Annotated in this window: 61 protein-coding genes and 1 tRNA gene (2 of these 62 running past the window's edge); 30 read left to right on the top strand and 32 right to left on the bottom strand. The window is 68.8% G+C overall.

Annotated elements, in window-relative coordinates:
• Together HMPREF9336_RS04080 and HMPREF9336_RS04075 are read right to left on the bottom strand one after the other, a co-directional pair.
• Nucleotides 1-666, bottom strand: the 5' portion of a protein-coding gene (locus tag HMPREF9336_RS04080; protein ID WP_021030064.1) for an NAD(P)/FAD-dependent oxidoreductase. 483 nt of this gene lie to the left of the window's left edge; 666 of the gene's 1149 nt are visible here — the first part of the coding sequence; it begins with the start codon at nt 664-666; its stop codon lies beyond the left edge, outside the window.
• Nucleotides 644-1627: a cation diffusion facilitator family transporter gene (locus HMPREF9336_RS04075; protein ID WP_007469268.1), complete on the bottom strand. Its 984-nt coding sequence runs from the start codon at nt 1625-1627 to the stop codon at nt 644-646. Before HMPREF9336_RS04075 ends, HMPREF9336_RS04080 begins: the two co-directional genes overlap by 23 nt.
• A gap of 129 nt (nt 1628-1756) precedes the next feature.
• Between HMPREF9336_RS04075 and HMPREF9336_RS04070 the strand changes: the two genes are divergently transcribed.
• A complete protein-coding gene (locus tag HMPREF9336_RS04070; RefSeq protein ID WP_021030063.1) occupies nt 1757-2644 on the top strand; it encodes a phosphoribosylaminoimidazolesuccinocarboxamide synthase in 888 nt (295 codons plus the stop codon).
• Nucleotides 2614-3573: a neutral zinc metallopeptidase gene (locus tag HMPREF9336_RS04065; RefSeq protein ID WP_169727296.1), complete on the top strand. Its 960-nt coding sequence runs from the start codon at nt 2614-2616 to the stop codon at nt 3571-3573. The genes HMPREF9336_RS04070 and HMPREF9336_RS04065 overlap by 31 nt, the downstream gene beginning before the upstream one ends.
• A gap of 34 nt (nt 3574-3607) precedes the next feature.
• Here the strand turns inward: HMPREF9336_RS04065 and HMPREF9336_RS04060 are convergent, their stop codons facing one another.
• The gene (locus HMPREF9336_RS04060) at nt 3608-4396 is read right to left on the bottom strand and encodes a hypothetical protein (protein ID WP_021030061.1); all 789 of its coding nucleotides are present in this window, start codon (nt 4394-4396) and stop codon (nt 3608-3610) included.
• Nucleotides 4397-4536: 140 nt separating this feature from the next.
• Here HMPREF9336_RS04060 and HMPREF9336_RS04055 point away from each other — a divergent pair, with 140 nt between their 5' ends.
• Nucleotides 4537-5049: a MarR family winged helix-turn-helix transcriptional regulator gene (locus HMPREF9336_RS04055; RefSeq protein ID WP_007469264.1), complete on the top strand. Its 513-nt coding sequence runs from the start codon at nt 4537-4539 to the stop codon at nt 5047-5049.
• A 59-nt stretch (nt 5050-5108) separates the two neighbouring features.
• Here the strand turns inward: HMPREF9336_RS04055 and HMPREF9336_RS04050 are convergent, their stop codons facing one another.
• The 4 genes from HMPREF9336_RS04050 to HMPREF9336_RS04035 are packed head-to-tail and all read right to left on the bottom strand — an operon-like array spanning nt 5109 to nt 8873.
• Nucleotides 5109-5948: a hypothetical protein gene (locus HMPREF9336_RS04050; RefSeq protein ID WP_021030060.1), complete on the bottom strand. Its 840-nt coding sequence runs from the start codon at nt 5946-5948 to the stop codon at nt 5109-5111.
• The gene (locus tag HMPREF9336_RS04045) at nt 5945-8224 is read right to left on the bottom strand and encodes a TPR repeat domain-containing protein (protein WP_007469261.1); all 2280 of its coding nucleotides are present in this window, start codon (nt 8222-8224) and stop codon (nt 5945-5947) included. The genes HMPREF9336_RS04050 and HMPREF9336_RS04045 overlap by 4 nt, the downstream gene beginning before the upstream one ends.
• On the bottom strand, nt 8221-8547 hold the full coding sequence (locus HMPREF9336_RS04040; protein WP_007469258.1) for a hypothetical protein: 327 nt from the start codon (nt 8545-8547) through the stop codon (nt 8221-8223). Before HMPREF9336_RS04040 ends, HMPREF9336_RS04045 begins: the two co-directional genes overlap by 4 nt.
• Nucleotides 8548-8549: 2 nt before the next feature.
• Nucleotides 8550-8873 carry a hypothetical protein gene (locus tag HMPREF9336_RS04035; RefSeq protein WP_007469256.1) on the bottom strand — a complete coding sequence of 108 codons (324 nt, stop codon included), beginning with the start codon at nt 8871-8873 and terminating at the stop codon, nt 8550-8552.
• A 298-nt stretch (nt 8874-9171) separates the two neighbouring features.
• On the opposite strand from HMPREF9336_RS04035, the gene HMPREF9336_RS04030 reads away from it, so the two are divergent.
• Nucleotides 9172-9597, top strand: a complete 426-nt coding sequence (locus tag HMPREF9336_RS04030; RefSeq protein ID WP_007469253.1) for a hypothetical protein — start codon at nt 9172-9174, stop codon at nt 9595-9597.
• Nucleotides 9598-9917: 320 nt separating this feature from the next.
• Here HMPREF9336_RS04030 and HMPREF9336_RS04025 read toward each other — a convergent pair whose 3' ends face one another.
• The 3 genes from HMPREF9336_RS04025 to HMPREF9336_RS04015 all read right to left on the bottom strand — a co-directional run bounded on the left by HMPREF9336_RS04025 (nt 9918) and on the right by HMPREF9336_RS04015 (nt 12100).
• Nucleotides 9918-10415, bottom strand: a complete 498-nt coding sequence (locus tag HMPREF9336_RS04025; RefSeq protein ID WP_007469251.1) for a TspO/MBR family protein — start codon at nt 10413-10415, stop codon at nt 9918-9920.
• A 186-nt stretch (nt 10416-10601) separates the two neighbouring features.
• Nucleotides 10602-10677 (bottom strand) — tRNA-Thr (locus HMPREF9336_RS04020).
• A 256-nt stretch (nt 10678-10933) separates the two neighbouring features.
• A complete protein-coding gene (locus HMPREF9336_RS04015; protein ID WP_425277246.1) occupies nt 10934-12100 on the bottom strand; it encodes a DNA polymerase III subunit delta' in 1167 nt (388 codons plus the stop codon).
• Between the two features lie 141 nt (nt 12101-12241).
• Here HMPREF9336_RS04015 and HMPREF9336_RS04010 point away from each other — a divergent pair, with 141 nt between their 5' ends.
• The 9 genes from HMPREF9336_RS04010 (at nt 12242) to HMPREF9336_RS18285 (ending at nt 19414) form a co-directional block, all read left to right on the top strand.
• Nucleotides 12242-13303, top strand: a complete 1062-nt coding sequence (locus tag HMPREF9336_RS04010; protein WP_007469247.1) for a hypothetical protein — start codon at nt 12242-12244, stop codon at nt 13301-13303.
• A 59-nt stretch (nt 13304-13362) separates the two neighbouring features.
• A complete protein-coding gene (locus HMPREF9336_RS04005; protein WP_425277258.1) occupies nt 13363-14328 on the top strand; it encodes an AAA family ATPase in 966 nt (321 codons plus the stop codon).
• A 42-nt stretch (nt 14329-14370) separates the two neighbouring features.
• A complete protein-coding gene (locus tag HMPREF9336_RS04000; RefSeq protein WP_007469243.1) occupies nt 14371-15333 on the top strand; it encodes a DUF58 domain-containing protein in 963 nt (320 codons plus the stop codon).
• Nucleotides 15323-15805, top strand: a complete 483-nt coding sequence (locus tag HMPREF9336_RS03995) for a hypothetical protein (RefSeq protein ID WP_007469241.1) — start codon at nt 15323-15325, stop codon at nt 15803-15805. The genes HMPREF9336_RS04000 and HMPREF9336_RS03995 overlap by 11 nt, the downstream gene beginning before the upstream one ends.
• Complete coding sequence (locus HMPREF9336_RS03990; RefSeq protein ID WP_007469239.1) at nt 15796-16863, top strand: hypothetical protein; 1068 nt, start codon at nt 15796-15798, stop codon at nt 16861-16863. The genes HMPREF9336_RS03995 and HMPREF9336_RS03990 overlap by 10 nt, the downstream gene beginning before the upstream one ends.
• Nucleotides 16860-17891, top strand: a complete 1032-nt coding sequence (locus HMPREF9336_RS03985; RefSeq protein ID WP_021030057.1) for a vWA domain-containing protein — start codon at nt 16860-16862, stop codon at nt 17889-17891. The genes HMPREF9336_RS03990 and HMPREF9336_RS03985 overlap by 4 nt, the downstream gene beginning before the upstream one ends.
• Complete coding sequence (locus tag HMPREF9336_RS03980; protein ID WP_007469233.1) at nt 17888-18955, top strand: tetratricopeptide repeat protein; 1068 nt, start codon at nt 17888-17890, stop codon at nt 18953-18955. The genes HMPREF9336_RS03985 and HMPREF9336_RS03980 overlap by 4 nt, the downstream gene beginning before the upstream one ends.
• A 69-nt stretch (nt 18956-19024) precedes the next feature.
• Entirely contained in the window at nt 19025-19252 is a 228-nt protein-coding gene (locus HMPREF9336_RS03975; RefSeq protein ID WP_007469231.1) for a hypothetical protein, read from the top strand.
• Nucleotides 19253-19261: 9 nt separating this feature from the next.
• Complete coding sequence (locus HMPREF9336_RS18285) at nt 19262-19414, top strand: hypothetical protein (protein WP_021030056.1); 153 nt, start codon at nt 19262-19264, stop codon at nt 19412-19414.
• A gap of 6 nt (nt 19415-19420) precedes the next feature.
• Here HMPREF9336_RS18285 and HMPREF9336_RS03970 read toward each other — a convergent pair whose 3' ends face one another.
• Nucleotides 19421-19753 carry a hypothetical protein gene (locus HMPREF9336_RS03970; RefSeq protein WP_007469229.1) on the bottom strand — a complete coding sequence of 111 codons (333 nt, stop codon included), beginning with the start codon at nt 19751-19753 and terminating at the stop codon, nt 19421-19423.
• 158 nt (nt 19754-19911) lie between these two features.
• Between HMPREF9336_RS03970 and HMPREF9336_RS03965 the strand changes: the two genes are divergently transcribed.
• Nucleotides 19912-20205, top strand: a complete 294-nt coding sequence (locus HMPREF9336_RS03965) for a hypothetical protein (protein ID WP_244431586.1) — start codon at nt 19912-19914, stop codon at nt 20203-20205.
• A gap of 40 nt (nt 20206-20245) precedes the next feature.
• A complete protein-coding gene (locus HMPREF9336_RS03960; protein ID WP_021030055.1) occupies nt 20246-22099 on the top strand; it encodes a hypothetical protein in 1854 nt (617 codons plus the stop codon).
• A 73-nt stretch (nt 22100-22172) separates the two neighbouring features.
• Here HMPREF9336_RS03960 and HMPREF9336_RS03955 read toward each other — a convergent pair whose 3' ends face one another.
• From HMPREF9336_RS03955 to HMPREF9336_RS03930, 6 genes are all read right to left on the bottom strand, one after another.
• On the bottom strand, nt 22173-23273 hold the full coding sequence (locus HMPREF9336_RS03955) for an LLM class flavin-dependent oxidoreductase (RefSeq protein ID WP_007469226.1): 1101 nt from the start codon (nt 23271-23273) through the stop codon (nt 22173-22175).
• 70 nt (nt 23274-23343) lie between these two features.
• Nucleotides 23344-23787, bottom strand: a complete 444-nt coding sequence (locus tag HMPREF9336_RS03950) for a nitroreductase family deazaflavin-dependent oxidoreductase (protein WP_007469224.1) — start codon at nt 23785-23787, stop codon at nt 23344-23346.
• 98 nt (nt 23788-23885) lie between these two features.
• Nucleotides 23886-24830, bottom strand: a complete 945-nt coding sequence (locus HMPREF9336_RS03945; RefSeq protein WP_007469223.1) for an alpha/beta fold hydrolase — start codon at nt 24828-24830, stop codon at nt 23886-23888.
• Between the two features lie 63 nt (nt 24831-24893).
• Nucleotides 24894-25835 (bottom strand): alpha/beta fold hydrolase, encoded by a 942-nt coding sequence (locus tag HMPREF9336_RS03940; protein WP_007469222.1) that lies wholly within the window; start codon nt 25833-25835, stop codon nt 24894-24896.
• Nucleotides 25832-26263: a LapA family protein gene (locus HMPREF9336_RS03935; protein WP_007469221.1), complete on the bottom strand. Its 432-nt coding sequence runs from the start codon at nt 26261-26263 to the stop codon at nt 25832-25834. Before HMPREF9336_RS03935 ends, HMPREF9336_RS03940 begins: the two co-directional genes overlap by 4 nt.
• Nucleotides 26253-26651 carry a hypothetical protein gene (locus HMPREF9336_RS03930; RefSeq protein ID WP_007469220.1) on the bottom strand — a complete coding sequence of 133 codons (399 nt, stop codon included), beginning with the start codon at nt 26649-26651 and terminating at the stop codon, nt 26253-26255. Before HMPREF9336_RS03930 ends, HMPREF9336_RS03935 begins: the two co-directional genes overlap by 11 nt.
• A gap of 94 nt (nt 26652-26745) precedes the next feature.
• On the opposite strand from HMPREF9336_RS03930, the gene HMPREF9336_RS03925 reads away from it, so the two are divergent.
• Together HMPREF9336_RS03925 and HMPREF9336_RS03920 are read left to right on the top strand one after the other, a co-directional pair.
• Nucleotides 26746-28278, top strand: coding sequence for an NCS1 family nucleobase:cation symporter-1 (locus HMPREF9336_RS03925; protein WP_007469219.1), 1533 nt, complete (start codon nt 26746-26748; stop codon nt 28276-28278).
• A gap of 33 nt (nt 28279-28311) precedes the next feature.
• The gene (locus tag HMPREF9336_RS03920) at nt 28312-28932 is read left to right on the top strand and encodes a TetR/AcrR family transcriptional regulator (RefSeq protein WP_007469218.1); all 621 of its coding nucleotides are present in this window, start codon (nt 28312-28314) and stop codon (nt 28930-28932) included.
• Nucleotides 28933-29140: 208 nt separating this feature from the next.
• Here HMPREF9336_RS03920 and HMPREF9336_RS03915 read toward each other — a convergent pair whose 3' ends face one another.
• The gene (locus tag HMPREF9336_RS03915) at nt 29141-29362 is read right to left on the bottom strand and encodes a DUF3107 domain-containing protein (protein ID WP_007469217.1); all 222 of its coding nucleotides are present in this window, start codon (nt 29360-29362) and stop codon (nt 29141-29143) included.
• 124 nt (nt 29363-29486) lie between these two features.
• Between HMPREF9336_RS03915 and HMPREF9336_RS03910 the strand changes: the two genes are divergently transcribed.
• From HMPREF9336_RS03910 to HMPREF9336_RS03900, 3 genes are read left to right on the top strand one after another with little or no spacing between them, the layout of a single operon-like run.
• Nucleotides 29487-30392: an SDR family oxidoreductase gene (locus tag HMPREF9336_RS03910; protein WP_007469216.1), complete on the top strand. Its 906-nt coding sequence runs from the start codon at nt 29487-29489 to the stop codon at nt 30390-30392.
• A 17-nt stretch (nt 30393-30409) separates the two neighbouring features.
• On the top strand, nt 30410-31330 hold the full coding sequence (locus HMPREF9336_RS03905; RefSeq protein WP_007469215.1) for an SDR family oxidoreductase: 921 nt from the start codon (nt 30410-30412) through the stop codon (nt 31328-31330).
• A gap of 54 nt (nt 31331-31384) precedes the next feature.
• Entirely contained in the window at nt 31385-32326 is a 942-nt protein-coding gene (locus HMPREF9336_RS03900) for an SDR family oxidoreductase (RefSeq protein WP_021030053.1), read from the top strand.
• 98 nt (nt 32327-32424) lie between these two features.
• Here HMPREF9336_RS03900 and HMPREF9336_RS03895 read toward each other — a convergent pair whose 3' ends face one another.
• A complete protein-coding gene (locus tag HMPREF9336_RS03895) occupies nt 32425-33093 on the bottom strand; it encodes a ferritin-like fold-containing protein (RefSeq protein WP_040584611.1) in 669 nt (222 codons plus the stop codon).
• A gap of 146 nt (nt 33094-33239) precedes the next feature.
• Between HMPREF9336_RS03895 and HMPREF9336_RS03890 the strand changes: the two genes are divergently transcribed.
• The 3 genes from HMPREF9336_RS03890 (at nt 33240) to HMPREF9336_RS03880 (ending at nt 36758) form a co-directional block, all read left to right on the top strand.
• Entirely contained in the window at nt 33240-34739 is a 1500-nt protein-coding gene (locus tag HMPREF9336_RS03890) for a DEAD/DEAH box helicase (RefSeq protein ID WP_040584610.1), read from the top strand.
• 66 nt (nt 34740-34805) lie between these two features.
• Complete coding sequence (locus HMPREF9336_RS03885; RefSeq protein ID WP_007469210.1) at nt 34806-36092, top strand: Rv3212 family protein; 1287 nt, start codon at nt 34806-34808, stop codon at nt 36090-36092.
• A gap of 30 nt (nt 36093-36122) precedes the next feature.
• Nucleotides 36123-36758 (top strand): acid phosphatase, encoded by a 636-nt coding sequence (locus tag HMPREF9336_RS03880; RefSeq protein WP_007469209.1) that lies wholly within the window; start codon nt 36123-36125, stop codon nt 36756-36758.
• A gap of 33 nt (nt 36759-36791) precedes the next feature.
• Here the strand turns inward: HMPREF9336_RS03880 and HMPREF9336_RS03875 are convergent, their stop codons facing one another.
• Entirely contained in the window at nt 36792-37220 is a 429-nt protein-coding gene (locus HMPREF9336_RS03875) for a hypothetical protein (protein ID WP_007469208.1), read from the bottom strand.
• A gap of 31 nt (nt 37221-37251) precedes the next feature.
• Here HMPREF9336_RS03875 and HMPREF9336_RS03870 point away from each other — a divergent pair, with 31 nt between their 5' ends.
• The gene (locus tag HMPREF9336_RS03870; protein ID WP_007469207.1) at nt 37252-38232 is read left to right on the top strand and encodes a diacylglycerol/lipid kinase family protein; all 981 of its coding nucleotides are present in this window, start codon (nt 37252-37254) and stop codon (nt 38230-38232) included.
• 336 nt (nt 38233-38568) lie between these two features.
• Complete coding sequence (locus HMPREF9336_RS03865) at nt 38569-38823, top strand: WhiB family transcriptional regulator (protein ID WP_007469206.1); 255 nt, start codon at nt 38569-38571, stop codon at nt 38821-38823.
• Between the two features lie 114 nt (nt 38824-38937).
• Here the strand turns inward: HMPREF9336_RS03865 and HMPREF9336_RS03860 are convergent, their stop codons facing one another.
• From HMPREF9336_RS03860 to HMPREF9336_RS03850, 3 genes are all read right to left on the bottom strand, one after another.
• A complete protein-coding gene (locus tag HMPREF9336_RS03860) occupies nt 38938-39387 on the bottom strand; it encodes a hypothetical protein (RefSeq protein ID WP_021030048.1) in 450 nt (149 codons plus the stop codon).
• A 139-nt stretch (nt 39388-39526) separates the two neighbouring features.
• Complete coding sequence (locus HMPREF9336_RS03855) at nt 39527-40399, bottom strand: HAD family hydrolase (protein ID WP_007469204.1); 873 nt, start codon at nt 40397-40399, stop codon at nt 39527-39529.
• 4 nt (nt 40400-40403) lie between these two features.
• Nucleotides 40404-41210, bottom strand: coding sequence for a lysophospholipid acyltransferase family protein (locus tag HMPREF9336_RS03850; RefSeq protein WP_007469203.1), 807 nt, complete (start codon nt 41208-41210; stop codon nt 40404-40406).
• Nucleotides 41211-41268: 58 nt separating this feature from the next.
• On the opposite strand from HMPREF9336_RS03850, the gene HMPREF9336_RS03845 reads away from it, so the two are divergent.
• A complete protein-coding gene (locus HMPREF9336_RS03845; protein WP_021030047.1) occupies nt 41269-42237 on the top strand; it encodes a septum formation family protein in 969 nt (322 codons plus the stop codon).
• A gap of 18 nt (nt 42238-42255) precedes the next feature.
• Here the strand turns inward: HMPREF9336_RS03845 and HMPREF9336_RS03840 are convergent, their stop codons facing one another.
• The 8 genes from HMPREF9336_RS03840 to HMPREF9336_RS03805 all read right to left on the bottom strand — a co-directional run bounded on the left by HMPREF9336_RS03840 (nt 42256) and on the right by HMPREF9336_RS03805 (nt 50661).
• On the bottom strand, nt 42256-42975 hold the full coding sequence (locus tag HMPREF9336_RS03840; protein ID WP_040584991.1) for a LamB/YcsF family protein: 720 nt from the start codon (nt 42973-42975) through the stop codon (nt 42256-42258).
• A 51-nt stretch (nt 42976-43026) separates the two neighbouring features.
• A complete protein-coding gene (locus HMPREF9336_RS03835; protein ID WP_021030045.1) occupies nt 43027-43326 on the bottom strand; it encodes a hypothetical protein in 300 nt (99 codons plus the stop codon).
• Between the two features lie 37 nt (nt 43327-43363).
• The gene (locus HMPREF9336_RS03830) at nt 43364-44065 is read right to left on the bottom strand and encodes a hypothetical protein (protein WP_007469199.1); all 702 of its coding nucleotides are present in this window, start codon (nt 44063-44065) and stop codon (nt 43364-43366) included.
• A gap of 77 nt (nt 44066-44142) precedes the next feature.
• Nucleotides 44143-44988, bottom strand: a complete 846-nt coding sequence (locus HMPREF9336_RS03825; protein ID WP_007469198.1) for a metal ABC transporter permease — start codon at nt 44986-44988, stop codon at nt 44143-44145.
• The gene (locus tag HMPREF9336_RS03820; RefSeq protein WP_007469197.1) at nt 44985-45779 is read right to left on the bottom strand and encodes a metal ABC transporter ATP-binding protein; all 795 of its coding nucleotides are present in this window, start codon (nt 45777-45779) and stop codon (nt 44985-44987) included. Before HMPREF9336_RS03820 ends, HMPREF9336_RS03825 begins: the two co-directional genes overlap by 4 nt.
• Nucleotides 45763-46752, bottom strand: a complete 990-nt coding sequence (locus HMPREF9336_RS03815) for a metal ABC transporter solute-binding protein, Zn/Mn family (protein WP_007469196.1) — start codon at nt 46750-46752, stop codon at nt 45763-45765. The genes HMPREF9336_RS03820 and HMPREF9336_RS03815 overlap by 17 nt, the downstream gene beginning before the upstream one ends.
• 122 nt (nt 46753-46874) lie before the next feature.
• Entirely contained in the window at nt 46875-48710 is a 1836-nt protein-coding gene (locus tag HMPREF9336_RS03810; RefSeq protein WP_007469195.1) for an acyl-CoA dehydrogenase, read from the bottom strand.
• 115 nt (nt 48711-48825) lie between these two features.
• The gene (locus HMPREF9336_RS03805; protein WP_007469194.1) at nt 48826-50661 is read right to left on the bottom strand and encodes an acyl-CoA dehydrogenase; all 1836 of its coding nucleotides are present in this window, start codon (nt 50659-50661) and stop codon (nt 48826-48828) included.
• 124 nt (nt 50662-50785) lie between these two features.
• Here HMPREF9336_RS03805 and HMPREF9336_RS03800 point away from each other — a divergent pair, with 124 nt between their 5' ends.
• The 4 genes from HMPREF9336_RS03800 to HMPREF9336_RS18275 all read left to right on the top strand — a co-directional run bounded on the left by HMPREF9336_RS03800 (nt 50786) and on the right by HMPREF9336_RS18275 (nt 53149).
• Nucleotides 50786-51826, top strand: a complete 1041-nt coding sequence (locus tag HMPREF9336_RS03800) for an isopenicillin N synthase family dioxygenase (RefSeq protein ID WP_007469193.1) — start codon at nt 50786-50788, stop codon at nt 51824-51826.
• 64 nt (nt 51827-51890) lie between these two features.
• A complete protein-coding gene (locus tag HMPREF9336_RS03795) occupies nt 51891-52403 on the top strand; it encodes a glutathione peroxidase (protein ID WP_007469192.1) in 513 nt (170 codons plus the stop codon).
• A 41-nt stretch (nt 52404-52444) separates the two neighbouring features.
• Nucleotides 52445-52885 carry an acyl-CoA thioesterase gene (locus tag HMPREF9336_RS03790; protein ID WP_007469191.1) on the top strand — a complete coding sequence of 147 codons (441 nt, stop codon included), beginning with the start codon at nt 52445-52447 and terminating at the stop codon, nt 52883-52885.
• Between the two features lie 123 nt (nt 52886-53008).
• Complete coding sequence (locus tag HMPREF9336_RS18275) at nt 53009-53149, top strand: hypothetical protein (protein WP_021030043.1); 141 nt, start codon at nt 53009-53011, stop codon at nt 53147-53149.
• Between the two features lie 7 nt (nt 53150-53156).
• Here the strand turns inward: HMPREF9336_RS18275 and HMPREF9336_RS03785 are convergent, their stop codons facing one another.
• On the bottom strand, nt 53157-53305 hold the end of the coding sequence (locus tag HMPREF9336_RS03785) for a DMT family transporter (protein ID WP_040584985.1). The gene runs 166 nt beyond the window's last position; only the last 149 of its 315 coding nucleotides appear in the window; its start codon lies beyond the right edge, outside the window — the gene reads right to left on this strand; its stop codon occupies nt 53157-53159.

Below are 53305 nucleotides of genomic sequence, written 5' to 3'. Positions count from 1 at the left end.
CCGCTCGACCCCGGCGAGCTGCGCGACCACGTCGGCCCAGGCCCCTGCGGCGTTGACCACCACGGGGGCCCGGTAGACCTCCTCGCCCGCCCGCGCCTCCCAGCCGGAGCCGACGCGGCCGAGCGAGGCGACCTTGCGCCCGCAGCGCACCTCGCCGCCGCGCGCCCGGATCCCCTTGAGGAAGCCGAGGTGCAGCTCGCCGACGTCGACGTCCTCGGCGTGGGTGTCGTGCACTCCGCCGAGGACGAGCTCTTCGCGCAGCACGGGGACGAGCGCGAGCACCTCCTCCTTGCCGAGGAGCTTCGCGCCTGGGACTTCGAGCAGGTCCGCGATCAGCGCCTCGTCCGTCGCGGTCGAGCCGGACTCGAACTCCTCCCCGGACAGCCTCGTGATCACCACGCCCCTCGGGGAGAGCAAAGGATGCTCGGCGAACCCTGCCGGGGGCTCGTCGAAGAAGGCCCGGCTGGCCTCCGTGAGCGCGCGCACCTGCGCGTTGCCGTACGCGGGCTCGTACATCGCCGCCGACCTGCCCGTGGTGTGGTAACCAGGCGCGTCCTCCTGTTCGAGGACGACGACTTTGCCGTGCGGCGCGAGAAAGTACCCCGTGGAAGCTCCCGCGATCCCCGCGCCGACGATCAAGAAGTCAGCTTCGACTGTGGTGCTCATGCCTACCAGTCTGCTCCATCGGAGCGGTTCCGTCTCGTTCGGAGCGGTGCACCCGGCCGTGCGCCTGCTCGCAGTGCTCCTCTCCTTCCGCGAAATGGTCCACTTGGATGGTCGTGTGGTCGACGCCGTGCTCCTCGCGCAGCAGCCGCTCCATCGCGACGCGCCGCTCGTGGCAGTCCGCCGCGTCGGTGACCAGCACATGGGCGGAGAGCGCGGCCTGGCCCGACGAGATCTCCCAAATATGCAGGTCGTGCACCTCGACCACCTCGTCCATCGCGACGAGCTGGGCTCCAATGGCGTCGGGGGAGAACCCGGTGGGAGCGGCTTCGAGGAGGATCCGCGAAGCCGCCCGCACCAGGCCCCAGCCCGAGCGGAGCATCAACGCGGCCACGACCAGCGCGGCGAGCGCGTCCGCGCGGACGAAACCGGTCAACCAGATCGCCAGTCCCGCGACCACCGTGGCGATGAAGGCGTACAAGTCGGTGAGGATGTGCTGGAACGCGCCCTCGACGTTGAGGCTTTTCCGGTTCGCCTTGCCGACGCACATCGTCGCGGCGATGTTCACCGCCACCCCGATCAGCGCCACGACGAGCACCAATTTCCCCTCGACCTGCGGAGGATGGATCAATCGGAGTATCCCCTCGTACGCGAACCAGCCGCCGAGCACCAGGAGGGTCGCCCCGTTGAGCTGCGCGGAGAGGATCTCCGCGCGGCGCAGCCCGTAGGTCATCGCCCCTTGGGCGGGGCGGGCGGCGAGGTTCATCGCCACCAGCGCGAGGATCAGCGAGGCCACGTCGGTGAGCATGTGCGCGGCGTCCGACAGCAGCGCGAGCGATCCGGCTATCAGGCCCGCGACCACTTCTCCCGCCATGAACACCAAGAGCAGCGCCAACGCCGCGAACAGCCACCGGCGGTCGCTTCCGGCCGCCAGCCCGTGGCCATGGTCGTGATCGTGCGGCATTCCCGCCTCCTCGTGATTCCTATGCGTGAACGCTTATATGCATGAATACTAATATGTCCTCGGCCCGAGCGCAACGCGGACATTCGACGGCTCAGCATGCCCGAGGACGGCCAGGTACGCTCATGACCCATGCGTCCCTCGCTCGCCGAATACCAGCACGTGCACTCCGGAAAAGTCCGCGACCTCTACGCGGTGGACGACGAGCATCTGCTGTTCGTCGCCAGCGACCGGATCTCCGCCTACGACCACGTGCTCGCGACGCCCATCCCCGACAAAGGCAGGGTGCTCACCGCGCTCTCTGGCTTCTTCTTCGAGCAGCTCGGCGCGGCGAGCCATCTCGCAGGGCCGCCGGACGACGAGCGGATTCCCGCCGAAGTCCTCGGCAGGGCGCTGGTGGTGCGCAAGCTGCGGATGGTCCCGGTGGAGTGCATCGCGCGGGGCTACTTGACCGGCTCCGGCTGGGCCGACTACCAAGCCGGCGGATCGGTCTCCGGCGTGGCGCTGCCCCCCGGCCTGGCCGAGAACGCGCGCCTTCGGCCGCCGATCTTCACCCCCACCACCAAGGCCGAGGTCGGCGAGCACGACGAGAGCATCAGCTTCGCCGAAGTCGCCGAAAAACTCGGAGCCTCCCTCGCCGAGCAATTGCGCGACGCGACGCTGCGCATCTTCAGCTCCGCCTCAGAGCTCGTCGCGGAGCGGGGTTTGACTCTGGTCGACACGAAATTCGAGTTCGGCCTTGACGACGAGGGCCGGCTCGTGCTCGCGGACGAGGCGCTCACCCCGGACTCCTCCCGGTACTGGCCCGCCGACAGCCCAGGGACGAGCCTCGACAAGCAATACGTCCGCAACTGGCTGACGAGCCCCGCCTCGGGCTGGTCGAAATCCGGCGGCCAGGAGCCGCCGCCGCTGCCCGCCGAGGTCGTCGAGGCGACAAGGCGGCGCTATATCCAGCTGTACGAACAGGTCACCGGCCTCTCGTTCGGGGAATGGCTGCCGTCTGGAGCCCCATTGGCATGAAGCGGGCGTACCGGGCGTACCACAAGCCGGAGCCAGAGCCTCCAGCCGGTTTGCGCCGCCCGGTGGTCATCTCGCTGATCGTGGTCGCCTCGGTCGTCGCGCTGTTGTCCGTCGCGGGAGCCGTCTGGCTCGCAGCGCGCGACGGGGCGGGACAGCACGGCTCCGGCCCTCGGCGCGGCCCGGTCCCGGCCGCGTCTTCGACCGCCGTCGCCGCCAGACCGCCCGCCCGCGCGCTCAAGCTTCGCGACCATCCGTTGCTGAACAACCCTGGGCTCGCCGTGCGCGGGACGGTGTGCCGCCTGCCGGAGTGGAAGCCGACCTCGTCCGACGAACAAGCCTTCCTGAAGGCCGCGCTCGGCTGCTTGAACGCGACGTGGGGACCGGTGGTCGAAGCCGCCAACCTCCCGTTCGCCGACGCGGGCCTCGCCGTCCACTACGGCCCGAGCTACGGCACCGCCTGCGTGCCCGCGCTCTCCTCGGCCTCGCTCTGCGACAGCACGATCCACATCCTGTACCCGGAGCGAGGAGCCCCCGCCCACAGCCCGGACCCCGGCTCCTCGCTCGGGCTGGTCTCCGGCTGGTACGGCGAGTACGTGCAAGCCCTCTCCGGCATCACCGCCGCGTACCGGGAGGCCAAGGCGAAGCTGCCCTCGGACTCCCCGCGACGGGGCGAGTTCGGGCGCAGGCACACGCTGCAATGGCAATGCTTCAACGGCGCTTTCATCGCCGCCGAACTGGGCCTTGGCTCCATCACGACCGAGATGTTCCAGCAAGCGCTCGCGAGCACCGCGACCTACGGGGACGCGCTCGGCGACGCGAGCATCAACGCTTCGCCGACGAGCCATCGCCGCTGGTTCCAGCGAGGAGCCGACGCGAAAAGCCTGGTGGACTGCAACACGTGGGCCGTCGCCTCCGACGAGGTCCGCTAGCGCGGCCCAGATGGGGATCGCCGTCTGGGGCAGGTCATTTCCCTTTGCGGGCGGCGTTGAACGCTTTCGCCCCCCGGAGGACCCCGTCGCCGTAGCGGGAGTCCAGCAGGTACTCGTGCACGGCCTTGTCCACCGCCGAAGCCCCTGCGGCTCCCACAGCCTCGTCCCACGGCAGCAGCAGGCCGGTCTCCGGGTCGGCGAAAGGCCGCAAATTCGCCTCGGTGAGCGCGGGCAGAGGGGAGCCTGAGGATTCTTCCAGCGCGATGAGCAGCTGGTGCTCGACCCTGCGGTCCTGCGGGATCCAGAGCGCGCGGTAGTCGTGCGGCTCCGTGTACGCGGACTGCATCATCGGAGCCGGCCCGAGCACGGAGCTGCGCAGCGCCTGCGCGGACCGGGGCGTGACGGCCCTCGCCTTGCGCTGCTCCCCGTCGTCCTCCCGCCGCCTCGGCATCGCTTTGCGCGCGACTCGCTTGATCCGACAGCGCGGCGCGCGGCGCGCTGGCTCCCGACGCGGGCCGGGCTCCGCGCGGAGCAGGTCGTCCAGGATCAGCCGCTTGCCCCGGTGCGCCTCCTGCGCGGCGAGGAAGTCGTCGCCCAGCCGGGCCAACGCCGCGTCGTACAGCCCGCCCTCGACCACCGCGGTCACCGCGCCCGCGCGGCGCATCGCGGTGGGTCGGGTTTTCTCCGGATTGGCGACCAGGCTCTTGACGTAGTAGAGCTGGAATCCGAGCGCAGCCCCGTACGCCACGGAGTTCGCGACGCGCGCCGCCTCGGGCGAAACCGCCAACGTCGAGAAGAAGCGGCGAGCGCGGGCAGGTGTCATCGCTCTATTGTGATCGCTCCTGCGGCGGCCCCGCAACCAGCGCGCAACCCGAATGCCGCCGTTCGCGCCCCAGTTAATTGCCACACTGAAACAATCTGCGGTAGACTACTCCAAATTCGATACCGGACACAGGGAAGGCGATGAGCACAGAGAGCACGGAACTCGGGTCGACGTCAGGCCTGGCCGCCGAGACGAAAGCCGCGTTCGAGCAAGAGGGGCTCGGAGTCGCTTGCGACGTGTACTACCTGCTCTTGCGGATTCTGCGCGGCATGCGCCGCGCGGGCGAGATGAACCCGCTGACCTCGAGCGGCATCTCCGCGTTGTTCGTCATCGCCCAGCACGGGCCGTTGCGCCTCGGGGACCTCGCGAACCGGGAGCGGGTCACCGCCCCGACGATGTCCCGCGTGGTCACCATTCTGGAGCAGGCCGAGCTGGTGCAGCGCGAGCCCGATCCCGGCGACGGCCGCGCCACGCTGCTCTCGGTGACCCCGGCCGGCCGCGAGTACGTCATGGGCGCCGCCTCCGAGCGGGTGCGCACGGTCGCGGAGGCGCTCTCGACGCTCAGCAGCAACGACCAGGAGCAGGTCGTGTGCTGGCTGCGCACGCTCGAATCCGCCGTGCTCAAATCCTTCCCGGAGGACGAGGCCTGCTGACCGGCCCCTTGGCTCCGCCTCGGCGCTGAAGCCCGCCTGCGGGAACGGCGGAGGGCTCCCTACCCCGGCCACCCCGGCTCGGGCGGGCTCGGCGCAAGCCAGGGCTCGTCGGGGCCGACAGTCCTCGCGCCCAGGTTCTCGACGGGGCGCGAGGGGAGCCCGGACTCGTCTTTGCAGCGCTGGGTCTGCGCGTCCTGCTCGTCGGCTTCCCGGTCGGCCAGCGCCGAGCCCGCGCGGGCTTCGGCCCGCCAGCCGTTGAACGCCGGGCCGTCCACAAGGAGCCGTTTGGCTCTCCACGCCCCGAACACATTGCCCGAGGGTGCCTGCCTGGGGCCGCGCTGCGCTGCGGCGGGGCCTCCGGCAGGCTCCGGTTTCTCGAAGTCCACCCGTTCCGCGTACATGCCAAGGCCCTGGAAGTAGCCGCCCTCCGCGCCCTCTCCTGGGCCGAGCTGGGCGGTGTGGCTGTGCTCCCAGCACACCGAGACCTCGATCCCGTCGCCCCGCTCGAGGACGGACATGATCTTCAGATAGTCCGTCCCCCGGTAGTCCGAGGTGGGGGCTCCGCGCCAGCCGAGCAGCTCGTTGGATCTCGCCGCGACCGCCAAACTCGGATACGCGCGCTCCGCGCCGGGATAGGCGGACCGCCGGTCCCGCGCGAAGACCACGAGGATCGCGGACTCCACGAGCGCGCGGGCTGGCACCGCCGCGCCGCTCGCGAGGTCCACCCCCGCAGCCGCGCTCCACACGAAGCTGTGGCGCGCGAACGCCGGGGGCGGCAGGTACTCCCCGGCAGGAGCCTCGGGCGAAGCCGCGGGATCCGGCGCGGGGCCGGGCGAGCACGCGGCGGCGAGCAGCAGGGCCGCCAGCGCGGCGGGCGCGCCCCGCTGCGCCGGGGTCATCGCCGGTGCTCCTCGTAGCTCTTGGTCTCCTTCGACTCGACTTCGGTCTCGGTCTTCTGATTCGGCAGCAAGGCGACGTCCACGCCGTGGTCCTTGAGGAATTGGATCGCCTCGTCCATGCAGGTCAAAAAGCCGGGGTCGAAACCCCGCCGCCCAGGATAGAGGCTGTGCTGGTAGTAATCGGCCAGTCCGGGCGGCAACGGCACCCCCTGCGTCTTCAGCTCCGTGACCAGGTTGTAGACGTCGGCCTGATAGGAGTGGGCGGCGCGGTAGTCCACCCTCGGATTCGTCTCCGGGGTCGCGACGCTCGGATTGATCTCCTTGTTCAGCTCGTCTTCGAGATGCTTGAGGACGAAAGAGCCAGTCTGGCCGATCGGCAGCTTGCCGAGCGCGGAGTTCGCCACCTCCTCCAATCCGCCCAGGATGCTGTCCATCCGCTTGTGGCGGGCTTCGGCCTGCTCCTTCTCGTAGCCGTAGCGGTGCCCGGCCTCCGCGTCCGCTCCCGCCTCCATCAGCCCCTGCAGCTGCATCGCCGCGATCTCGGAGGAGGTCCGCACCGGCGCGCCCGTCCGCTCGTGCTCGAGCAGCGAGTCGGCGTAGTCCTGCTGCAACGCCTGTGCGTAGATCTCGGCTTTCGCGTTGAACCGGCGGGCCGCCTGGTCGTCGGCGTCGATCACCGAGAAGAGCATGGTCCGCTGGTCTCGCTGGCCGAGACCGTCCACCAACGCGAAGCCGCGCACGTTCTCCCCGCCGTGGGGAGCCTCCCCGAACACCCCGAGATACGGGACCATCGCGTCGCCGAGCGCCCTGGCGAACTCCGGATTCGGGTTGTTCATCAGCTGCTTGTACAGGTTCGGGCCCCCGTCTGCCTCGTTCGCCCGCGTCGTCAAGTCCGCGAGCGCGGCGGCGGCCCGGCCCGCGACCGTGGCGCGCTGCTCCTCGACGGGATCGCCCTTGGCTCCGACCTCCGCGTCGCCGTGGATCCACGAGATCGCCGACGCGAGCGCCGCCCCCTTGTCCGGCCACTTGTACGTCAGCAGCCCCTCGGAGGCCTCCGCGCCCCGCTTCGAGTCCGGGTGCCCGTCGCCGTTCGCGTCCCCGGTGAGCAGGTTCGTCATGGACACATGGTCCCGGCCCGCCACCTGCAGCGCGCGCTCCAGCCTTGCCGCGTCCGCCTCGCCAGGGTTGTACCCGCCCGCCCAGTGCCCGTCGCGCATCGCCTTCGCGTACTCCGAGGTCTTCGCGAGCATGTCGTAGGTGAGCTGGCTGCCGAACATGGCTTCGGGTTTCGCCCCGCCGAGCACCGTGGCCAGATCGTCCAAATCCGCCGCCGTGCGCGCGTCCATCCGCTGGGGAGCCCGCAACGACTGGTTCGGCACGTCCCTGCCGCCCCGCGACCCGTCCGAGAACACCGTCCTCGGCGAAGTGCCCGCGAGGATCATGCCAGAAAGCGCCCCGTCGCGGTCGAGCGCCTGGCACAGCGGGGCCCGCCCCGCGCGCGCCGGGCTCGTGTACTGGCGCAGCAGCGCGTCCCGGTCGACGATCCCCAGGAACGTCTTCATGTACGCCGACTGCTCGGGGGACAAGGGCGGACGGGTGTCTCTGCCCTCGAGGACGGCCTGGGTCTGCGCCGAGGTGAGCCCGTGCGCCTCCAAATCGGCCTCGATCCGCTGCCGCTCCGCCTCGGAGAGGTCGCCCCGGTTGATCGCGTTCGCGTCGTCCCTCGCCCGCCGCGCGGCGGCCTGCGCCGTCTCGGCGAGCACCACGCTCGAACTCGTGCCCTCGCCGAGTGCCTTGAGCTGCCCAGCCATCCGCCGCAACCAGTACGCCGCCGTCTCGTCGTACGTCGCGTACTCCATCAACGCCTCGTGGATCGCCTGCACGTAGTGGTCGTGGTCGGCGGCCTTGTCCGCCGGACCCTCCACGTCGCCGTTGTCGTGGACGGCGAACCCGTGCTCCTTCGCCTCCTCGACCAGGTTCCTCACCTTGGCTTGCAACGCGGCCAGCTCGCCGCCCCACTGCCCGAGGTTCGCCGCGATCTGGTCGAACTGCTGGAGCTGCTCCCTCGCCGAGAGATGCTCGCCCATCGCCCGCACCAGCCGCGCCTCCTCGCCGTCCCCCCTCAGGTGCTCGGCGGCCTCCTGCGCGATCTTGCCGAGCCGGCCCAGCTCCCGCACGCCCTCGATCCCCGTGTGCAGCCTTTGCGACGCGTCCGCCAAAGAATGCGGGTCGCTCGCGTCCACCATCGATATCGTCGGCAGGTTCGCCATGCTCATCGCCCCTGTTCGAGCTGGTCTTGGATCTGCTGGAGCGAAGCCGCCGCGGCCTGCTCCACCCGCAGGTAGTCCTCGGCGTCGTTGACGCACACGTCCCCGAACGCCATGATGCGGTCGGCTTGCGCCCGCACCGCCGCCTGCGCCGAAGCCTTGGCTTCGTCCGCCGCCGAGGCCAGCTGGAAGCCCGGCATCCGGATCGCGTCGAACGCCTCCCAGATATGCCCTCCCATCTCGAGGACTCCCGAATAGCCGAACCCTATCCGGCGGAACTGCTCCCCCATCCCTTTGAGCACGTCGAAATCGACTCTCAGATCATCGCCCATCGCTATCGCCTTCCTTGCTCGCGCCGGCCCGGCTCATCGGGCCCGCTCTTGTCCTGCCGGCCCGCCGGATCGGGCCTCGCCTCCCGTTCGGCCACCACGACCACCCCTACCCCCGGAGCCCAGCGCTTGGTGAGGATCTTCGGAGCCTCTCGGCGTTTGCGCTCCGCCGCGTCGCCCTCGCGCCGCTCCTCGGCCTCCTGCTCGGCGGCGAGCTGCTCCGGCGAGATCCACCTGCCGTCCCGGCGGACCACCCGTTCGACCGTCTCGGGCTCCTGGTCGTCCTCGTAATAGCCGTAACGCTTGCTGTCGTCGCTCCAACCGCTCACGCCGAGGCTCCTTTCTGCCGCATCGCTCTACAGAGTGAGACGCAGGAAGGCCGCATGGAGTTCCCGAAAGCAAAAATCTGCCCACATGTTCGATATACTGCCGACTTTCCGCTCCAACAGCACCCGAAACGGGGGCGTCGCATAGGATCGCGGGCGGGCGAAGCCGCCTGCGCCCCGCGAAAGGTTGTGCCGCTTTGCCGCTGGGCGCGGTGCCGCCGTCCTCATCCTCCGCACAAGAGCGCACAGGCGCGAAGCCATGCGGCGCACAAATGCATTCCGAGTATGTGAAAGGTCCACTATGCGATACGAGCCGGTCATTCCAATTGTCGCCGTCGCGAGCCTCGTCGCGACCCAGGCCGCGTTCGCAGACCCTGCCTCCGATTCCGCCGAGGCCCAGGCCATCCAGCGACTCGCCTCCGCCGACATCCAGAAACAACTCGGCAAGCCCGCCGAGCTCCGCGTTCAAGCTCTCCACAGCTCGGGCGAGTGGGCGTTCGTCTTCGCGACAATGATCAAGCCCGACGGGCAAGACTTCGACTACGACGGCACCGAGTGGGCCGCAGCAGCAGAGCACGGAGGGAAATCCACCAGATACGCCGGACTGTTCCACAACGTCGGCGGGACATGGCAGTTGACCGCGAGCGCCGTTGGCCCGACTGATACCGCATGGACCCCATGGAGCAGCCAATACGGCGCCCCCTCCGAGATTTTCCAGACGAACTAAACACGGAGCTAAATACGGAAGGAAGACGCTCCGGGCGGCTTGTCCTTCCTGGTTCCGCCCTCCGATTGCGCCGAGGGGCCAGGCCTGGGCACAACTGTGTTCTTCGGCCGGGCCAAGGAGCCGTGGCGCGTTCGCCCCTCGCGTGTTCGAAGGAGAAGCAAAGCGTCCCGCGCACGCCCCGGCCTCCTCGCAGCCCGGCCCATCCCGCGCCTTCTACGACCGCGAACGCGCCGAAAAGATGATCCGCCCCAGCCCTGCTCGCCCTCGCCGTCGAGAAACCAGCCTTCGCGGCGACCGGCGCTGGAACGTCCAGTGCGATCTCAGCGGTTGCGCCGCCAGATATCGAAATTCAACGCGCTCGCGAAACTCACCCACGCCAGGTACGGCACGAGCAGCGCCCCTGCCGTCCTGTCCCTGCGCCAGAACAACATCCCGGTCCTATTGATGGCCAGCCACAACGCGCCGATATCCGCCAAAGCCGCTCCCCTCTTGCGAGCGCCGAAGAACAGAGGGCTCCACAAGGCGTTCAGCGCCAGCTGGACCCCGTACCAGGCCAACGGCTCCTTTCGCCCCTCAGGGCCGCCGCGCCAAACACGCCACGCCGCCGTGCCCATCATCGCGTACAAGGCCGTCCACGCCGGCCCGAACACCCAACCAGGAGGCGACCACGAAGGACGGCTCAGCTCCTGATAATCCTCACGCGTCGACACGCTCGCAGCCGAACCGACCGCAGCCACCGCCGCAGTCAACCCCAGCGAAACCCCCAACCCCCTCGCGTCCTTGGCCGACAGTCCTCTCACAACGCTGACAAGGCTCATACGCACACTCTACATAAAACCCAGCTCGGCAAGCAGATTGAAAGCCCTTGCCCGCCGCCGCGCGGAACCACGAGCGCCCAAGGGCGAGGCGGGCGGCGCAGACGCGGGCCGTGTCCAAGATGTGCCCACGGCCGCCAACCGGATATTTTCGCGATCTTGACCTATAGCCTGCGGCCAGGCATTTCATGGAGCCGCTTAGGAGAATCGAACTCCTGACCTATTCATTACGAGTGAATCGCTCTACCGACTGAGCTAAAGCGGCCTGCTGCTGGAGCGCGTGGCGCTCCAGCAGCAGAGGATCTTACCGAAGATCCGCGGTTCCGGCAAAATTAATGCTGGCAGCCGCCGCAGGCGCACGTCGAGCTGGTGCAAGCGCAGCTCGGGCCGCACTGGCAGTTCTCGCACTGGCAATTCGGGTTGTTGGGGTTTCCAGACATGTTCATCTCCTTATATATTCGCTGAAGCTCAGCTCCGACACCCATACTAGCATACCCCCTCAGGGTATGCCAAGGGTTGATTCAGGCGAGCGCGGAGACCAGTGCGGTGAGGGCGACTTTCGGCTTCACGTTCGCCGCGATGGCCTCGCGCGCGCCGAGGACGGCCTCCATCGCGCCGAGCAGCTCCCGCTCCTCGCGCCGCTCCGCGAGATCGCGGACCTGGTCGGCGACGTCCGGGCACAGGGCGGGGATCCGCGCGCCCCAGCGCTGTGCGAGCGCGTCGCGGTAGTACGCCAGCAAATCTACGAGCACCCCGTCGAGCGCGTCCCGCTCCACCCTGGTCGCGCGCAGTTTCTGCTTGCGCTCGAGCTCTTTGATCGCGCCCTGGGCGGCACGGGCCGCTTTGCCGGGGCCGTCGACGCCGAGCTGCTCTTTCAGTTCCGCGAGTTCCTTGGCTTCGAGCTCCGCGCAGCGGGCCGAGGCCTCGGCCGAGGCCTGGCTCGCCAGCCGCACCGACGCGTCATAGCGCTGGCGGATGTCGAGCAGGGCGAGCGGCAGGGCCAAGGTCGCGGCCCGCCGGTCCCGCGCGGCCTCGTCCATCGCCAGCCGTCGGGCGCGCCCGACGTGCCCCGCGCTCACCGACGCGGCCCACTGCGCCATCGGCTCGGCCACGCCGTCCCGCTCCACCAGCACTTTCGCCACCTGTTCCGGGCTTGGCGCGCCGAGCGACACCAGGCGGCACCGCGAACGCAGCGTCACCGCGATGTCCTGGGGGTCCACCGACGGGGCGCACAGCAGGAACACCGCGCGGGAGGCGGGCTCCTCCACCGCCTTGAGCAGCGCGTTCGCGGCGGACTCGGTGAGCCGGTCGGCGTCCTCCACCACGAGGATCCGCCAATGGGACGCGGGCAGGCGCGCCGCCCAGCCGATGGCCTCGCGGATCTCCGCCACCGAGATGGACAGGCCCTGCGGGTTGAGTTTGCGCACGTCGGGATGCGACCCCGCGAGCGCGGAGCGACAGGCGCGGCACACGCCGCAGCCTGGTTCGGGCGCCTCGCACTGCAAGGCGGCGGCGAACGCGAGGGCGGACACCGAGCGGCCGGACCCCGGCGGGCCGACGAACAGCCACGACTGCGCGAAACTCGCGCCCTCCCCCGGCTCGACAACGCCGAGGAGCGCAGTTCGCCCAGCACCCGGTCGGAGGCCAGCACGTGCTCGTAGACGCCCATGGCGGCTAGTGTAGGGCAACAGACGGCGGCCGAGCCAGGCAAAACCCCCGCCGCATGCGCGGTGAGCTGCGGGGCTCCGTCCACGACGAGATTCTTCGGCCAACCTTCGTGTACCATCCAAATCACCACGGAGCCAGAGCAAAAAGGAGTGAGCGGAGCATTGTTTGACTCCCCCTTCCCGCCCTCCGACCAGTTCAGCCAGTTCGCCCCAGAGCCGCCGCCGGAACGGAGCCGACGCGCCCTCGCGCTCGCCCTCGCGGCAGCGGGTGCGATCGTGCTCATCGTCGCAGCGGTGTGGGCGATCAGCGTTTTCGCCATCGGCCCTGACACGCACAACACCCCGCAGACCGGCGGGAAAACCCCGGAGGAGGCCGTCCGGCTCTACTTCGACGCGCTGGCGCAGGACAACCCGGAGAAGGCGCTCTCCTTGGGGATCGATCAGCCCCCGAACAAGGAATTCCTCACCGCCGACGTCCTCAAGCGCCAGCAGGACCTGGCGAAGATCTCCGGGGCGCAGGTCCTCGGCTCGGCCCAGGGCAACGGCCCGGACACGGCGAACGTCTCGGTCTCGGTCATGTTCGGCGATGTGCAGTCCCAGGACACCCTGGTCGTGCGCAAGACGCCGGAGGGGTGGAAGCTCCCGCACGCCGCCATCGTCCTGCAGCCGAGCACGCCCACCGGCGGCGGACGCGCGTTGGAGTTCCTCACGCTGTTCGGCAAGCCGGCGGGCAACGTGAAGGCCATCGCCGTTTTCCCCGGCGCGCTCGAAGTCGGGTCGTTCAACAAGAACATCGCGCTCGCGCCGGAGCGGGACAAGGAGCTGCTCGGCCAGCTCTACCAAGGGTCCGACCCGAACTGGCTCATCAACGGCCAGCTCTCGCAGAACGGGCACGACACGATCATCCAAGCGCTGCACGACCGGCTCGAAGCCTGCGAGCAGTCGACCGCGCTGGTCCCGCAGAACTGCCCGAACAAGCTCAACAACAGCCAAGCCGCCCCGGACACCGCACACTGGGTCGAGACCGAGAACTACGACGACCAAGACCCCGACGTCGACCTCGACTTCAACTCCATGACCGCGAAGGTGACCGTGACCTTGCACTGGACCTTCTCGGTGCAACTGGTCAGCGGCGGCAACGGCAACGGCCAGTTCCCGACCGAGCCCCGCGACTTCACAGGTTCGGTCGACCTCGCCCGAGACCCATTGGAAGTCGTCTTTTGAGCGTCCCCCAGTACCGCCAAGCGGGAGTCAATTACCAGGCCGGGCCCGCCCCTGGGGAAATCGAGAGCAGCCTGCACGTCGTCAGCGCGCTGGCCAACGCGTTCGCCTCGAAGGTGGTGGGCCAGGAGAGCCTGCGCGAGACGCTGCTGCTCGGCTTGATCACCGGCGGCCACGTCCTTTTGGAGAGCGTGCCGGGTCTGGCGAAGACGACGGCGGCCAAGACGCTGGCGCAGGCGGTGCAGGCGCATTTCCAGCGCATCCAGTGCACGCCGGACCTGTTGCCCTCCGACATCATCGGCACCCAGCTCTACGACGGCTCGAAGGCGCAGTTCCACACCGTGCTCGGCCCGGTGCACGCGAACATCGTGCTGCTCGACGAGGTGAACCGGGCCTCGGCGAAGACCCAGTCGGCGATGCTCGAAGCGATGGAGGAGCGCCAGAGCACCATCGCGGGCAAGGTCTACAAGATCCCCGAGCCGTTCCTCGTCCTGGCCACCCAGAACCCGGTGGACCAGGAGGGCACCTACCCGCTGCCCGAGGCGCAGATGGACCGCTTCATGCTCAAAGAGGTCCTGGAGTACCCCACGCCGCAGGAGGAGGCCGAGGTCATCTTCCGGATCGAGGCCGGGGTCTACGAGGACAGCGCGCCGGTGCGCCCGGTCGCGACGTTGGACGACATCCTGCGCGTGCAGGCCGTGGTGAAGAAGATCCACATCGACCCGGCGGTCGTCCAGTACGTCACGCATATCGTCGCGGCCACGCGCACCCCGCACCAGTTCCTCCCGCCGCAGCTCGCCCGTCTCATCGAATGCGGGGCGAGTCCGAGGGCGACCATCGCCCTGTGCCGAGCGGCGCGGGCGTTCGCGCTGCTCAACCGCCGCGACCACGTGTTGCCCGACGACATCAAGGCGCTCGCGCACCGGGTGCTGCGCCACCGGCTCATGTTTGGCTTCGAGGCCGCCGCCGAGCAGGTCACCCCCGAGCTTGTCATCGACGCCATCCTCGGCGCGGTCCGGACGCCATGAGCGCGACGAGGAACATGCCGTGAGCGGATCGGGGGCGCGCTGATGGGGGCGTTGCTGCAGCGGGTCCGCGCGCAGGTGCTGGCCGGGCAGAAACTGGTCGGCCCCACCGGCAAGGCCCGCGCGCTCCTGGACGGCGGGCATCTCTCCCTCTTCCACGGCCGCAGCCAGGAGTTCGACGACCTGCGCCCGTACGTGCCCGGCGACGACGTGCGCGACATCGACTGGAAAGCCACCGCCCGCAGCGCTCCCCCGCAGGCGGGCGGTCCCCCCAACCTCTTGGTGAAGCGCTTCGTCTCGTTGCGCCAGCACAAAGTCCTCCTCGTCGTGGACGTGAGCCGGTCCATGTCCGCCCTCGCCCCCTCCGGGGAGACGAAACGGGACGTGGCGGTGAACGCCATGGGCATGATGGGCCTGGTCAGCATCGCGAAGGGGGACGAGATCAGCCTCGTCTACGGGGACGCGCGGGGATCGGCCCGCATGCCGCCCGGCCGGGGCGAGACGCACGTCGAGCGCATCCTCGCCCGCGTGGCCGGGCACGACCTCGACCACGCCGCGCGCGACAGCCTCGCCGTCCAGCTCGCGTACGTTGAGCGCAATTTCCGCAAACGCTACGTCGTCTTCCTCGTCTCCGGCGAGCCGAGCGTGGGAGAGCGCTGCCCGGCGCAGGACGGGCTGGCCGAGCAGTTGCGCCGAGTGGCGGCGGGGCACGATCTGTATTGGATCATCGTGCGCGACGCGCCGATCCTCTCGGATCCGGCTGCCCCATTGCCGGGCGGCTGGGGCTCGAGCGTCGGCTACGACGTGGAGACGGGGAAAGTGCTGCTGCGCGAGGAGGCGCTCGGGCGCAAAGTGCTCGCCGCCTACCGCCAGGCCGAGGAGCGCAGGGAAGCAGCGCTCGCCGACTTCCTTGCCGCCTGCGGCGTGCGCGCCGCCCGCGTGGAAGGCACCTGGCAGCTGCGCAAAGAGGTCACGACGCTGTTGCGCCGGAGCGGCCATGGAGGCTGAAGAGTTCGAGCGGCTCCGCCTGGTGCTGCCCCCGGTGCCGTACTCCACGCTGTGGTTGGCGCTGGCCGTCGTGCTGGCGGTCGTCGCGGTCGGCTGGGTCGTCGGGCTTTTCGTGTGGACGCTGCCTATCGAGCGGCTGCGGCGCACGCCGGTGCTGCGCGACATCACGTTGCGGCTGCTCAAGCGTAAGTTCTCCCGCTCCATCGACGCCACGGTCTCGCTCTACCAGCGCGGCCAGCTCTCCAGCCGCGCCGCCCACGGCGCGGTCAGCCGCGCCTTGCGGCTGTTCGTGCAGCTGTGGACGGGGGAGCCTGCCTCGCGGATGGTGCTCGCGGAATTCGCCGAAAGCCACATCGCCGAGGCCGCCGCCGCCCTCGAAGCGCTCTACCCCGGGCAATTCGCCCCTCAGGAGCAGCCAGACGTCGCCCGCTCGGCGCGAGCGGCCAAGGAGGTCCTCGCGGCATGGCGGTGAAATGGGATCTGGTCCTGAACGTCGGCAGGGGGCTGCTCCTCGCGGTCGTGCTGGCCGCCGCGCTCCTGCCGATGCGGCGGGGCGCGGGTAAAACCCTGCGCCCGCTGGCCCATGTGGAGCGGCTCACCGAACTGCCCGAGTACGCCCGCGCCGTGCGGATCCAGCGCGCCCTCGTGATCGCGACCGCCGTCGCGGTCCTCGCGACGCTGGGCTGCGCCCTCTACGCCGCCGCCCGGCCGCTCGAAGTCGAACGGTCGGGCAACGCCGGCCGCGAGCATCCCGACGACGTGATGCTCTGCGTCGCGCTGCCGGCCACCAATCCCGTTGCCGCCGCCTTCTTGGCCTATTACCAGAAGCGGGCGGAGGCGTTCACCAGCCAACGCATCGGCCTGACCTCGCAAACCTTGCGGGTGATGCCGCTGACGGCGGACCACGCGTTCGCGAGCGGCCAGCTCGGCAGGTTCGCCGGGCTCGCGAAGCTCTCGGCGGCGGCGGCCGAGGGCAAACAGCTCACCGAGCAGGAGACGAAAACCCTCGCCGACGGGCAAGACGCCTTCTCGCGCACCGTCCGCTACTCCGACTACCAGCCGAACTTCATCGACACCTTGGCCAGCTGCGTCATCGGCTTCCCCGACCACGCCAGCCCCTCCGGGCGGCGGCGCTCGGTCGTCTATCTCGGCCCGACCGACGAGCGGCCCGCCTCCGGGACGCGAACCGCCTACTCCTCCGGCGGGCTCGCCCAGCTCGTGCAGGAGGCGAAAGCCCAGATCAACATCGTGCAAGTGGCTCCTGGAGCCGGGCAGGGAACCCAGCCGCAAGGCGTCGCGAAAACGGAGACCGAGGTTTCCGGCGGGAAATTCTTCGCGTTCTCCGACTCCGCCGACCCCGCCTCGGTGGCGGGCGCGCTCGACCAGATCCGGGCGCACCGCCCCGCGCTGACCGAAGGAGCAGAGCCGGAGCCGCCCGAGCGCGAAGTGGACGACCCCACGCTGGTCCTCGCCCTCGCCATCGGCTTCGCGACGGTCCTCTCGCTGTGTTTGGCGGTGATCCGCCGATGAGCCCTGCCGTCGTGGCGCTCCTGGCCCTCCTGGTCCTCGGGCTGCGGGTCTTCACCCTCTACCACCTCTCGGTGCGCAAATCCGGGCGGCAGCTCACCGGCGTGCTGCTGCGCTGGGGCGGGCTCACCCTCGCGATCGTCTGCGTCTTCGTCGCGGCGCTGCGCCCCGGCGAAGACCACGTCCACCAGGAGCCGTCGAAGACCCCGCCCGTCGCCGCGCCCTCCGACGTCCCCAAGCTCAATATCTTCCTGCTGGTGGACCGCTCGCCCAATTCCTGGGTGGACGACTTCGGCCCCAAACGCGAATACCGCATGGCCGGGATCCGCGCGGACCTCAAAGCCATCGTGCACCAGTTCCCGCACGCGAACTTCAGCGTCCTCGCGTTCGGCTCCACCGCCCGAGTGGACTGGCCGCTGTCCGCCGACACCTGGAGCTTGGAGGCCTTCCTCGAGAACTATTCCGCGTTCCAGGCCAGCCCCGACGCGCTCGACCGCGCCGACCCCACCGCCGCAAGCGGCCTCTTGGACCAGGGGCTGCAAGTCGCCCGCCAGCAGTACCCCCGCTCCCAGAACCTGGTCTTCTACCTGGGCGAAGGGCGGCGCGGCTCGGCGGCCGCGCCCGGCTCCTTCGCGCCAGGACCCGGCCTGGTCTCCGGCGGCGCGGTGCTCGGCTACGGCAGCCCGGCGGGCGGGCAGGTGCCCGTCCGCTGGGGGGACGACGGGCACATGATCTACGTCCAGGGCCCAGACGGGCCGCTGGTCGTCCCGCCAGACGAAGGCGAGCTGCGCAGGATCGCCAAACAGCTGTCCGTGCCCTATTCGCACCGCAGCCCCGGCGACCCCATCGCGGCGGTGGTCCCCGTCCTCGCCGAGGGCTCCCCGGCGGCTTCCGGCCAAACGAGGAGCCAATGGGTCGAGCGCGCGGAGTACTACTGGGTGTTCGCGATGATCGCCTCGGCCCTTCTCGCCGTCGAGGCGTTCCTCCTCATCCGGGAGATCCGTAGGGACCAGCTCGGAGGCGCGCCATGATCCGACGGACCGCCGAATCGGCATGGCGGTATTTCGCCCTCGGCCCCAGCCGCACGCGGCTGCGCAGACGGCTGCTCGCCCTCTCCGCGCCGCTCGTCGCGCTCCTGCTGCTCGCCTCCGGCTACTTGTTCTGGGCGTACGCCGCAGGACGGGAGGCACTGGCCCTCTTCGACCGCCAGGACGTGCCCGGACTGCACGACACAGCCCGGAGCCTCTTGGACTACAACGAAGTCGAGCCGTGGAAAGCGCACTTCGCCGAGGGGGACGCGTACGTCTTGGAAGGGCGCTTGCCCGACGCGGAACGGGAATTCGACCGGGCAGTCGCGCTCGCCGACGACGAGGGCTGCCCGGCGCGGATCAACCTCGTCGTCGTGCTCGAGAACCTCGCCGACGAGCGGACCAGAGCGGGCGGCCTCGCCGAAGCCCGAGCCAAAATCGCCAAAGCCCAAGAGACCATGCGCGCCGCCCCGGCCGGCTGCTTCGCGCCGAAACCAAGCCCAGAGGTCAACAGCGAGGATCTGCGCCTGTTCGCCGAAGCCTCGTCCCGGCTCGCCGCCAAAGCCGACCAGCTCGCCCACGGCGACTTGCGCTACGACGCGCGCGCCGCCGCCTACCGCTACGCCCCCGGCGAAGGCCCCGGCAAACTCGAAATCCCGCCCGGCCCCGGCCCCTGTCCGCAGACCAACGATCCCGAGCAGACCGCCTGCATCCGGGACAAAGACAAACCCCCGCCCCCGCCGGACTCCGAAGCCGCAGAGCAGCAAGGCTCCTCCGGCTCCGGAGCCGGATCGCCCCCGCGCGGGGACGAAGCCCCGCCTCCCGACGCAGCGCCGCAGTCCGGAGGCGGCGCGTCCGCGCCGCGCGGATCTGGCTCCTCGGACGGGTCGTCCCCGCCCGGCCAAAGCTCCGACGGCGGAGCCGACGACATCGGCCCCGACCGGCTCCCCGCCCCCGGGGTCGGCCCCGTCCAGCACCGGCTCAGCCCGCAAAGCGGCGGCGACCCCGCCGACAAACTCAAACAAGCGCAGGCCGACGCCAACGGCTCCGGCCAAGACCGGGAGTGAGGCCGCGCCTGCCGGTCTTGGCGCGGATCGGCAGAAGGCGCTTGCTGAAACGGGTGATATTCTGCCTCCATGGGCGAGCTGAACCAGACTGTGAGCTTGGAGGTCGAAAGGCATCTGGCCAGGCTCCAGCGCACGCGGGCCGATGCTGCGCAAGCTCTCGGGGTGAGCCCGGAGACCATGGCCGACCTGCTGGGGAACCGTCGCGTCTGGCAGGTGGACGAGGTCGATAAAGTCGCCGAATGGCTCGAAATCAACCCCAAGGACCTGTTTTTCCCCCAGCGCGCCGACGAGCGCTAGGCCGCCGCCATGGGGACTGTATCGCTCTGGCAATGGGCCGTGGCAGGGACTTGTTTCCTGATCATGATGGCCGCAATCGCGCTCGTCGTGTTCGTCCTGGTCAAAAACTCGCAGAAGAATGCGGACACCCCGCCGCCTCCCCCGCCTCCCCAAGGGCGGTAGGCTCGCTCATTCGTCGTCGTCGCGAGCGTGCCGGAAGGACCGGGTGTCCGGGTCTTCGCGCACCACGCGCGTGACGGGCCCCTCCGCGACAAGCTCCTCCCGCTCGACATGGCCGAACACGCTGGCCCCTTGCCACACCGCCTCGGCCTTGCGCGCTCGCGCCTGCGCCTTCAGCTCCTCCGCGCTCGGCTCGCGGGCGTTCTTCGTCGCGGCCTCCGCGTGAAGCGCGTCCTGCTTGGCCTTCCGTTCCGCCATCGATTTCTGGAACGCCTGGAACGTTTGCTCGTTCTTCTTGAGAGCAGATTGCGCCATGTTGTACAGCACGTCTGCGGGCTGCATGACTTTTCCCTTCCTCTCGCGCCAGCGCGCCCGTGAGAAGACGGAGCCCCGCGCTACTATGTGGAGTATAGTGCGTCGCCAAGGAGACGGGCGGCCCGCTGGGGCGGGAAGCCAGCCGCCGTCGGCTGGGTCTGCGGGAAGGAGCAAGCATGGCGAACATGGCCAACCCTGACGGAGTGCGCCGCTCGGGGCAAGACTTCCACGGTTTCTCCGAGCAGGCGCACGCCATCGCGGAACGGCTCAAAGACCTCCAGATGGCGAAGGCCATGGGGGCGGCTTTCGCGGAGGAGGCCGAAGCCATGCAGCGGGGCCTCGACAAAGTGCACGTGCCCTTCCAGCATCACGGCGAGTACAACGCCGCGCTCGGCGCGGCGCTCGGCGGAGCGGTCGACGCCTACCAGGGAGCCGACGAGGCCAATCGGCGCAGTATCGATTCGACGCAAGTCTCCTAGCGAGACCACACAAGACATTGCCTGATCGGGAGAGTGCGGCATGACCAATGAGCCAAGCGGGGCCAATCTGGGGGCGGAAGTCCTCACCGACATGCGCTACGACGCGTGGGGCTGCGACCCTTTCGACATGCTTGACGCGTACATCGCGAGCCGAGCCGGCGAGCACAAGGCGGGGATCAACAAACTCGGGGTGAGGTGGGACGAGCAGTACGACTTGCCCCCCGGCGGGTACAAGCAACAGTACGGGCTCGAAAAAGACATCGACCTCGGCATGATCCGATCCGACGCGAACAGGATCCTCCAAGCGGGCAACGACCAAGAAGCGCTCGAACAGCTCCGCGTGGAAGCCATGAAAAACTTGAAGGAGCACTGGGACGACTCGGCGGCGGACTCCACCCACACGAATTTCGACGCGAACCGCGAAACGGTCATCACGAACACGGAGGCGGCGAAGGCCAACGCGAAGGGCATCCTCCAGGTGGCCGACAGCATCCAAAAGCTCCTCGCGGACAAACAGCGGATCACGAAAGAGACGCTGACCAAACTGCTCGACTCCATCAAGCAGAACGCGCAGGATTTCGACAAGAAGTGCGAATCCGCGGCGAAGAACGTCTGCGACACCAGCCCGGACGCGTACCGCGCCGAATCCGCCGAATGGATGGTCACAAGCCAGCGCAACGACGGCAAAGGGAAAATCCTGACGGATCTGCTCAACGACCAAGGCGCGATCCGGAACCACATCTTCCAACCGGGGCCCGACGACGACCCTTCCGCCAAAGACCGCATGCGGAAGATCTACTGGGACGGCGGCCCGCCAACGACCTACCGCTGGGATATCGCGTCGTCCTTCGACAGATATCTGAACGGGGAAGAGCTGACGCGGCTCAAAGAGCAAGTCGGGGAAAGGCTCGACGAACCCGGCGGGCACAGCCGCAAATACTACGTCGAGAACAAGGGCGGGAGCGAATACCAGATCTGGGAGCGCGAGCACGTCGTCGAGGACATGCAGCATGTCATGGGCTTCCTCGACGCGGCGTGCCAGCAACTGCTCCAGATCAACCACGACACGAAAAAGCACATCTCGGAGCAGTACGCGGTCATGGCAGGCTATCTCGACGACATCAACACGGTGAAACCAGCGATGCCCGGCGACCCCGGCTCCAGCGCGCAGCCCTCGGGGGCCTCGGAAGCCCGAGGCGGCGCGGCGGGCGCAAGCGGGGGCGCTGGCGGCGGGGGCTCGGCGGGGGCCGAGGAGAACGGTCCGTCGAGCGTGTCGGAGCCGTCTTCTGAAACGGACGCGTCCAGCGGCATGCCGGGCGGCGCGGACGGGCCGGGGTCCGGCGGCGGGGGCGGGGACCCCGGTTCGGCGCTCGGCTCGGTCGGGCAGGCGCTCGGCTCGGCAGGCCAGTCCCTTGGGCAAGCGGCGAGCGGCTTCGGCTCGGCGCTCGGCGGCGGCCTGCAAGGGCTGATGGGCAGCCTCGGGCAGATCATCCAAGCCGCCGTGCAAGCAGCGGAGCAGCATACGCAGCAAGGACAAGCAGACGACGCGGAAAACGAGGACGAGCAAGACGCGAGCGGAGGCGAGGACCGCAGCGAAGCCGACGGGCAAGACGAAGGATCGGCCGAGGCCGCCGACGCGCAAGACGGCGGGCCGAAGTCCGGCGAAGCTCCCCCAGGCGGACGACACGCCGCCCCCGTCCCTCCTGCCGCCCACGCGGCTCCGCCCGCCGCCACAGTCCCGGCTGGCATGGGCCGCGCCCCCGCCGCGCAGGCCAACGCCGACAGCGCGCGCAAACAAAGCGATAACAACCACGGCGACTTCGAAGTGCAGGCCGAAGTCCAGCAAGTCGGACCCAACGCGGGCAATCAGGGCCATATCACCGGATTCGAATAAGCGAGCTCCGCAAGCCTCGCGCACGGGCACGACGGATCGAGGCGCGGCCTCGGAGCCCGGCTCCCCTGCCCGGTCAGCCTTCGACGGTCAAGCCCTTGGCCCTGCCTTGGTCGGCCGGCCCCCAGAGCGTGGTCTTCACTTCGCGTTTGACCAGGGGGATGACTTCTTCGGCGAACCGGCGCAGCACGTCGTGCTGCTGCTCGACGTCGAGGACGTGGTTCACCGAGACCGATTGCAGGACATGGCCGAAGCTCTCGTGGTAGTCGAGGATCTTCTCGGCCACGCGTTCGGGGGAGCCGACGAGGGCGGGGCCGCGCCGGACGGCTTCTTCGACGGTCTCGAAGTCGAGGGTTTTGCCAAGGACGCGCCGTCCGCCTTGGCGCTTGAGCACTTGGGCCACTTGGCCTTCGTAGAAAGGCCGGTATTGCTCGACGGCCTGCTCGGTGGTGTCCGCGAGGAAGAGGCCGCCGGAACCCGCCCCGACGTAGCACGCGGCGGGGTCGTGCCCCGCCGCGTCGTAAAGCTCCCGGTACCGGTCGATGAGGACTTTGTAGTTCTCCCGAGGCTGCAGGGCGTTGGCGGAGACGATGGGGTCGCCCCATTTGGCGGCGAGCTCGACCGCGAAGGCGGAGGTGGCGGAGCCGTGCCAGATCCGGAAAGGCCCGGCGTAGGGCCGGGGCAGCGTGGTGGCGTCGCGGAGTTCGGCGCGATGCTGGCCCTGCCAGTCCACATGCTCTTCGCGCAGGAGCCTGCGCAAAAGCTCGTAGTTCTCGGCCAGGTACTCGTATTGTTTGTCGATGTCCTTGCCGACCAGCGGGTACTGCAGAGCCTCGTTGCCTTTGCCGATGACGATCTCCAGCCGCCCCCGGCTGAGATTGTCGATGGTGGCGTAATCCTCCGCGACGCGGACGGGGTCGTGCAAAGAGAGCACGGTGACGCCGGTGGAGAGGAGGATGCGGCTGGTCTGCGCGGCGATGGCCCCGAGGATGACGGCGGGCGAGGAAGAGAGCACGTCGCCCGCGTGTCGCTCCCCCACGGCGAAGGAGTCAAAGCCAAGCTCTTCGGCGAGCACGGCGGCCTCGACGACTCGGCCCAGCCGGTCGGCGGGCGGGACCACCGCGCCGGTCACCGGGTTCGGGGGGTTGAAGACGATGTCGAGGACCTGGAACCGCATGCCCAAAGTTTAGCTGCGAAAACACGCCCGAGTGGGGTGGAAACCGGAGCCCTCGCCCGGCCGCTTCGGCTCAGCCCCGACGCGGCTCGCCGTCGGTGAAGTCGATGCGCACGGTGACGGGCGCGGTCCCGTACGAGGCTATCCTCGGGCCGAACGTGGAGGCTTGGCGGACGCGGGCGCGGATGTCGTCGTCCGGCACGAATGAGGCCACACCGGCGCGCCAGCGTTTTCCTTGCTGGATGCGCACGTTGGGGTTGGCGGAGATGTTCGAGCCCCACCCGGACAGGGTGCCGTGCCCGCAGATGACCCAGGCTCCGGTCTCGTCGAAGATCGGCGAGACCGGCACGCGCCGCAGCTGGCCCGTCTTGCGGCCGATGGTCTCCAGCTCGGCGACCTGCGAGGTGGGCACCAGGCCGAGCTTCGCGAAGAACCGCGCGGACGGGTTCAACGCGTACCGGCCGACAGCCCGGATCACCCGGAACATCCGCCTGGCGTTGGCTGTGTGCTGCTCCATGTCAAAGCGCCTTTCCCTGCTGAGCTTCCTATGGCGCGGCAGCGCGCCACAGACTTATGTCATACAGCATACACAGCTCGGCGGGAGCCGTCGAGCCCTCAGACGGCCCGCGCGAAGTTCGCGGCCAACTCTCCGACCACGAGGCCCCAGACCTGTTCGGGCAGCGTGTGGCCCATGCCCTCGACGATCTTCAGGCGCGCGCCGGGAATGGTCCTTGCCAGGTCTTTGCCGCAGGCGGGGCGAATGAGCGGGTCCGAGTCGCCGTGGATCACCACGGTGGGCCGGGCGATGCGCCTCGCGCGCGGCACGAGGGTGCCGGTGCCCAAAACGCCGTCGAGCTGCCGGGCCGCGCCGCCCGCGTCGCCTTTGCCCCGGTCGAGCATCGCGCCGAGTTCGACGCGCAACGCCGCCTCGTCCATGGGGATCTTCGCGGTGAGGGTCCGATAGACCCCGACCAGCCGGTCGATGGACTGCTCCCTGGTCTCTTTCTCCGGAGGCCGGGTCAAAAGGACCGGCAGGCCCTTCAGCGTGGCGGGTATGACGAAATTGCGCAGGGGCGAGGTGAAGATCGCCCCGAGGCTGAGCACCCGCTCGGCGTGGTCGGCGGCGAGGATCTGGGCGATCATCCCGCCCATCGAGGCTCCCACGACGTGCGCGCGCTCGATCCCGAGATGGTCGAGCAACGCCGTCGCGTCGTGCGCGAGGTCGGTGAGGTCGTAGTTCGGGGCGGTCCCCGGCAATCCGACGAAGGCGCGCGCCATACTGGTCAGGAGCGGCCTCGGCTTCTTGCCCCAGAATTTGGTGGACTCGCCGATGTCCCGGTTGTCGAACCGGATCACCCGGAAGCCTTCTGCGGCGATCCGCTCGCAGAAGCCGGCTGGCCAGCCCAGCATCTGCGTGCTCCACCCCATGACCAGCAGGACCGAGGGGTCCGTTTCGGAGCCGAACTCCTCGTAGCACAGCTCGACAGGCCCGCCTCGAGCCCGCTCATTGCGGGCGAATCCGGCGCGACGGGGAATAGTCGGGGAGGTTTCTGAGGTCATATTCGCATTATGCCCGCGCTCGGATCCGGAGTCTCGCCCAGGACCGGCCCCGACGGATCCGCCCTACGCCGCCCGCGCGAAGTTCGCCGCCAGCTCCTCGATGAAGAAGTCCCACAGTCCGAACGGCAACGTGTGCCCCATGCCTTCGACCACGTTGAGCTTGGCCCCTGGGATGAGCCGGGCGAGGGATTGGCCGCAGGCCACCCGCACAAGCGGATCGTCGTCGCCGTGGATGATCACGGTGGGGCGGTCGATGGACGCGGCCGCTTCGGCCAGGCTGCCGGTGCCGAGGATCGCGTCGAACTGGCGCTCGGGCCCATCTCGGTCCGGGTAGCGGTCCCACATCACCTCGAACTCGGAGCGCAGCCATGCCGTCTCCGCGGGGTAGTTCCGGCCCGCGAGCCGCTGATAGCCCCGGACGAAACGGTCCGCCGCCTGTTCCTTCGTCGGCGATTTCAGCTGCTTCTCCGCCGCGCTCGCCAGCATCCTCGGGCCGAGCGGGATGGAGAAGCGCTCGTTCGCGCAGGTGAAGAAGAGCCCGAGGCTCAGCACCCGCTGAGCTTGCTCGGCGGCGAGCAGCTGGGCGATCATCCCGCCCATCGAGGCTCCCACGACGTGCGCGCGCTCGACTTCGAGGCTGTCGAGCACCGCCGCCGCGTCGCCCGCCATGTCGCGCAGGCTGTAGGGCTTCGCGCTGGGCAGGCCGAGGAAATAGCGCAGGGCGCGGATCGGGAGCGTCGCCGACGGCTGTCCTCCGGCGAGCTTGGTGGAGAGCCCGACGTCCCGGTTGTCGAACCGCACCACGTGGAATCCGCGCTGCGCCAGCTGCTCGCAGAATCCGCTCGGCCAGAGCAGCATCTGCCCGCCCAAGCCCATGACCAGCAGGACCGTCGGGTTCGCCGGGGAGCCGAACTCCTCGTAGCACAGCTCCACCGGAGGTTTGCCGGGCCGCTCGTTGCGCGCGAAGCCGCCGCGCCGGGGAACGGCCTCCGGTGCCGCCGTCATCCCTTGTGGCTCTTGCGCGCCGCGCGCCACACTTGGAACATGCGGGCGGCTCCGACCAGGGCGGTGCCGAGCACCCCGATGATCGCCGCGGCCAAAAGGAGCACGCCGAGCGGCAGCGAGACGTCCCAGCTGAGGAAGACGACCTTGGTCGGCTCCCCGTTCTGCACGATGAAGATCAGCAGCACGATCAGCAGCAAGGTGCCGAGGATGATGGCGGTCCACGTGGCCCCCGTGCGGGTGTGCTTGACCGCGTCCAGGTGCTCGACGCCCGAACCCTTCTTCGCGGGCTTGCCTTTGTCCTCGGCGAAAGCCGGCGGCGCGGAGTCCTTGGCGGGTGGCGGCAAGCTCGACGGAGCCTGCGCGCTCGGCGGGGCCGGAGAGACCGGAGCAATCGGGTCGACAGCGGGATCTGCGGGTTCAGTGCTCACAAGAGCTATCTTTGTGCATGTTGGCGCATCTGACAAGCCCTGCGCCGCACGAAAACCGGCCGCAGCCGGCCCAGGCCCCTCTCGCCCGCGCGAGCGTCTTGCCGTTGGGGAAATAAGCGTCCTGCCAGCCAGAGCCCGTTTCGGCGAGAACGCTGGTCTGGACCGGATCGCGCCAGCAGCCGCCCGAGCCCCCGCCGGGCAGCACAAACCCTCCTTGCGTGAGCAACAACACGATGTCGAGGCCCAAGAACCTCGGCGGCCCCTCGGAGCGCCCGATCCGGGGGAAGAGCACGCCGATCACTTGGACCATGCCCTGCCACGCCCGCGACTCGCTGTCGCTGAGCCAACGCACATGGTCAAGATCGTCGATCCAATCCCTGCGTCTCACCAGCCCAATTGCCAGAGCAGGCCGCCAGCGAGAGCTTGTCCGCTCGTTTCGCCCGCGCAATGAGCAGGCAACATCTTCCCGATAGCTTCTGCGGATGACCGCCGTACTCAACGAGGAGCCGACCGTCCCCGCCGACCCCGTGCGCGACCCCCGGCTGACGAACGAGGACTTGGCCCCGGCCCAGCGGCAGGACTGGGGCGTGTACAACTTCGTCGCGTTCTGGATGACCGACATCCACAGCGTCGCCGGGTACACCACGGCGGGCAGCCTGTTCGCCCTCGGGCTCGCGGGCTGGCAAGTGTTCGTCGCCCTGATCGCCGCCGTCTCGATCGCCTACGTCCTCGCGAACTTGGTGGCCGAGCCCAGCCAGCGCACCGGGGCCCCCTACCCCGTCGTCTGCCGGCTCTCCTTCGGCGTGCTCGGCGCGAACATCCCGGCGATTTTGCGCGGGATCAACGCCGTGGCCTGGTATGGGATGCAGACCTACCTCGCCGCGAACGCGGTGGCGCTGGTCCTGGTCAAACTGTTCCGGGGCCTGGTCCCCTACGCCGACGCGAGCGCGCACGGCTTCCTCGGCCTCTCCGCAGTGGGCTGGGCGACGTTCATGGGGGTCTGGACCGCCCAGGCCCTGATCTTCTGGCACGGGATGGATTTCATCCGCGCGTTCGTCGACTGGGCGGGGCCCGCCGTCTACGTCGTCATGATCGTCCTCTGCGGCTGGCTGCTCTACCAGGCGGGCTGGGGCGCGGTGCGTCTCGACCTGAGCGAGGGCGACGGCCATGGCGGCTCGGAGGCGAGGACCGGGGCCGAAACGCTGTGCGCCATGGTCGGCGCGGTCGGGCTCGTGGTGTCCTACTTCGGCGGGCCGGTGCTCAACTTCGGCGACTTCGCGAAATACGGCAAGTCCATGAAGGTCATCCGCACGTCCGGGCTCTTCGGCCTCCCGGTGAACTTCCTGTTCTTCTCGCTGCTCGTCGTGGCGACGGCCTCGCTCACCGCCCCGGTGTTCGGGGAGCTGGTGGTCGACCCGAACGAGGTGGTCGTGCGGATCCCGAACTCGACGGCCATGGTCGTCGGGGTGCTGACGATCCTCGTCGCGACCATCGGCATCAATATCGTCGCGAACTTCGTCTCCCCCGCCTTCGACTTCTCGAACGCGTGCCCGCAGCGCATCAGCTGGCTCGGCGGCGGCATGATCGCGGCGGTCGCCTCCGTGTTCATCGCGCCGTGGAAACTGATCGAGAACCCCGCCGCCATCCATGACACCCTCGAAACCCTCGGAGCCTTCCTCGGAGCGCTCTACGGCGTGCTCGTGGTCGACTACTACCTGGTGCGCAGGCGGCGGATCGTCGCTGACGACCTCTACAGCATGGCCGAGAACGGGAGCTACTGGTACACGCGCGGGTGCAACCTCAAAGCGGTCGCGGCCACCGCGTTCGGCGGAGCCGTCGCGGTGGCCTGCGTGCTCGTCGGCGGTCCGGGATCGCCGCTGGCCCTGCACACGCTCGCGCAGTGCAGCTGGTTCGTGGGGGCCGCGCTCGCGGGGCTCGCCTATTGGCTCATCGCGCGGAGCCCCGCCAAGGCGCAGAAAACGCCCATCGTGACCAATCGTACTCCGCAGAATTAACCCTGAGCCGCAACTATTCGGTATTGTCAATGGATGACCGCGCAAACCGCCACGCCCCGTCCGGCCGGCAGGGGGCGTCTCGCTAAGTTAGACCGGCGCAAACTTTTGCTGGACGCGGCGAACGAAGTCTTCGCGGAGCATGGTTTCCACAAAGCCTCGGTCGAGGAGATCGCCGAACGCGCCGGAGTCAGCAAACCGGTGCTCTACCAGCACTTCCCCTCGAAGCTCGAACTGTATCTGACCGTGCTGGACCAGCATGTCGAAGAGCTCATGCTCCGCGTGCGCCAGGCGCTGCGCGCCAGCACGAACAACCATGACCGGCTGGTCGAGGCGGTGCGGGTCTTCTTCGACGTGATCGACACCAACACGCGGGGCTACCGGCTGCTCTTCTCCACCGACCTCGTCCAGGCCGAGGTGCGCACGCGGATCATGAAAGCGACCGACGCCTGCGTGGACGCGGTGTTCGACCTCGTCCGCCAAGACTCCGGCCTCGACCTGTACCACGCGCGCATGATCGCGGTGAACCTCGTCGGCCTCATCCACGTCAGCGCGCAGCACTGGCAGGACAACGGCAAGCCGATCCCCAAAGAAGAGGCGATTATGGCCACCGTCGCCTTCGCCTGGGGCGGCCTGGCCCGAGTGCCCAAGCTCTGAGTCGGCGATTCCCCCACGAGACGCCCTTCAGGGCCGCGCGCGGCCCTATCGCGTCAGCCGCAAAACACCCGCCGCAAAACCGCCCGACCAAGACGGCTTCCGATTCCTGGGGATCCTGCGCGGACGCGCCGCAAGACCGCAGGCGAAGACATGCGCCAACGGCGAGGGACGGGCGGTCGCACGAGGAGCCGCGCAGGCGCGGGAAAAGCTAGCTGGAGAAGCCCACGCGGCGCGGATCCGAGGAACCGATCTCCACGTAGGAGATGCGGCTGGCGGGGATCAGGTACTGGCGCTCTTTGGAGTCCACCAGGGAGAGCACCGAGTCGTCGGCGAGCGCGGACGAGATGAGCTGGGCGATTTCGGTCGCCGACTGCGCGCTGTCGATAGTCAGTTCACGCGGGCTGTGCACGATGCCGATCTTCACGTCCACCGGTTCTCCAAACTCTTGGGGGCTCTCCAATTAAGGGTTCGCCCGCCAGCCTATCCCACGAAGGCCGCGTCCGAACGCGCAACTGTCTACGCTGAGCGCGAACGCCCCCGCTACATTTGTCGCCATGACAGATGACACTCGCGCGCTCGGCTTGAGAGGCCGCACGCTCTTTCGCAGAAGCGTGGACCTCGTCACCGGATGGGGCAACCATCCCGCTCCCGCCAGAGGCATGCGCCGAGCGCGGAAAGACCCTTCCTACGGGGTTCCGCTCCAAGGCAGGCGCGTGCTCGTCACCGGCTCCTCCTCCGGCATCGGCGAGGCCGCCGCGCACCAGCTCGGCAAGCTCGGCACCCATGTGATCCTGGTCGCCCGGCGCGCGGAAGAACTCGAAAGCGTGGCCAAGCAGATCCGCGCCGAAGGCGGACGGGCCGACGCGATCCCCTGCGACCTTCGCGACCTGGAAGCCATCGACGCGCTCGTCGCCGAGGTCGTCGCCAAGCACGGCGGCGTGGACATCCTCGTCAACAACGCGGGCCACTCCATCCGCCGCCGCCTGACCGAGCAGCTGGAGCGCTGGCACGACATCGAGCGGGTCATGCAGATCAACTACTTCGGCGCGGTGCGTCTGATCAGGGGATTCCTCCCCGGCATGCTGGAGCGCCGCAGCGGGCACATCATCAACGTCGCGACTGCGGCGGTCCTCTCCGAGGGCGCGCCGAAGTTCGGCGGGTACGTGTCCGCGAAAGCCGCGATCTCGACCATGGGCCGCAACATCAACATGGAGCTGCGGCACAAAGGGGTGAGCGCGTCGACGCTGTACTACCCGCTCGTGCGGACGCCGATGATCACGCCGACCGAGGAATACGGCGAAGTTCCCGTGCTCACCGCGGATCAGGCCGCCGAATGGATCGTGCTGGCCGCGCGGACCCGGCCCAGCCGGATCGTGCCGCGAGGCCTCATCCTCTCCCCTGGATTCACCGCCCTGTTCCCCGAGCTGAGCGAGAAGGTCATCGGCTCGCAAGCGCGGTGATCCACCGGCCCGCTACAATGCTACTCGTGAGTAACATAGCCGCCCCCGCCTCCACGAGGAGGCGCAGCGCGCTCAAGCGGGCCCTGCGCGCGCGGGATCTTTGGTTCATCCAGGCCGCGAACGGCAAAGAGCTGCGCAAGGCGCGCAAAGACCCGTCCTACGGCGTCCCGCTCCGAGGCAAGCGCGTGCTGGTCACCGGGGCCTCCTCCGGCATCGGCGAGGCCGCCGCGCGCGAATTCGGCAGGCTCGGCGCGAAAGTCATCGTGGTCGCCAGACGGCGAGAAGAGCTCGAAGCCGTCGCCGCGTCGATCCGCGCCGAAGGCGGCGAGGCCGAGGCCATCACGTGCGACCTGCGCGATTTCGAAGCCGTGGACAAGCTCGCCGAGATGGTCGTCGCCCGGTTCGGCGGCGTCGACGTCCTCGTCAACAACGCGGGCCACTCCATCCGCAGGCCCGCCGCCGAGTCCCTGGAGCGCTGGCACGACTTCGAGCGCATCATGCAGATCAACTTCTTCGCCCCGCTGCGCCTGACCAGGGGCCTGCTCCCCGGCATGCTCGAACGCGGCGACGGGCATGTCATCAACGTCGCCAGCCTGGCCGTGGTCAACCAAGTCGCGCCCTATTTCGCGGCGTACGCGGCGGCGAAGGCGGCCCTCTCGATCGCCACTCGGATCATGGGCTTCGAACTGCGCCGCAACGGCGTGCACTTCAGCGCCCTGTGCTACCCGCTGGTGCGCACCGACATGATCGCGCCGACCGGAGAATACGACCGTATTGCCACCCTCTCGCCCGAGGAGGCCGCCGAATGGATGACGCTCGCCGCGCGGGTCCGGCCCATCCGGATCATCCCCCGGTTCTCCGGAACCCTCGCCTTCTTCAACGCCGTTTCCCCGAAGCGGGTGGACTACTTCTTCCGCAAATCCGGCATCCGCTTCTAGGCCAACGCCCCGCGCGCCGTCGCGCCAAAAACATCACGGATAGGATAGCGCACTATGAGTAACGACGTTATCGCCCAAACGCCCCCAGCACGAGGCGGAGTCCCGACCGAGCCGAAACCACGCGGGCTCGCGGCGAAGGCCAACCACTTCTTCGGGCGGCTCGGCCTGCACGCCGCGACGACGAGGAACATGCGCAAAGCCCGCAAAGACCCGTCCTACGGCATTCCCGTGCGCGGTAAGCGAGTGCTCATCACCGGCTCCTCCTCCGGCATCGGCGAAGCCGCCGCGTACCGGTTCGGGAAGCTCGGAGCGCATGTGATCCTGGTCGCCCGGCGCGCGGAAGAACTCGCGGCGGTCGCCGAGCGGATCCGCTCGGCCGGCGGGCAGGCGGACTTCTACCCCTGCGACCTTCGCGACCTCGACGCGCTCGATGCCCTGGTCGCCGAGGTCATCGCCAAGCACGGCGGCGTGGACGTCCTGATCAACAACGCCGGGCACTCCATCCGCCGCCGCACGGTCGAGCAGCTGGAGCGCTGGCACGACGTCGAGCGGACCATGCAGATCAACTACTTCTCCGCGATGCGGCTGATCCGGGGCTTTTTGCCGGGAATGGCCGAACGCGGCGACGGGCATATCGTCAGCGTCGCCAGCTGGGGCGTCGTCCACGAGGTGAATCCGCTCTTCGCGCCCTACATCGCGTCGAAGTCCGCGCTCGCCCAGGTGACAAGGACCATCGGCACCGAGCTGCTGAACAAGGGCATCCACGGCACCACCTTGTACTTCCCGCTGGTGCGCACCCCCATGATCGCCCCGACCGAGGAGTACAACAACATCCCGGCCCTCACCTCCGACGAGGCCGCCGAGTGGATGACGCTCGCCGTCCGCGTCCGTCCCGTCCGCGTGGTCTCCAAAGTCTCCTGGTGGATCGGCCTCTTCAACGCGATCCTGCCGCAGCAGGTGAACAAGGTGATCATGCGCGAAGCCAGGAGGCGATGAGCGGCGCAGAAGCCCGGCCCGCCCGCAAGCCGCCCGCCAAACCCGACGACGCGATCAACCGCTTCGGGCCGCGCCCCTCGGGGGACTAGCTCGGGGGACTAGGCCGGATCGGCGAGGCCGAGAGCCTTGATCCGCTCCTCGTGCCGCTCGGTCACTTCGTCGAAGAGCTGGGCGATCCGGTTCAAACTTCCCGAGCTCTCCAGCAGCAGGTCGGCGAGTTCTTCCCGGCTGGCCAGCACGGTCTGCGCCTGCGCGATGGCCTCGCCGAGCAGGCGGCGGGCCCAGAGGGCGAGGCGGGAGCGCTCTTTCGGGCTCGCCAAGACGGCTTCGCGCACCGGATCGACCACGAACTGCGCGTGCGAGCGGTCCGAGAGCACCTCTTTGACGACCGTCGCGATGTCGGGGGGCAGTCCGTCCGCGATCTCGAGGTAGAAGTCCGCCGCGAGCCCCTCGCCGACGTAGAACTTCACCAAAGCCTCCAGCCACGTGCTCGGGGTGGTCCTGGTGTGGAACATGTCGAGCACCGGCTGGAACGGGGTCATCTCCTGGAAGACGTCGTCGCCCCTCGCGGCGAGCGCCTCGCGCAGCGTCTCGAAATGCTGGAACTGCGCGGCCCCCATCCGGGCGATCGCCGCTTTCCCCTCCAGGGTGGGCGCGAGCGCCGCATCCTCGGCCAATCGGTAGTAAGCGGCGAGCTCGCCGTACGCGAGCACCGCGAGGAACTCTGGAACACCGTGCCATTGGGTCGCTGCGGGGGTCTGGTCCACAGCCCCAGTGTACCTATAGCCATGTATACTGGGCTCGCGCGTCGCAGGTAGGACGGGAGCTGGGGCGAGCGCCGCCATATTCGAACGGGCTCCGTTCGAGTGGCACTGTACGCGCGCCTCGTCGGGCGCGCCCGACGAGGAGAAACATCATCACAACAGATATTGGACCAAGCTTCGCCGACCTCGGCGTGCACCCTGAAATCGTCGCCTCGCTCGCCGAAGCGGGCAAGCACAACGCTTTCGCCATCCAAGAGCAGGCTTTGCCGCTGGCCCTTGGCGGCCACGACCTGATCGGCCAGGCCCGCACCGGCATGGGCAAGACCCTCGCGTTCGGCGTTCCGCTGCTCCAGCGAGTGGCAGAAGCCCAGGCCGAGGACTCCCCCCGCGCCCTGGTTGTCGTGCCGACCCGCGAGCTGTGCCTGCAGGTCACCAATGATCTGGCCGAGGCTTCCAAGCAGCTCAAACTGGCGGACGGCCGCCCGACCCGGATCGTCTCCCTGTACGGCGGCAGGCCGTACGAGGGCCAGATCGCCACCTTGCAGAAAGGCGTGGACGTGGTCGTCGGCACGCCCGGCAGGCTGCTCGACCTGTGGTCGCGCGGGGATCTGAAACTCAACGCGATCCGCATGCTGGTGCTCGACGAGGCGGACGAGATGCTCGACCTCGGCTTCCTCCCCGACGTGGAGAAGATCATGGCGAAGCTGCCCACCGGCAAGCAGACCATGCTGTTCTCCGCGACCATCCCCGGCCCGGTCCTCACCTTGGCCCGGACGTTCATGACCCAGCCGACGCACATCCGCGCCGAGGGCGGCGACCTCGCCCCGGTGCACGAGCGGACCACCCAGCACGTCTACCGCGCGCACGCGCTCAACAAGGACGAGCTGGTCTCCCGCTTCCTGCAGGCCGAGGGCCGGGGGACCACCATGATCTTCACCCGGACCAAGCGCAGCGCGGGCAAACTCGCCGAAGAGCTCACCCTGCGCGGGTTCAACGCGGGGTCGCTGCACGGCGACATGAGCCAAGGCGCGCGGGAAGAGGCGCTCTCCGGATTCCGCAAGGGCAAGATCGAGATCCTCGTCTGCACCGACGTCGCCGCCCGAGGCATCGACATCGACGGGATCACCCACGTCATCAACTACACCTGCCCCGAGGACGAGAAGGTGTACGTGCACCGGATCGGCCGCACCGGGCGCGCGGGGCGGACCGGCAACGCGATCACGCTGGTGGACTGGGAAGACCTGCCCCGCTGGGAGTACATCAACACCGCGCTCGGCTTGGCGTTCGCCGACCCGCCGGAGACGTACTCGAACTCCCCGCACATCTACACCGACCTCGGCATCCCCGAAGGCGCGACCGGCAGGGTCGGCTCGGCGGCCCGCCCGAAGGCCGAGCGCCAGGACCGGGGCGAGCGGCCCTCCCGCAGGGGCGACTCCCCCGCCCGGCCACCTCGGGACCGCCAGCGCACCCGCCGCCGGGGCGGCTCGGGCGCGCAAGGCGGCGAGACCGAGGGCGCCAGCGCTCCGACAGCCGCCTCGGAAGGAGCCTCGTCCGCCGCTGCGGAGGGAGCAGCGAACGGAGCTGCCCAGAAACCCCGGCGGCGACGGCGCAGGCGCAGCGGCTCGGCGGCGAAACCCGCCGCCGAGTAACCGCCCGCTGAGCGTCGCTTGTATGGGAAACCCCTTATGAGAAGGCCCGTCTTCTGGCGCGACTGTGTGATCGCGACCTCGCTCGCGCTGACGGTCCTCGTCGTCGCGGCGGTTCTGTGGTGGCGCGCCCCGGACCGGCAGGCGGTCTCCCGGACCGCGTCCCGCCCCGCCCCGGCTCCGCGCAGCGCGACCGACGTGCCCGAAGGCTTCCAGCTCGCCTGGTCGAAACCGGACGGCGCGGGCACGTACCCCATGGTGGTCGGCGGCACGCTGGTCACCGCCGACGGCGGCGTCCTGACCGGCTGGGAGGTCGCGACGGGGAAAGAGCTCTGGCGCTACGCCCAGCCCGCCCCGATCTGCGCCGCGACCGTTGCTTGGGGCAAGGTCTACGCGGTCTACCGGGAGCAACGCGGCTGCTCCCTGGTCGTGAGCCTCGACGCGACGACCGGGGCGCGGGCCAAGCAGCTGCACGCCGACGCCCGAAGCAGCGCCGCCGACCAGCGGGTCCGGCTCATCACGACGGTCCCGTCCGAAGGGGCGGCCCCGCAAGACGATTCGGAGTCCTCCGACTCCCAGTGGTACTCCCATATGATCCTCGCGGTCGGCCCCCGGCGGGTCGAGCTGTGGCACGAAGACCTCCTGCGCAGCGTGGAGTACGGCTACGTCGCCACCCCGTTCGAGCCCAAGCAGCAACCCCACCCCGGTTGCGCGCTCCGCTCGGCGGGAATCGGGGAAGAGACGTTCGCGGTCTTGGAGCGCTGCCCCCGCGACACCGCGCTCCGGCTCTCCTTCCTGAAGATCACGCCGAAGAAAGACACCAAGCCCGAGCAGACCTATTCCGCCGTGATCCCGCAGCTCGGCTCTTCCAAAGACGTGCGGCTGCTCGCGGTGCGCGGCAGCCGGGCGGACCTGTACGTCCCCGCCTCGGACAGCGACGGGGCGAAAATCCTCGAAGTGGACGGCCGGGGCGTGGTCGAGAAGAGCTTCGATCTGAGCCTGCCGGTCACCAACCCGGACACCCGGCCCTGGCGGACGACCCCCGATCTGATCACTTGGTGGACCGGAGCCGGGGTCGTCGGCATCTCCCCGCTCCATCTGAGCCCGCTCTTCCAGATCCCCGACCTCGTCGGCCCGGTGACGGAAATGGCGCACCAGCTGATCGCGCCGACCGCGACCGGGATCGCCGTCCTCGACGCGAGCACCGGCGCGAAACTCCGCGAGATCGCGACCGAGGGCGCGGGGCCGTCGCAGGCCGGGGCCCGGCTCGCGGTGTGCGGCTCCACCGTGCTCCGCCAGCAGGACGGCCGCGTGCTCGCGTACGCCCCGACCGGAAGAGACCCCCGCCCTCGCTGACCTTCCAGGGCGATACTGCAAGATAGTCCGATGGCTCCGAAGCATCGACTCGTGCTCATCCGACACGGCGAGACCGAATGGTCGCGGAACGGCAGACACACCAGCGTCACCGACCTGCCCCTGCTCTCGGTCGGGCAGACCCAGGCGCAAGGGCTGAAGGGGCCGCTCGAGCAGCTGCAACTGCACGATCCGCTGGTCTACTCCAGCCCTCGCAAGAGGGCGCTGCAAACCGCGGAGCTCGCCGGGCTCACCGTCAACGAGACGTGGAACGACCTCGCCGAGTGGAACTACGGCGAGTACGAGGGCTTCACCACCCAGCAGATCCAGATGATGGAGCCGAACTGGTCGGTGTGGACGCATCCCTCCCCGGACGGGGAGAGCGAAGAGGACGTGCTGCACCGGGCGGACCGGGTGATCCGCGAAGCCGTGCCGAGGCTGGCGCACCACGACGTCGTGCTGGTCGGCCACGGGCACTTCAGCAGGGCGCTCATCGTCCGCTGGCTCGAGCAGCCGCTGGTGCTGGGCCGCCGGTTCGCCTTCCCCGCAGCTTCGATCACCGTGCTCGGCCACGAGCACGACATCCGCGTCGTCGAGGGCCTCGGCATCCGCAGCGCCCCCTCGGGCTACTTCGACGGGGCTGGGCTCCCCGTCGCCCCTCTCGCGTGAGCTCCTGGGTCTAGGCGCCGCCTCTCCGCCTCGTCAGAAGGTGCGGTTGTCCTGCGCCCAGCGCAGCGACGACGGGACGAACAGGCAGATCAAATCCGTGAGGACGGCCGCGCCGAGCGGATAGCCGTACAGCGGCTGCCGCGAGTCTTCGACGATGCCGTACGCGATGGGCAGCAGCAGGAGGCAGAAGATGACGATGACCCCTCGGCCCCACGACTTGCCGCGCAGGAGCGACCAGCCCGCCAAGGCGAACGTCCCTCCGAAAGCGAGGAACGCGACGGCGGTCGCCGGGGAGGAGAGCCCCGGAAAGCTTCGCCCCACAACGGCGGCGAACGCCACCGCGAGGCCGAAAACGGCCGCGATGAGGCCTAACGCGGCGGACACGACTCCGGACACGAGGATCGGTTTCGGCGGCGAGACCGCCATGCTCTTGTCGCGGTCAGGATGAGGGTCCGTGTTCATCGCCCTCAAGCGTAGGCGCTAGGCTTGGCGGGTGCGCGCGGTCCTGGTCGTTAATCCCCGTGCCACCACGACGACCCCGCAGTCACGAGCCCTCTTGGTGTCCGCGCTGGAGCGCGAGCTGGATCTGACCGTCAAGGAGACCGCGCATCGGGGACACGCAGCCGAACTGGCCGAGGCCGCGCGGGGCGAGGCGGACCTGCTGATCGCGCACGGCGGGGACGGGACGGTGAACGAGCTGGTCTCCGGCCTGCTCGGGCCGCCGAGCGAGTTCTGCGCCCCCGAACCAGGGGCCTTCCCCGCCGTCGCGGTGATCCCAGGCGGCTCGGCGAACGTGTTCGCCCGCTCGCTCGGGACCAGCCCGGACCCGCAGCGCGCCGTCGGCCAGGTCCTCGACGCGCTCCGCCAGGGCAGGCGCGCCAGGATCTCGGTCGGGCTCTGCTCCTCCCGCCTCGAAGACGGGCGGCACGAGGAGCGCTGGTTCGTCTGCAACGCCGGGCTCGGCATCGACGCCGACGTCGTCGCCATGATGGAGGCCGGACGCTGGTCGGGGCGCCCGGTCACGCCGACCCGGTATCTGCTCGCCACGGTGTCCGCGTTCTTCCGCTGGACTTTCCGCCCAGGACCGCTCACCCTCGAACTCCCCGGCCAAGCCGCTCTCGACGGGGTCAAGCTCGCGTTCGTCAGCAACTGCACGCCGTGGACGTACCTCGGCAACCGCCCCATTGTCACGAATCCCGGCGTCCGACATGACAAAGGGCTCGGCGTGTTCGCCACCACAAAGCTCGGGCTGCGATACGGAATCCCGCTGTCCCTCGCCCTGCTCTCCCCGAGGAAAGCCCCCGGCACGGCCGGGTCCATACGTGTCGACGATCTTCATGAACTCGTCCTGAGCAGCGCGGATCCTCTCCGCTGCCAGATCGACGGGGAATATGTCGGGCGCAGAGTTCGGGCAGAATTCCACGCGATTCCTTCTGCGCTCGACGTCGTCGCCCCCCATTTGTTACCGAACTGAGCCGCCCAGATTTCATTTTCCCGTGCAGGCTGGGAAAATTTGGAGTACAACTGGTAGGAATAGGCGCAGGAACTGCGCTGAGCTGCCAGAGAAGCGAGAAGGTGACAAAGGACACTTCCTACTCCCAAGCACTTGACTTCCGTCAGGATTGTGCGACCATACCAATGGCAACACTGCGGAAACATTAGGCCACGAAGTATGAACTGCGGGTTACATTCGCATGCGTACGGGACGGGCTGTGTGCGGCAGGTTTTTCGTGGACACCTAACCACCACTGGGACGATGCGGTCGAGAACGGCCGCACTGACAAGAACAAAGATTGACGAGGAGCAAAGAATGGATTGGCGCCATCAGGCCGTGTGTCGGGACGAAGATCCGGAGCTGTTCTTTCCAGTCGGCAACAGCGGCCCCGCGCTTGAGCAGATCAAGCGAGCCAAAGTGGTCTGCCAGCGTTGCCCGGTGAGCGCCGAGTGCCTTTCTTGGGCGTTGGCCTCCGGACAGGACTCCGGCATTTGGGGAGGTTTGAGCGAAGACGAGCGGCGTGCTCTCAAGCGGCGCAACGCGCGCGCCCGCGCCCGCACGGTCGTCTAAGCATCAGGACGAGAAAAAAGAGCCCCTGCGCAGCGCAGGGGCTCTTTTCTTTTGTCTCTCGCACGGCGGGGCGAGGGCTCGGGCGATGCGATGAAGCGCGCCAGGACGGGACCGTCAGTCCTCGTCCCCGTCTGAGCCGTCGTCGCCAGAAACGCCGAGAGCGCAGTGCAAGCCGTCGGAAAGGTCGCCCTCCACATGCGTCTGCACCTGTCCGTCCACCGAGATCTCGCACGTGAACTGGCCGTCCGGCTGCGATTCGGGGAGGGCCGCCGAGAGGTCGAGCGTACGCGCGAGCGCGCGCTCGTCTCCTCGTGCCTGGAAGCTGAGGTTCCAGGGCACGGGGACGAGCTTCGTGTTCACCGCCGTGCTCTGCGTCTTGTACGTGACGTTGATCAGGCTCCCCGGCTGCGGGCCGAAAACGAGGCTCGCGCTTTGCGCGCCGAAGACTCGGAAGACGATCTGGTGGACGCTCGGCTCGGCCGCCGCCGTCGGAGCGGTCGCCAAGGCTGCCCCGGCGGCCGCCGCGGCAAGTGAAACAGTGATTCTCGTGGGAAGCTTCCTCATCCCTTGATGATATCCCTTTCGTCTTGCTAACGGTTGACCCGCCTCGTCACACCCCACGGCCCCGCCGAACCAACGCGGCAAGGCCCAAGACGGCGAACACAAAGCCCACGGGGGAGCCCCGCGTGGATGGACCGCAAGATTACAAGAACCAGCGCTCCAGAACCCGCGCCACACCTTCTTCGGTGTGCGGCGCGGTGGTCTCGGACGCGGTCGCCAACACGAGCGGGTGCGCGTTGGCCATGGCCACCGAGCGGCCCGCCCAGCGCAGCATGGTGATGTCGTTTGGCATGTCGCCGAAGGCGATGGCGTCTTCCGCCTCGACTCCGAACATGGCGGCGAGTTCCGCGATGGCGGCGCCTTTGCTCACGCCCGGCGGGCCGATCTCCAAGAGGCCAGCGGGAGTCGAGAAGCTGACCTCTGCGAAACCTCCCACCTCCGGCCCGATCGCCTGCGCCATGCTGTCCGAGGATTGGCCGACTGCCCTGATCAAAAACTTCACCGCGGGCTTCGAGAGCAGCTCCTCTTCCGACACGGGGACGTAATCCGAGGTCACCCACGCGTGCACGTATCCTGGCGTGCTCACGTAGGCGAGCGGGTCGGTCCCGTGGTCCACTCGTTCCACGGCGAATTCCGCCCCCGGCAGCACCCGTTTGGTCGCCTCCGCGAGACGGCGCAGCGCCGCGATTTCGAACTCTTTGGCCTGCAACACCACGTCGTTCGCCGAATCGAAGGTGATCGAGCCGTTCGCGCAGATCGTCATGGGCGGTTGTTCGAGCTGTCGGACGACGCGCATCAAGCTGCGCACGCCCCGGCCGGAGGCGAGGACGAAATGCGCGCCGGACGCGACGGCCGAACTGATCGCTTTGCGGGTGCGCGGCGCGACTTGCTCGTTCTCGTCGAGCAAAGTGCCATCGACGTCGGTGACGATCAGCTTCGGCGGGTGGCCGTACGGCGCGTCTGCGCTTTCTCGTGGCTGGTGGTGCGGATGCTCGTGGGAATGGCGCGCTGGCATGCCGCTAATGCTTCTTCCCGCCGGTTTTGGACTGGGCGGCCTCCGAGGCGGCACGAGCCGCCGCGCGCTTGGCCCGCTTGGCCTCGGCTTCCGCCTCGTCCAACGCGTTCGCCTCCTCCAGGCTCGGCGCGCCGCCGCCGAGCCGCTTTGGCACCCAGAACGCGCCGGGCGGGTAAGGCCCGAACTTCTCCGCGTATTTGTCTTGGACCTCGTAGAGCTTGCTCTGCATGCTCTCGCGCAGCTTCACCATAAGCTCGTCGGCGGGCAGATCCGGCGCGATAGGGTCGGCGACCTCGATCCAGATCGGAATCTTGGTGCGGCCCATCGCCTTCGGATGCCCCTTGGTGATGATCCGCTGCGAGCCCCACACGATGACCGGCACAATCGGCACCTGCGCGTCGATGGCCATGCGCGCGGAGCCGGACTTGAACTCGCGCAATTCGAAGCTGCGCGAGATCGTGGTCTCCGGGTACACGGCGACCAGCTCGCCTTCTTTGAGCATCTGGACGGCCTGGTCGTAGCTCTCCTTGCCGTAGTCCCGGTCGACCGGGATGTGGCGCATCCGGTCGAAGGACCATTTGACCAAGGGATTCTCCCGCATCTCGGTCTTGTACATGAACCGCATGTTCCGTTTGTGCAGGAACGAGGTCAGGCCCGCGAACGGAATATCGAGGTACCCCGTGTGGTTTGTGGCCACGACCGCGCCGCCCTTCGCTGGCATATTGCCGACTCCGACGATCTTGAGCTGCAAGCCCTGATAGAGCCACATGAGCCGCGCGGCGGTGTTCACCGTTCCGTACAGGATTTCCATGCCGCCCAGCCTAGCCGTTCTGGCTGAAAGCGGCCACAGGAGGCGGTATCATGAGGGCGTGCTGGCGTTGCGCGCGGTGATCGCGGGAGTTGGGTTCGGCTCCCTGGCAATCGCCGCGGCGGGGGCGAGCCCTGCGGCCCGCGAATACGTCCCCGACCTCGTGCAGAGCAAACAGGCGGAGGCCGAGCGCGCCGATTCGCCTGGCGCTTGTTTCGCAGCTGGGCCCTCCGGGCGGCCTGGAGCCGTCGTGGACTGCAAGCACGAACACGTCTTCGAGCTCGCGGCGAGCATCAACCTCAACGACTACCCCGGCTCGGCGTTCACCTCCTCGGCCTACCCCGACCAAAAACGCATCGCGGCCTGGAACCAGCAGCTCTGCGAGCCCGCCGTCTCCGCGTATCTCGGCGAGCGCCTCGACTCCCTCGGCCGATTCAAAGTCGGCTCGCTGCTATCCGGCGAGAAAGCGTGGGCGCGCGGCGAGCATGTCCTCCGGTGCGGCCTCGAAATGCCCGGCGGCAGCCACAAACTGCTCGTCTTCACCGGCAAGGTGGCCGATCAGGACCAATCCCTCACCTACGACACCGGCGTGTGCGTCGGGGCCGAGCGCAACATGCCAACCGACCCGGTGGACTGCAGCCAGCCCCACGCCTTCGAAATCGTCGGGCAGGCGGACCTCGCCGCGCAGTTCCCCGGCCGCGCCGACGCGAATCCGCCGAGCGAGGACGAACAGAACGACAAGCTCAAAGACCTCTGCGAAAAAGCCGCGGAATCCTATCTCGGCAACGCCGACCACCTGCGGGACACGACGCTGGACGTGAACTGGACGATCCTCAAACCGCAGAGCTGGCTCGTCGGCAGCCGCAAGGCCGTGTGCTTCTTGGCCAAACACAACGACCAGGGGTTCGCGGTCTTGGGGGGCAGCGTCAAAGGCAGCCTGCTGGTCGACGGGGCGAAGCCGGTTCCCCCGCCGAAGCCGACCCGAAGCACCTCGGTGCCGATTGCGCCACCTGGCCGCCCCCGCGAGTAGCGCTCCGGGGCGGGAGGGCTAGAGGAACGGGCGGACTTCGACCTCAGCCTCGGCCAAGGCTTTTCGGACGGCGCGCGCGGCGGCCACCGCGCCGGGGGTGTCGCCGTGGACGCAGATCGACTCGGCCTTCCCCCCGCGCGCGAGCCGGGCGGCCTGTTCGCCGACGGCGGCGGGGTCGGCCAGCACCGCGCCGGGCTCCCCTCGGGGGACCAATCTCCCTTGCGGCGTGTACGCGCGGTCGGCGTACGCCTCGGCGACGAGCCGCAATCCGCGCGCCTCTGCCTTGGCGGTGATCGCCCCGCCGTAGTGCAAGACCGGCAGTCTGGCGTCAAAATCAGCCACGGCCTCGGCGAACGCCTCGGCCTGGGCTTCGTGCTCGGTGAGCGCGTGGTACAGCGCGCCATGCGCCTTGACGTAGCGCACTCGGCTCCCGACGCATCGGGCGATGGCGTCGAGCGCGCCGATCTGATAGACGACAGCCGCGGCGAGGTCGTTCGGGGCGATGTCGATGAACCGGCGCCCGAAGCCCAGAAGGTCGGGGTAGCTCACCTGGGCTCCGACCACGACCCCGGCGCGCGCTGCGGCAGCACAGGTCTCCCACAACGTCGCCGGATCCCCGGCGTGGAATCCGCATGCGATATTCGCGCTGGTCACGACCTCGAGCATGGCGAGATCGTCGCCAAGGCGCCAAGCGCCGAAAGACTCCCCCAGATCTGCGTTCAGGTCAACCACTGCGATGTCCAAAGCTCCTGTCCCGCGCGTCGCGGCGGACAGCCGGGAGCCTCGCCCTTATCTGCCGTCCACGGGCCAGGAGATCCCATGCGATCCGCCGCCCGATCCGTCGTGGCCGCCGGAAGTGCCTCCCGATCCGCCGCCCGAACCGTCGTGGCCGCCGGAAGTGCCGCCCGAACCGTCGTGGCCGGAGCCGTCGCCCGAACCGTTGTGGCCGGAGCCGCCCGGCTCGGTCATGAGGGCGGCGCGAGGCTCGGTGTTCTTCCCGTCGAGCGAGGCGGTATGGGAGCCGCAGCCGACCGCAGCCATTGCTGGCATGAGGACGAGCAGCGCCACAACCGGTCGACGGAACATCATAACTGGATAGTAACGTGACGCGATCCAAGATCGCCAGCTACGTATCCCGACCGTAATAATTACTTTTCCCAACGGCAAGAGCCGAGCTCGGCGCAGGTTGGTGCAGCAATTGCCGCACCACGGCCTTGGCGATGAGCTGCGCCTCGCGGCGCAGCTCGTCCTTCAGCCGCTGCGAGTCGTAGTCGAGCCTCGCCGAGAACTGGCGGTCCACCGTGTAGTCGCTGAGATAGTCCGCGCCCGCCACTCGGACCAAAACCCGCATGTTGGACACGCGCAGGCTGATCTGCCAGGTCGCCCCCTGGCGCTGCGAGTAGTCCCACCAGCCGACTGCCTCGTCCCCGATCCCCGGTTCGGGTATCAGCCGCTTCGCGTCGATCAACGCCGGTTTGAACTCCCGCTTCGCCTCGTCGACCCCGTTGGAGAGGAAGCCGCCCTGGTAGAGGTCGTATTCGAGGAGAACCCTGCGGAAATTCGGCTCCCCTTGCTTCCAGTCCTTGCGATTGACAGGGTCGGTGAACGAGCGCGCGCAGGACTTCGTCGAGTCAGAGGGCCGGGCAAGGGCGGCGTCCTCGGGCGATATCTCGTCCTTGCTCTCCTGCGCGGCGAGCGGCCCCAGCGCCGCGTCCACGACAGCCTCCACGCCGGAGAAGCAGGTCTCGGGCAGCGAGCTGAACCGCTCCGACCCTCCGAACAGCGAGCATCCCGCCGCGCCGAGGAGGAGCGCGAAAGCTCCCAACATCGCACCGCCTGTTCTGGCGGATGCTCCGGCTCTCCTCATCTGCTCAACCGTATCAGCCCCCGCCCCGACGACGATTTTCAACGATCAGCGCGTCGGCGGAAATGATCGACCGCCCGCGCGACCACGTACAGCAGGAAGCAGATGGTCGTGATGAGCGCGGACGGCGGCCACGCCGGGGCCAACGAGAGCAGCACCCCGCCCACTGCCGCGGTCTGCGCGAAGAGGAAGGTCAGCGCGGCCCTCAGCCGAGGCGACGAGGTCAGACGGACCGAGGCGGCCGCGGGGGCGACCATGAGCGCGAGCACCAAGAGCGCGCCGACCACCTGCATGCCGATAGCGGCGGCCGCGGCCACAAGCACGGTGAACCCCACGGCGAGCGAACGGGTCGGGACTCCTTTCGCCGCCGCCGAGCCGGGGTCCACGCTGGCGAACCACAGGGGCCGTCCGCACCAGGCGACCGCGAGGCACGCCACGGCCGCCGTCGCAGCCATCAGCCACACGTCGTCTTCGCCGACGTTCGCGAGCCCGCCGGTCAGGAGCGCGGACAAGTTCGTGGCCGCGCCCTCGCGCAGGTTCAAGAGCAGCACCGACAAGCCGAGGCCGAAAGAGAGCACCACGCCGTACGCGATATCCCTGTCCGCCGCCCGCAAGCCCAGAACGCCGAAGACCAGCCCCGCCGCGAGCGCCCCGAGCATCGAGCCCGCGCGCACCGAGACCCCCAAGAACAGCGCCAGTGCCGCCCCGGTCACGGCGAGCTCGCTGGTCGCGTGCACCGCGAAGCTCATCCGCCGCTGCACGATGAACGGGCCGAGCGCGGCGGAGAGCAGCCCGAGGATCGCGGCGGCGAGCACCGCGCGCCGCGTCGGATCGTAATCGAGCAGCGCGGCGGTCAGCCCCCAGTCGAAGAAGCTCGCCGTGTTCACCTGTGGCCCTCTTCGAGAGCGCCGACCACGACCAGCTTGCCCCGCACGCGGAGCACGTCGATGGGCGCTCCGTAGAGCGCGGAGAGCGACTCGGCGGTCATCACGTCGTCCACCGGCCCCAGCCGGTACCCGCCGCCCGCCAAATACAGCACCCGGTCCACATGCGCGAGCACCGGGTTGAGCTCGTGGGTGATGAAGACGACCGCCGCGCCGCGCTCTTTCTGCTGGGCCACGATCTGCTCGACCACCAGCGCCTGGCTCGCGAGGTCCAGGCTCACCAACGGCTCGTCGCAGATGAGCAGCTTCGGATCGTTGATCAGGACTTGGGCGAGCCGCAGCCGGGCGAACTCGCCGCCGGACAGCGCCCCGACCGGACGGTTTGCGAATTGGGCCGCGCCGAGCCTGGCGAGCGTCTGCGCCACCTCGGCCTTCCTGCGCGCGGCGCGCAGCAGGCCCGGGCCGAAGCGGTGGCCGTCGTAGCCGAGGCCGACGAAGTCGGCGCCGCGCAACGCGGTCGTGCGGTCCAGCCCCGCGCGTTGCGCGAAGTAGCCGAGCCGGCTTCGGGCTTCGGCGGGCGGTTGGCCGAAGATGGTGGCGCTCCCCTCGTCGAGCGCCCGCAGCCCGAGCGCCGCTTGGGCGAGCGTGGACTTCCCCGCGCCGTTGGGGCCGAGGACGGCGAGGAATTCGCCGGGGGCGAGGTCGAGGTCGAGCTTTTCCACCAGCGTGCGCCCTCCGGCTCGCAGCGTCGCGCCCACCAGCCGCAACGCCGCGCCGTCAGCGCGGGCCGGCATTGCTGCGATCGTCGCCGTGCTCGTCGTGGCGGTAGTCAGGAGGCAAAGCGGGGCCGCCGAGGGCGCTGGTGAACCCCCCGACCACGTTGGCGAGCCAGTCGCCATAGGTCTTCTGGTCCGGGGACGGGGTCTCGCCGACCCCGACGGTCGGCACGCCCGCCGCTTTCGCGGCCCGGAGCACTGCGTCGGCGGATTTGTTGGGGTTCTGCGGGTTGTCGACCACCAAATCGGCCCCGCGCGAGCCGAGCAAGCCCACCACTGCGGCCTGGTCGGCGAGCGAGGGGTCCGAGTCGTTGGCCACCGCCGTTCGGTAGCCCTGGGGCGTGGCGTCCTCTGCCGCGAGGTAGTAGAGGAGGTACTGGGCGACCGACTCGGTCTGGACCGCGCGAAGCGCGGGATGGCGCTCGGCGAGCAGCTGCAGCTGGTCCGCGAAGACGTGCAGCTGCGCGTGGAGCGCTTTGAGGTTCTGCTGGTAGAAGTCCTTGTTCGCGGAGTCCTCGCGCCCCAGCTGGTCCGCAAGTTCCCCCGCCACCGCGTCCACCACGGCGAAGTTGAAGAACAGGTGCGGATTGTCGAGCTCGGCGCGGCCCTTCGGCACGAGGCCGTTCGAGACGATCTTCGCGGACTCGGCCTTGATCGCGCGCGCGCCCCCCGCGTCCGAGAGCGCCTTGTCCATGAACGCGTCGTAGCCCATGCCGTTGAGCACCACGTCGCTCGCGCTGCCGATCGCCGCCGCGTCCCGCGAGCTCAACTGGTACTCGTGCGGGTCTTTGCCAGCTCCGACGATCACCGAGACGGGGATCTTCTCGCCCGCGATCGCCTTCGCGACCAGTCCCCATGCTTGCGTGGAGGCCACGATGTTCGGCGCGTGCGCCTTCGCCGAGCCCGCACCTCCGTGCTCGCACGCGGCGACGGAAAGCGCCACGAGGGCGAGCGCGCCGAACACCGCGCCGCGCGGCCGTTTTGGAGGCATTCTCGTCCCTTTCACACGTCGTTCATCGAAAATCGCGCTTATTGAAAACTGTTTTCAACAGGCGTTTCAATATAACATGCCGGAGAGGATCTGGCCTGTCCAAAAATTTTTAGAGCGAATTTTTAGAGCGCGGACTCCGGCAACGCCATGATGTCGTTGTCCAGGCTCGCGACAATCGTCTTGAGCGAGGAGAGCTTGGGCAGGATGTTCTTCGCGAAGAAGACGGCCGTCGCGACCTTGCCCTCGTAGAAATCCCGGTCCGCCTCCGACGGGGCTCCGTCGAGGGCCGCGAGGGCGATCTGCGCCTGGCGCAACAGCAGCCATCCGATGAGCAAGTCGCCGGCCGCCATCAGGAACCGCACGCTGGCCTGGCCGAGCTTGTACGCCTCCGACGGGTTCTCGGCCGCGGCGAAGAGGTAGCCGCCGAGCGCGCCGAAGACGTCGCGGAAGTCCCCGAGCGCGACGCGCAGGAACTCGCGGGCCTCCTTGAGCCGCCCGTTGCCCGCGTCCGAGTCCACGAGTGACTGGATCTGGCCGAGGATGTGGTTCAGCGCCACGGACTGGTCCCGCACGATCTTGCGGAACAGGAAGTCCAAAGCCTGGATCGCCGTGGTGCCCTCGTAGAGGGTGTCGATCTTCGCGTCGCGGATGTACTGCTCGATCGGGTAGTCCTGCAGGAAGCCGGACCCGCCGAAGATCTGCAGCGCGTCCGCGAGGTGGGCGTAGCCCTGCTCCGAGCCGACCCCTTTCACCAGCGGCAAGAGGAAGTCGTTCACCCGGTAGGCGAGATCCTTGTCCGCGCCGAAGAGGCGTTCGGCCGCCGCCGCGTCCTGGTAGGTGGCGGTGAGCAGGTACAGGGCGCGCAGGCCCTCGGCGTATGCCTTCTGCTCCAGCAGGCTCCGGCGCACCTCGGGGTGGTGGACGATGGTGACCTTCGGTGCCTCCTTGTTGAGCATCTGGGTCATGTCCTGGCCCTGCACGCGCTCCTTGGCGAACTCAAGCGCGTTGAGGTACGCGGTGGAGAGCGTCGAAATCGACTTGATGCCGACCATCATGCGGGCGTTCTCGATGACGTCGAACATCTGCGCGATGCCGTCGTGGACCTCGCCGACCAGCCAGCCGACGGCGGGGACGCCGTGCTGGCCGAAGGTCAGCTCGCAGGTGGTGGAGGCCTTGATGCCCATCTTGTGCTCGACGTTGGTGACGAAGACGCCGTTGCGCTCGCCCTTGGTCCGAGTCGTGAAGTCGTAATGCCACTTGGGGACGAAGAAGAGCGAGAGGCCCTTCGTACCGGCCTTCGCGCCCTCGGGCCGGGCGAGGACGAGGTGGAAGATGTTCTCGAAGACGTCGTCGGAGGTGGCGCTGGTGATGAAGCGCTTCACGCCCTCGATGTGCCAGGTGCCGTCCGGCTGCAAGGCCGCCTTGGTGCGGCCCGCCCCGACGTCCGAGCCCGCGTCCGGCTCGGTCAGCACCATCGTGGCTCCCCAGTTCTGCTCGGCGATCACCTTGCACCACTGCTTCTGCTCCTCGGTGGCGAGGCGGTAGAAGATGTTGTTGAACGCGGAGCCGCCCGTGTAGAACCAGGTCGAGGAGTGGGCTCCGCCGATCATCTCCCACGCGGCCCAGCCAAGCGAGCGGGGCGCGGGGATGCCGCCCAGCTCCGGGTCGAGGCCCAGCTGGGCCACCCCGGAGTCCAGCACCAGCCTGATGCCCTCCTTGAGCGCGTCGGGCAGCACGGCCTCGAACGTCTGCGGGTCGTAGACCGGCGGTTCGCGGTCCGCCGGGGCCCAGGTGTCGGCCAGCGGCCCTTCTGCGATCTTGCGGGTCTCGCGCAGGATCTCGCGGGCCGCGTCGGCGTCGAGGTCGCCGTAGTCGCCCTCGCTCAGAGTCTCGGCCAGGCCGTTGCACTCGAAGAGGTTGAACTCGATGTCGCGGAGGTTGGCCTTGTAGTGGCCCATGCTGCGTGCCTTTCTCGACGGTGGGTGCAATCGCGCCGACAAGCTGGTCCCTGCCCTTGGACGCTTTTGGCCCGAGCGCGCAAGCGGCGGTCGGGCCAAAAGCGCCAGAGGAGCCTCAGAACGCCGCTTCGGACAACTCCATAATATCGTTGTCCAGGTTTTCGATGATGCCTTTGAGCGAAGCGTTCTTCGGCAGGATGTTCTTCGCGAAGTAGATCGCGGTCGCGACCTTGCCCTCGTAGAAGTCCCGGTCGGAGCCGGAGGCCCCGCCGTCGAGCGCCTCGATGGCGATCTGCGCCTGGCGCTGGAGCAGCCAGCCGATGAGCAGGTCGCCGGCCGCCATCAGGAACCGCACGCTGACCTGGGCGATCTTGTAGCCCTCGGTCGGGTTCTCCATCGCGGCGAAACCGATCGCCGCGAGCGCGTTGAACGAGGCCTGGAAGTCGGCGAGCGCGGCGCGGAGGAACTCGCGGGCGTCCTTGAGCCGCCCGTTGCCCGCGCCCGAGTCCACGAACGCCTGGATCTGGCCGAGGATGTGGGTCATCGCGGCGGTCTGGTCCCGGACGATCTTGCGGAAGAAGAAGTCGAGCGACTGGATCGCCGTGGTGCCCTCGTAGAGAGTGTCGATCTTCGCGTCGCGGATGTACTGCTCGATCGGGTAGTCCTGCAGGAAGCCGGACCCGCCGAAGATCTGCAGGCTCTCGGCCAGGTGCGAGTAGCCCTGCTCCGAGCCGATGCCCTTCACCAGCGGCAAGAGGAAGTCGTTCACCCGGTAGGCGAGATCCTTGTCCGCGCCGAAGAGGCGTTCGGCCGCCGCGGGGTCCTGGTAGGTGGCGGTGAGCAGGTACAGGGCGCGCAAGCCCTCGGCGTATGCCTTCTGCTCCAGCAGGCTCCGGCGCACCTCCGGGTGGCGCATGATGGTCACGCGGGGGGCGTCCTTGTTCATCATCTCGGTGAAGTCCGAGCCCTGCACGCGCTCCTTGGCGAACTCAAGCGCGTTGAGGTACGCGGTGGAGAGGGTCGCGGTGGACTTGATGCCGACCGTCATGCGGGCGTTCTCGATGACGTCGAACATCTGCGCGATGCCGTTGTGCACGTCGCCGACCAGCCAGCCGACGGCGGGGACTCCGTGCTGGCCGAACGCGATCTCGCAGGTGGTGGAGGCCTTGATGCCCATCTTGTGCTCGAGGTTGGTGACGAAAGCGCCGTTGCGCTCGCCTCGGGTCTGCGTCTTGAAGTCGTAGTGGTACTTCGGGACGAAGAAGAGCGAGAGGCCCTTCGTGCCGCCCTTGGCCCCGACCGGACGGGCGAGGACGAGGTGGAAGATGTTCTCGAAGAGATCGCCGGAGGTCGCGCCGCTGATGAAGCGCTTCACGCCCTCGATGTGCCAGGTGCCGTCCGGCTGCTCGGTCGCCTTGGTGCGGCCCGCGCCCACGTCCGAGCCCGCGTCGGCCTCGGTGAGCACCATCGTCGCGTCCCAGTTCCCGGCGGCGATGACCTTGCACCACTCTTTCTGCTCCGGGCTGGCGACGTTGTAGAAGATCTGCGCGAACGGGACGCCCCAGGTGTAGAACATCGCGGCGGCGTTCGCGCCCCACAGCATCTCCGTGATCGCCCAGCCGAGCGCGCGCGGCGCGGCGATGCCGCCCAGCTCCGGGTCCACGCTCAGCTGGAGCGCGCCGGACTCGACGATCAGCTGGATCGCGCGCTGCAGCTCTTCGGGCAGCTCGGCCTCGAAGGTCTCCGGGTCGTAGACCGGCGGGTTGCGGTCCGGGCCGACCCACGCGTCGGCGAGAGGGCCTTCGGCCAGCTTGCGGGTCTCGCGCAGGATGTCGCGGACCGCGTCGGAGTCGAGGTCGTCGTAGCCGCCCTTGGCGAGGGTGTCGGCGAGGCCGTAGCACTCAAAGAGATTGAATTCGATGTCGCGGAGGTTGGCTTTGTAGTGGCCCATGGTGCATGCCTTTCGGTCAGATGCGCAGTCATCGGATGCGAGGTCTTGGAGTATGGTAAGTTACTGGCGAGTAACTAACGGTATTCAAGTTTACAACATACTGAGGCTGCCGCACCATGGAGGCATGGCTAATCTGCCCGTTGTCGACCTGGCCGACGCCGCCGGCCGCCCGCTCGAATTCGCCGTCGAGCTGCGAGAGGCCATGCGCGAAGTCGGGTTTTGCTATCTCGTCGGGCACGGCGCGGACGACCTCGAGGACGAGGAGGACGGGCTCTTCGCCCTGGCCAAGCGCCTCTTCGCGCTGCCCGACGGGGAGAAGGCGGCCGTCAGCATGGCGCAGAGCCCGCACTTCCGCGGCTACACCCGGCTCGGGGGCGAGCTCACCGGCGGGCAGGTGGACTGGCGTGAGCAAATCGACATCGGCCCCGACCTCGACCCGATCCCCGGCGCGCGGGGCTCGTGGAACCTGCAAGGCCCGAACCAGTGGCCGCCGGGGCTGCCCGAACTGCGCCCGGCGGTCGAGCGGCACTGCGCGCGCCTCGACGCGGTCGGCCAGAGCCTGCTCGAAGCGCTCGCCCTCTCGTTCGGCGCGGAGCCCGGCTCCTTCGACCGGGCCTTCTATCCCGAGCCCGGCCCCGCCGACCCCGACGGCTACGTCCCCCGGCCCGCGACCCTGCTGAAAATCGTCCGCTATCCAGGCGGGAGCGGCTACCGGCAGGGCGTCGGCGCGCATAAGGACTCCGGAGTGCTCACCCTCCTCGCCAGCGCGCCCGGCTCGGTCGGGCTGCAGGTCGACGTGCCGGGCCAAGGCTGGACCGACGCGCCGACCGTCCCCGGAGCCCTCATCGTGAACATCGGCGAGCTGCTCGAAGTGGCGACCGGCGGCTATCTGCGCGCCACCCGCCACCGAGTCCTCGCCCCGGCCGAGGGCGAGGAGCGCTTGTCCGTCCCGTTCTTCTACAACCCGGCGCTCGGCTCCACGCTGCCCGCGCTCGACCTGCCCGCCGAACTCGCCGAACGCGTCCGCCCCGCCCCGCCCGAGCCGGACAACCCGATCTTCCGCACGTACGGCGAGAACGCGTGGAAGTCCCGGATCAGGGCGCATCCCGACGTGGCCGAACGCTGGCACGGCATCGCCGCGAAAGCTCCCGCCAGCGCCTACTGAGCCGAGCCAGAGGAAAACCGGCGGGCGAAAGCCCCGACGCGGCTCTCGGCGTAGGCTGGGCGGTATGAGCGCTCTTCTCGACCTTCCCCTCACCACCCTGCGCGGCCAGGCGGCCACGCTGCGCGACCTCGCCAGCGCCTCCGGCCCGGTGCTAGTCGTCAATGTCGCGTCCAAATGCGGGCTCACCCCGCAGTACCAGGGCCTTGAGCAACTGGCGAAGGACTACGGCCCCGAGAAATACGGCTCCGGAGCCCTGACCGTCGTCGGCGTGCCCTGCAACCAGTTCGCGGGCCAGGAGCCCGGCTCCTCGGAGGAGATCGAGACGTTCTGCTCCACCACCTACGGCGTCACGTTCCCCCTGCTGGAGAAGGCCGACGTCAACGGCGAGGGGCGGCATCCGCTGTACGCCGAGCTGACCCAGGCCCCCGACGCCGACGGGCAGGCGGGCGACGTCCAGTGGAACTTCGAGAAGTTCCTGATCGCCCCGGACGGCTCGGTGGCGGGCCGGTTCCGCCCGAAGACCCCGCCGCAGGCCCCCGAACTGATCGCGGCCATCGAAGGGCTGCTCGGCTCCTGAAGCCCGGCGAACCCCCTCGGTTCGCAGTAAGCTTGCGCCCCGTGACCGAATCATCCGCCGTCTACCCGCCGCAAGCGACCGCCGTATCCATCCAGGTCCGGTTCGGCGACATGGACGCGTACGGGCATGTCAACAACGTGTCGACGCTCCGCTTGATCGAAGAGGCCCGCTGTCGGCTGCTCCTCGACCAGTTGGGGTGGACGGACTTGCGCGTCCTCGTCGCCAGGCAGGAGATCGAATATCGCGCGATGCTCCACTACAGCACCGCCGATCCGAAGGTCTGGATCTGGGCCAGCCGCGTCGGCGGTTCGAGCTTCGAGCTGTCCTACGCCATCGAGAACCCTGACGGACAGGTCACCGCCGTGGCCGCGACGACGATCGTCGTCATCGACGAGAACAGCCGCCCCGCGCCGATCCCCGACGAGGCGCGCGCCAAGCTCGACAAGCTGTCCGGCCCGCCCGTCCCGTTCCGGGGCCGCTGAGAATTCCCAGCGAGACCACGCGCTTTCCTCAGGAAAACCGCAGGCTGCGCTTCGCTCTCCGGTCCATCCTTGTCATAGGGGCGAATCCGCACGAGGTTTCGCCGCAGCATGGAAGGAACGCACATGTCCCCTCGCCGACTCGCAACCAAGATCATCGCGTCCGCCGTCCTCGCCGCCGTGGCAGTGAGCGGGCTGGCCCCTGTCGCGCTGGCCGAGAACAACGGGAACAACCAGCACGCCGGGCAGAGCGCGCCCGCCCGTTGACGCCGCGTCAATGCAGCAGCTTGAGCCCCACCACCGCGGCGACGATCAGCGCGATCAAGAACGCCTTCGCGTGCGAGTACGGCTCAAGGCCGAAGAGCATCCCGTAGCCGACGGTGAGCGCCGCGCCGACCCCCACCCAGACCGAGTACGCCGTGC

The sequence above is a fragment of the Segniliparus rugosus ATCC BAA-974 genome, from assembly GCF_000185725.2.
Classification (GTDB): Bacteria; Actinomycetota; Actinomycetes; order Mycobacteriales; family Mycobacteriaceae; genus Segniliparus; species Segniliparus rugosus.
Note: the sequence above shows the minus strand (reverse complement) of the source record. Positions and strands in the feature narration are given on the sequence as shown.

Coding starts and splice junctions, on each gene's coding strand:
- HMPREF9336_RS04075 (WP_007469268.1), bottom strand. CDS start 1,627: ATGCCGCACGATCACGACCATGGCCACGGGCTGGCGGCCGGAAGCGAC.
- HMPREF9336_RS04070 (WP_021030063.1), top strand. CDS start 1,757: ATGCGTCCCTCGCTCGCCGAATACCAGCACGTGCACTCCGGAAAAGTC.
- HMPREF9336_RS04065 (WP_169727296.1), top strand. CDS start 2,614: ATGGCTGCCGTCTGGAGCCCCATTGGCATGAAGCGGGCGTACCGGGCG.
- HMPREF9336_RS04060 (WP_021030061.1), bottom strand. CDS start 4,396: ATGACACCTGCCCGCGCTCGCCGCTTCTTCTCGACGTTGGCGGTTTCG.
- HMPREF9336_RS04055 (WP_007469264.1), top strand. CDS start 4,537: ATGAGCACAGAGAGCACGGAACTCGGGTCGACGTCAGGCCTGGCCGCC.
- HMPREF9336_RS04050 (WP_021030060.1), bottom strand. CDS start 5,948: ATGACCCCGGCGCAGCGGGGCGCGCCCGCCGCGCTGGCGGCCCTGCTG.
- HMPREF9336_RS04045 (WP_007469261.1), bottom strand. CDS start 8,224: ATGAGCATGGCGAACCTGCCGACGATATCGATGGTGGACGCGAGCGAC.
- HMPREF9336_RS04040 (WP_007469258.1), bottom strand. CDS start 8,547: ATGGGCGATGATCTGAGAGTCGATTTCGACGTGCTCAAAGGGATGGGG.
- HMPREF9336_RS04030 (WP_007469253.1), top strand. CDS start 9,172: ATGCGATACGAGCCGGTCATTCCAATTGTCGCCGTCGCGAGCCTCGTC.
- HMPREF9336_RS04025 (WP_007469251.1), bottom strand. CDS start 10,415: ATGAGCCTTGTCAGCGTTGTGAGAGGACTGTCGGCCAAGGACGCGAGG.
- HMPREF9336_RS04000 (WP_007469243.1), top strand. CDS start 14,371: ATGGGGGCGTTGCTGCAGCGGGTCCGCGCGCAGGTGCTGGCCGGGCAG.
- HMPREF9336_RS03995 (WP_007469241.1), top strand. CDS start 15,323: ATGGAGGCTGAAGAGTTCGAGCGGCTCCGCCTGGTGCTGCCCCCGGTG.
- HMPREF9336_RS03990 (WP_007469239.1), top strand. CDS start 15,796: ATGGCGGTGAAATGGGATCTGGTCCTGAACGTCGGCAGGGGGCTGCTC.
- HMPREF9336_RS03985 (WP_021030057.1), top strand. CDS start 16,860: ATGAGCCCTGCCGTCGTGGCGCTCCTGGCCCTCCTGGTCCTCGGGCTG.
- HMPREF9336_RS03980 (WP_007469233.1), top strand. CDS start 17,888: ATGATCCGACGGACCGCCGAATCGGCATGGCGGTATTTCGCCCTCGGC.
- HMPREF9336_RS03975 (WP_007469231.1), top strand. CDS start 19,025: ATGGGCGAGCTGAACCAGACTGTGAGCTTGGAGGTCGAAAGGCATCTG.
- HMPREF9336_RS18285 (WP_021030056.1), top strand. CDS start 19,262: ATGGGGACTGTATCGCTCTGGCAATGGGCCGTGGCAGGGACTTGTTTC.
- HMPREF9336_RS03970 (WP_007469229.1), bottom strand. CDS start 19,753: ATGCAGCCCGCAGACGTGCTGTACAACATGGCGCAATCTGCTCTCAAG.
- HMPREF9336_RS03965 (WP_244431586.1), top strand. CDS start 19,912: ATGGCCAACCCTGACGGAGTGCGCCGCTCGGGGCAAGACTTCCACGGT.
- HMPREF9336_RS03960 (WP_021030055.1), top strand. CDS start 20,246: ATGACCAATGAGCCAAGCGGGGCCAATCTGGGGGCGGAAGTCCTCACC.
- HMPREF9336_RS03955 (WP_007469226.1), bottom strand. CDS start 23,273: ATGCGGTTCCAGGTCCTCGACATCGTCTTCAACCCCCCGAACCCGGTG.
- HMPREF9336_RS03950 (WP_007469224.1), bottom strand. CDS start 23,787: ATGGAGCAGCACACAGCCAACGCCAGGCGGATGTTCCGGGTGATCCGG.
- HMPREF9336_RS03945 (WP_007469223.1), bottom strand. CDS start 24,830: ATGACCTCAGAAACCTCCCCGACTATTCCCCGTCGCGCCGGATTCGCC.
- HMPREF9336_RS03940 (WP_007469222.1), bottom strand. CDS start 25,835: ATGACGGCGGCACCGGAGGCCGTTCCCCGGCGCGGCGGCTTCGCGCGC.
- HMPREF9336_RS03925 (WP_007469219.1), top strand. CDS start 26,746: ATGACCGCCGTACTCAACGAGGAGCCGACCGTCCCCGCCGACCCCGTG.
- HMPREF9336_RS03920 (WP_007469218.1), top strand. CDS start 28,312: ATGACCGCGCAAACCGCCACGCCCCGTCCGGCCGGCAGGGGGCGTCTC.
- HMPREF9336_RS03910 (WP_007469216.1), top strand. CDS start 29,487: ATGACAGATGACACTCGCGCGCTCGGCTTGAGAGGCCGCACGCTCTTT.
- HMPREF9336_RS03905 (WP_007469215.1), top strand. CDS start 30,410: ATGCTACTCGTGAGTAACATAGCCGCCCCCGCCTCCACGAGGAGGCGC.
- HMPREF9336_RS03900 (WP_021030053.1), top strand. CDS start 31,385: ATGAGTAACGACGTTATCGCCCAAACGCCCCCAGCACGAGGCGGAGTC.
- HMPREF9336_RS03880 (WP_007469209.1), top strand. CDS start 36,123: ATGGCTCCGAAGCATCGACTCGTGCTCATCCGACACGGCGAGACCGAA.
- HMPREF9336_RS03875 (WP_007469208.1), bottom strand. CDS start 37,220: ATGAACACGGACCCTCATCCTGACCGCGACAAGAGCATGGCGGTCTCG.
- HMPREF9336_RS03865 (WP_007469206.1), top strand. CDS start 38,569: ATGGATTGGCGCCATCAGGCCGTGTGTCGGGACGAAGATCCGGAGCTG.
- HMPREF9336_RS03860 (WP_021030048.1), bottom strand. CDS start 39,387: ATGAGGAAGCTTCCCACGAGAATCACTGTTTCACTTGCCGCGGCGGCC.
- HMPREF9336_RS03855 (WP_007469204.1), bottom strand. CDS start 40,399: ATGCCAGCGCGCCATTCCCACGAGCATCCGCACCACCAGCCACGAGAA.
- HMPREF9336_RS03850 (WP_007469203.1), bottom strand. CDS start 41,210: ATGGAAATCCTGTACGGAACGGTGAACACCGCCGCGCGGCTCATGTGG.
- HMPREF9336_RS03835 (WP_021030045.1), bottom strand. CDS start 43,326: ATGATGTTCCGTCGACCGGTTGTGGCGCTGCTCGTCCTCATGCCAGCA.
- HMPREF9336_RS03830 (WP_007469199.1), bottom strand. CDS start 44,065: ATGTTGGGAGCTTTCGCGCTCCTCCTCGGCGCGGCGGGATGCTCGCTG.
- HMPREF9336_RS03820 (WP_007469197.1), bottom strand. CDS start 45,779: ATGCCGGCCCGCGCTGACGGCGCGGCGTTGCGGCTGGTGGGCGCGACG.
- HMPREF9336_RS03815 (WP_007469196.1), bottom strand. CDS start 46,752: ATGCCTCCAAAACGGCCGCGCGGCGCGGTGTTCGGCGCGCTCGCCCTC.
- HMPREF9336_RS03810 (WP_007469195.1), bottom strand. CDS start 48,710: ATGGGCCACTACAAGGCCAACCTCCGCGACATCGAGTTCAACCTCTTC.
- HMPREF9336_RS03805 (WP_007469194.1), bottom strand. CDS start 50,661: ATGGGCCACTACAAAGCCAACCTCCGCGACATCGAATTCAATCTCTTT.
- HMPREF9336_RS03800 (WP_007469193.1), top strand. CDS start 50,786: ATGGCTAATCTGCCCGTTGTCGACCTGGCCGACGCCGCCGGCCGCCCG.
- HMPREF9336_RS03795 (WP_007469192.1), top strand. CDS start 51,891: ATGAGCGCTCTTCTCGACCTTCCCCTCACCACCCTGCGCGGCCAGGCG.
- HMPREF9336_RS18275 (WP_021030043.1), top strand. CDS start 53,009: ATGTCCCCTCGCCGACTCGCAACCAAGATCATCGCGTCCGCCGTCCTC.